Source organism: Metasolibacillus sp. FSL K6-0083, from assembly GCF_038630865.1.
GTDB classification, from domain to species: domain Bacteria; phylum Bacillota; class Bacilli; order Bacillales_A; family Planococcaceae; genus Metasolibacillus; species Metasolibacillus fluoroglycofenilyticus.
This window is the reverse complement of record NZ_CP152046.1, coordinates 1,672,472-1,730,142: the sequence shown is the minus strand read 5'-3', so window position 1 is coordinate 1,730,142 and position 57,671 is coordinate 1,672,472. Positions and strand designations below refer to the sequence as shown.

60 protein-coding genes and 1 other annotated feature (2 of these 61 running past the window's edge) are annotated in these 57,671 nt (G+C 38.0%); of the genes, 47 read left to right on the top strand and 13 right to left on the bottom strand.

The window, feature by feature from the left end:
* Positions 1-823: the 5' portion of a tryptophan--tRNA ligase gene (trpS, locus tag MHB51_RS08240; RefSeq protein ID WP_342559362.1), read on the bottom strand. Its footprint begins 167 nt before the window's first position; the window shows 823 of its 990 coding nt (coding positions 1-823); it begins with the start codon at positions 821-823; the stop codon falls past the left edge of the window.
* Positions 824-882: 59 nt separating this feature from the next.
* Positions 883-1,201, bottom strand: a binding site (T-box leader).
* 551 nt (positions 1,202-1,752) lie between these two features.
* On the opposite strand from trpS, the gene spxA reads away from it, so the two are divergent.
* From spxA to MHB51_RS08215, 5 genes are all read left to right on the top strand, one after another.
* Positions 1,753-2,151, top strand: a complete 399-nt coding sequence (spxA, locus tag MHB51_RS08235; RefSeq protein WP_066166148.1) for a transcriptional regulator SpxA — start codon at positions 1,753-1,755, stop codon at positions 2,149-2,151.
* Between the two features lie 568 nt (positions 2,152-2,719).
* Entirely contained in the window at positions 2,720-3,370 is a 651-nt protein-coding gene (mecA, locus tag MHB51_RS08230; RefSeq protein ID WP_066166151.1) for an adaptor protein MecA, read from the top strand.
* Positions 3,371-3,548: 178 nt separating this feature from the next.
* On the top strand, positions 3,549-4,682 hold the full coding sequence (locus MHB51_RS08225) for a competence protein CoiA family protein (RefSeq protein ID WP_342559361.1): 1,134 nt from the start codon (positions 3,549-3,551) through the stop codon (positions 4,680-4,682).
* 46 nt (positions 4,683-4,728) lie between these two features.
* Positions 4,729-6,537 (top strand): oligoendopeptidase F, encoded by a 1,809-nt coding sequence (gene pepF / locus MHB51_RS08220; protein ID WP_066166157.1) that lies wholly within the window; start codon positions 4,729-4,731, stop codon positions 6,535-6,537.
* A gap of 1,331 nt (positions 6,538-7,868) precedes the next feature.
* Positions 7,869-8,699: an EcsC family protein gene (locus tag MHB51_RS08215; RefSeq protein WP_107942158.1), complete on the top strand. Its 831-nt coding sequence runs from the start codon at positions 7,869-7,871 to the stop codon at positions 8,697-8,699.
* A 60-nt stretch (positions 8,700-8,759) separates the two neighbouring features.
* Here MHB51_RS08215 and MHB51_RS08210 read toward each other — a convergent pair whose 3' ends face one another.
* The 4 genes from MHB51_RS08210 to MHB51_RS08195 form a co-directional block, all read right to left on the bottom strand.
* Positions 8,760-9,566, bottom strand: coding sequence for a DsbA family protein (locus tag MHB51_RS08210; protein WP_066166162.1), 807 nt, complete (start codon positions 9,564-9,566; stop codon positions 8,760-8,762).
* On the bottom strand, positions 9,563-9,961 hold the full coding sequence (locus MHB51_RS08205) for a globin (protein ID WP_066166165.1): 399 nt from the start codon (positions 9,959-9,961) through the stop codon (positions 9,563-9,565). Before MHB51_RS08205 ends, MHB51_RS08210 begins: the two co-directional genes overlap by 4 nt.
* 477 nt (positions 9,962-10,438) lie before the next feature.
* The gene (locus MHB51_RS08200; protein ID WP_342559360.1) at positions 10,439-11,137 is read right to left on the bottom strand and encodes a lytic transglycosylase domain-containing protein; all 699 of its coding nucleotides are present in this window, start codon (positions 11,135-11,137) and stop codon (positions 10,439-10,441) included.
* A 64-nt stretch (positions 11,138-11,201) separates the two neighbouring features.
* Positions 11,202-11,789: a CYTH domain-containing protein gene (locus MHB51_RS08195; protein ID WP_342559359.1), complete on the bottom strand. Its 588-nt coding sequence runs from the start codon at positions 11,787-11,789 to the stop codon at positions 11,202-11,204.
* Between the two features lie 397 nt (positions 11,790-12,186).
* On the opposite strand from MHB51_RS08195, the gene MHB51_RS08190 reads away from it, so the two are divergent.
* The 7 genes from MHB51_RS08190 (at position 12,187) to MHB51_RS08160 (ending at position 17,912) form a co-directional block, all read left to right on the top strand.
* The gene (locus MHB51_RS08190) at positions 12,187-12,570 is read left to right on the top strand and encodes a hypothetical protein (RefSeq protein WP_066166237.1); all 384 of its coding nucleotides are present in this window, start codon (positions 12,187-12,189) and stop codon (positions 12,568-12,570) included.
* Between the two features lie 356 nt (positions 12,571-12,926).
* On the top strand, positions 12,927-13,070 hold the full coding sequence (locus MHB51_RS08185) for a hypothetical protein (protein WP_342559358.1): 144 nt from the start codon (positions 12,927-12,929) through the stop codon (positions 13,068-13,070).
* A 228-nt stretch (positions 13,071-13,298) separates the two neighbouring features.
* Positions 13,299-13,973: a GTP pyrophosphokinase family protein gene (locus tag MHB51_RS08180; RefSeq protein ID WP_066166172.1), complete on the top strand. Its 675-nt coding sequence runs from the start codon at positions 13,299-13,301 to the stop codon at positions 13,971-13,973.
* The gene (locus tag MHB51_RS08175) at positions 13,970-14,767 is read left to right on the top strand and encodes an NAD kinase (protein WP_066166175.1); all 798 of its coding nucleotides are present in this window, start codon (positions 13,970-13,972) and stop codon (positions 14,765-14,767) included. The genes MHB51_RS08180 and MHB51_RS08175 overlap by 4 nt, the downstream gene beginning before the upstream one ends.
* Before the next feature lie 11 nt (positions 14,768-14,778).
* Positions 14,779-15,690 (top strand): RluA family pseudouridine synthase, encoded by a 912-nt coding sequence (locus MHB51_RS08170; protein WP_342559357.1) that lies wholly within the window; start codon positions 14,779-14,781, stop codon positions 15,688-15,690.
* A 461-nt stretch (positions 15,691-16,151) separates the two neighbouring features.
* Positions 16,152-17,528 (top strand): magnesium transporter, encoded by a 1,377-nt coding sequence (gene mgtE, locus MHB51_RS08165; protein WP_066166181.1) that lies wholly within the window; start codon positions 16,152-16,154, stop codon positions 17,526-17,528.
* A 48-nt stretch (positions 17,529-17,576) separates the two neighbouring features.
* Positions 17,577-17,912, top strand: coding sequence for a 4-diphosphocytidyl-2C-methyl-D-erythritol kinase (locus MHB51_RS08160; protein WP_153061587.1), 336 nt, complete (start codon positions 17,577-17,579; stop codon positions 17,910-17,912).
* 88 nt (positions 17,913-18,000) lie between these two features.
* Here MHB51_RS08160 and MHB51_RS08155 read toward each other — a convergent pair whose 3' ends face one another.
* On the bottom strand, positions 18,001-18,501 hold the full coding sequence (locus tag MHB51_RS08155; RefSeq protein ID WP_066166187.1) for a CotY/CotZ family spore coat protein: 501 nt from the start codon (positions 18,499-18,501) through the stop codon (positions 18,001-18,003).
* A gap of 357 nt (positions 18,502-18,858) precedes the next feature.
* Here MHB51_RS08155 and MHB51_RS08150 point away from each other — a divergent pair, with 357 nt between their 5' ends.
* The 6 genes from MHB51_RS08150 (at position 18,859) to MHB51_RS08125 (ending at position 21,537) form a co-directional block, all read left to right on the top strand.
* Complete coding sequence (locus MHB51_RS08150; RefSeq protein ID WP_107942160.1) at positions 18,859-19,257, top strand: YhcN/YlaJ family sporulation lipoprotein; 399 nt, start codon at positions 18,859-18,861, stop codon at positions 19,255-19,257.
* On the top strand, positions 19,257-19,712 hold the full coding sequence (spoVAC, locus tag MHB51_RS08145; RefSeq protein WP_066166193.1) for a stage V sporulation protein AC: 456 nt from the start codon (positions 19,257-19,259) through the stop codon (positions 19,710-19,712). Before MHB51_RS08150 ends, spoVAC begins: the two co-directional genes overlap by 1 nt.
* Complete coding sequence (locus MHB51_RS08140; RefSeq protein WP_342559356.1) at positions 19,706-20,701, top strand: stage V sporulation protein AD; 996 nt, start codon at positions 19,706-19,708, stop codon at positions 20,699-20,701. Before spoVAC ends, MHB51_RS08140 begins: the two co-directional genes overlap by 7 nt.
* A gap of 9 nt (positions 20,702-20,710) precedes the next feature.
* A complete protein-coding gene (gene spoVAE, locus MHB51_RS08135) occupies positions 20,711-21,073 on the top strand; it encodes a stage V sporulation protein AE (RefSeq protein WP_066166199.1) in 363 nt (120 codons plus the stop codon).
* Between the two features lie 65 nt (positions 21,074-21,138).
* Positions 21,139-21,276, top strand: coding sequence for a YjcZ family sporulation protein (locus MHB51_RS08130; protein WP_066166202.1), 138 nt, complete (start codon positions 21,139-21,141; stop codon positions 21,274-21,276).
* Positions 21,277-21,288: 12 nt separating this feature from the next.
* Positions 21,289-21,537 carry a stage VI sporulation protein F gene (locus tag MHB51_RS08125; protein WP_066166205.1) on the top strand — a complete coding sequence of 83 codons (249 nt, stop codon included), beginning with the start codon at positions 21,289-21,291 and terminating at the stop codon, positions 21,535-21,537.
* A gap of 145 nt (positions 21,538-21,682) precedes the next feature.
* Here MHB51_RS08125 and MHB51_RS08120 read toward each other — a convergent pair whose 3' ends face one another.
* The 4 genes from MHB51_RS08120 to MHB51_RS08105 form a co-directional block, all read right to left on the bottom strand.
* On the bottom strand, positions 21,683-22,897 hold the full coding sequence (locus MHB51_RS08120; RefSeq protein WP_342559355.1) for an ISL3 family transposase: 1,215 nt from the start codon (positions 22,895-22,897) through the stop codon (positions 21,683-21,685).
* Positions 22,898-23,076: 179 nt separating this feature from the next.
* Positions 23,077-23,505 (bottom strand): GNAT family N-acetyltransferase, encoded by a 429-nt coding sequence (locus MHB51_RS08115; RefSeq protein ID WP_066166208.1) that lies wholly within the window; start codon positions 23,503-23,505, stop codon positions 23,077-23,079.
* A gap of 4 nt (positions 23,506-23,509) precedes the next feature.
* A complete protein-coding gene (locus tag MHB51_RS08110) occupies positions 23,510-24,022 on the bottom strand; it encodes a 2'-5' RNA ligase family protein (protein WP_066166211.1) in 513 nt (170 codons plus the stop codon).
* An 86-nt stretch (positions 24,023-24,108) separates the two neighbouring features.
* Entirely contained in the window at positions 24,109-24,828 is a 720-nt protein-coding gene (locus MHB51_RS08105) for an esterase family protein (protein WP_082799012.1), read from the bottom strand.
* A 104-nt stretch (positions 24,829-24,932) separates the two neighbouring features.
* Between MHB51_RS08105 and MHB51_RS08100 the strand changes: the two genes are divergently transcribed.
* From MHB51_RS08100 to MHB51_RS08060, 9 genes are all read left to right on the top strand, one after another.
* Positions 24,933-25,514, top strand: coding sequence for a phosphatidylglycerophosphatase A (locus tag MHB51_RS08100; protein ID WP_066166086.1), 582 nt, complete (start codon positions 24,933-24,935; stop codon positions 25,512-25,514).
* Between the two features lie 181 nt (positions 25,515-25,695).
* Positions 25,696-26,346, top strand: coding sequence for a thermonuclease family protein (locus tag MHB51_RS08095; protein ID WP_066166083.1), 651 nt, complete (start codon positions 25,696-25,698; stop codon positions 26,344-26,346).
* Positions 26,347-26,525: 179 nt separating this feature from the next.
* Positions 26,526-27,182, top strand: coding sequence for a heme uptake protein IsdC (isdC, locus tag MHB51_RS08090; RefSeq protein WP_342559354.1), 657 nt, complete (start codon positions 26,526-26,528; stop codon positions 27,180-27,182).
* Between the two features lie 16 nt (positions 27,183-27,198).
* On the top strand, positions 27,199-28,953 hold the full coding sequence (locus tag MHB51_RS08085) for an NEAT domain-containing protein (RefSeq protein ID WP_342559353.1): 1,755 nt from the start codon (positions 27,199-27,201) through the stop codon (positions 28,951-28,953).
* Between the two features lie 128 nt (positions 28,954-29,081).
* On the top strand, positions 29,082-29,978 hold the full coding sequence (gene isdE / locus MHB51_RS08080; RefSeq protein ID WP_342559352.1) for a heme ABC transporter substrate-binding protein IsdE: 897 nt from the start codon (positions 29,082-29,084) through the stop codon (positions 29,976-29,978).
* Positions 29,979-29,990: 12 nt separating this feature from the next.
* Complete coding sequence (locus MHB51_RS08075; protein WP_066166077.1) at positions 29,991-30,956, top strand: iron ABC transporter permease; 966 nt, start codon at positions 29,991-29,993, stop codon at positions 30,954-30,956.
* 4 nt (positions 30,957-30,960) lie between these two features.
* Positions 30,961-31,731: an ABC transporter ATP-binding protein gene (locus MHB51_RS08070; protein WP_066166074.1), complete on the top strand. Its 771-nt coding sequence runs from the start codon at positions 30,961-30,963 to the stop codon at positions 31,729-31,731.
* 12 nt (positions 31,732-31,743) lie between these two features.
* Complete coding sequence (gene srtB / locus MHB51_RS08065) at positions 31,744-32,481, top strand: class B sortase (protein WP_107942167.1); 738 nt, start codon at positions 31,744-31,746, stop codon at positions 32,479-32,481.
* A 221-nt stretch (positions 32,482-32,702) separates the two neighbouring features.
* Positions 32,703-33,227, top strand: coding sequence for a YceI family protein (locus tag MHB51_RS08060; RefSeq protein WP_066166068.1), 525 nt, complete (start codon positions 32,703-32,705; stop codon positions 33,225-33,227).
* Between the two features lie 129 nt (positions 33,228-33,356).
* Here MHB51_RS08060 and MHB51_RS08055 read toward each other — a convergent pair whose 3' ends face one another.
* Positions 33,357-33,845, bottom strand: a complete 489-nt coding sequence (locus MHB51_RS08055; RefSeq protein ID WP_342559351.1) for a hypothetical protein — start codon at positions 33,843-33,845, stop codon at positions 33,357-33,359.
* Positions 33,846-34,129: 284 nt separating this feature from the next.
* Positions 34,130-34,279 carry a hypothetical protein gene (locus MHB51_RS08050; protein ID WP_195891646.1) on the bottom strand — a complete coding sequence of 50 codons (150 nt, stop codon included), beginning with the start codon at positions 34,277-34,279 and terminating at the stop codon, positions 34,130-34,132.
* A gap of 192 nt (positions 34,280-34,471) precedes the next feature.
* On the opposite strand from MHB51_RS08050, the gene MHB51_RS08045 reads away from it, so the two are divergent.
* The gene (locus MHB51_RS08045) at positions 34,472-35,860 is read left to right on the top strand and encodes an aldehyde dehydrogenase (RefSeq protein WP_342559350.1); all 1,389 of its coding nucleotides are present in this window, start codon (positions 34,472-34,474) and stop codon (positions 35,858-35,860) included.
* A gap of 573 nt (positions 35,861-36,433) precedes the next feature.
* Here the strand turns inward: MHB51_RS08045 and MHB51_RS08040 are convergent.
* Positions 36,434-37,897 carry a PAS domain S-box protein gene (locus tag MHB51_RS08040; protein ID WP_342559349.1) on the bottom strand — a complete coding sequence of 488 codons (1,464 nt, stop codon included), beginning with the start codon at positions 37,895-37,897 and terminating at the stop codon, positions 36,434-36,436.
* 295 nt (positions 37,898-38,192) lie between these two features.
* Between MHB51_RS08040 and MHB51_RS08035 the strand changes: the two genes are divergently transcribed.
* From MHB51_RS08035 to MHB51_RS07945, 19 genes are all read left to right on the top strand, one after another.
* Positions 38,193-39,254: a M42 family metallopeptidase gene (locus MHB51_RS08035; protein ID WP_107942172.1), complete on the top strand. Its 1,062-nt coding sequence runs from the start codon at positions 38,193-38,195 to the stop codon at positions 39,252-39,254.
* Between the two features lie 3 nt (positions 39,255-39,257).
* Positions 39,258-40,727, top strand: a complete 1,470-nt coding sequence (locus MHB51_RS08030) for a UDP-N-acetylmuramoyl-L-alanyl-D-glutamate--2,6-diaminopimelate ligase (RefSeq protein WP_066166047.1) — start codon at positions 39,258-39,260, stop codon at positions 40,725-40,727.
* Between the two features lie 322 nt (positions 40,728-41,049).
* Entirely contained in the window at positions 41,050-41,631 is a 582-nt protein-coding gene (locus MHB51_RS08025) for a VanZ family protein (RefSeq protein WP_066166044.1), read from the top strand.
* A 478-nt stretch (positions 41,632-42,109) separates the two neighbouring features.
* Positions 42,110-43,681, top strand: a complete 1,572-nt coding sequence (locus MHB51_RS08020; protein ID WP_066166041.1) for a peptide chain release factor 3 — start codon at positions 42,110-42,112, stop codon at positions 43,679-43,681.
* Positions 43,682-43,989: 308 nt separating this feature from the next.
* Positions 43,990-44,988 (top strand): LacI family DNA-binding transcriptional regulator, encoded by a 999-nt coding sequence (locus MHB51_RS08015; protein WP_107942174.1) that lies wholly within the window; start codon positions 43,990-43,992, stop codon positions 44,986-44,988.
* A gap of 2 nt (positions 44,989-44,990) precedes the next feature.
* The gene (gene purB, locus MHB51_RS08010) at positions 44,991-46,337 is read left to right on the top strand and encodes an adenylosuccinate lyase (RefSeq protein ID WP_066166035.1); all 1,347 of its coding nucleotides are present in this window, start codon (positions 44,991-44,993) and stop codon (positions 46,335-46,337) included.
* Between the two features lies 1 nt (position 46,338).
* On the top strand, positions 46,339-46,527 hold the full coding sequence (locus MHB51_RS08005; RefSeq protein ID WP_342559348.1) for a tautomerase family protein: 189 nt from the start codon (positions 46,339-46,341) through the stop codon (positions 46,525-46,527).
* 16 nt (positions 46,528-46,543) lie between these two features.
* The gene (locus MHB51_RS08000) at positions 46,544-47,536 is read left to right on the top strand and encodes a thiamine pyrophosphate-dependent dehydrogenase E1 component subunit alpha (protein ID WP_342559347.1); all 993 of its coding nucleotides are present in this window, start codon (positions 46,544-46,546) and stop codon (positions 47,534-47,536) included.
* Positions 47,526-48,530, top strand: coding sequence for an alpha-ketoacid dehydrogenase subunit beta (locus tag MHB51_RS07995; RefSeq protein WP_342559346.1), 1,005 nt, complete (start codon positions 47,526-47,528; stop codon positions 48,528-48,530). Before MHB51_RS08000 ends, MHB51_RS07995 begins: the two co-directional genes overlap by 11 nt.
* The gene (locus MHB51_RS07990) at positions 48,527-48,985 is read left to right on the top strand and encodes a VOC family protein (protein ID WP_066166027.1); all 459 of its coding nucleotides are present in this window, start codon (positions 48,527-48,529) and stop codon (positions 48,983-48,985) included. Before MHB51_RS07995 ends, MHB51_RS07990 begins: the two co-directional genes overlap by 4 nt.
* A gap of 11 nt (positions 48,986-48,996) precedes the next feature.
* Positions 48,997-50,385 carry a dihydrolipoyl dehydrogenase gene (gene lpdA / locus MHB51_RS07985; protein ID WP_342559345.1) on the top strand — a complete coding sequence of 463 codons (1,389 nt, stop codon included), beginning with the start codon at positions 48,997-48,999 and terminating at the stop codon, positions 50,383-50,385.
* Positions 50,386-50,401: 16 nt separating this feature from the next.
* Entirely contained in the window at positions 50,402-51,613 is a 1,212-nt protein-coding gene (locus MHB51_RS07980; protein WP_107942179.1) for a dihydrolipoamide acetyltransferase family protein, read from the top strand.
* A gap of 13 nt (positions 51,614-51,626) precedes the next feature.
* Positions 51,627-52,406: an SDR family NAD(P)-dependent oxidoreductase gene (locus MHB51_RS07975; RefSeq protein WP_066169471.1), complete on the top strand. Its 780-nt coding sequence runs from the start codon at positions 51,627-51,629 to the stop codon at positions 52,404-52,406.
* Positions 52,407-52,419: 13 nt separating this feature from the next.
* On the top strand, positions 52,420-53,262 hold the full coding sequence (locus MHB51_RS07970; RefSeq protein WP_342559344.1) for an amidohydrolase family protein: 843 nt from the start codon (positions 52,420-52,422) through the stop codon (positions 53,260-53,262).
* The gene (locus MHB51_RS07965; RefSeq protein WP_342559343.1) at positions 53,259-53,582 is read left to right on the top strand and encodes an L-rhamnose mutarotase; all 324 of its coding nucleotides are present in this window, start codon (positions 53,259-53,261) and stop codon (positions 53,580-53,582) included. Before MHB51_RS07970 ends, MHB51_RS07965 begins: the two co-directional genes overlap by 4 nt.
* 13 nt (positions 53,583-53,595) lie before the next feature.
* The gene (locus MHB51_RS07960) at positions 53,596-54,672 is read left to right on the top strand and encodes a Gfo/Idh/MocA family oxidoreductase (protein WP_342559342.1); all 1,077 of its coding nucleotides are present in this window, start codon (positions 53,596-53,598) and stop codon (positions 54,670-54,672) included.
* A 14-nt stretch (positions 54,673-54,686) separates the two neighbouring features.
* Positions 54,687-55,682, top strand: a complete 996-nt coding sequence (locus tag MHB51_RS07955) for a substrate-binding domain-containing protein (RefSeq protein WP_342559341.1) — start codon at positions 54,687-54,689, stop codon at positions 55,680-55,682.
* A gap of 16 nt (positions 55,683-55,698) precedes the next feature.
* Positions 55,699-57,225, top strand: coding sequence for a sugar ABC transporter ATP-binding protein (locus MHB51_RS07950; protein ID WP_342559340.1), 1,527 nt, complete (start codon positions 55,699-55,701; stop codon positions 57,223-57,225).
* Positions 57,198-57,671 carry the beginning of an ABC transporter permease gene (locus MHB51_RS07945; protein ID WP_342472963.1) on the top strand. 537 nt of this gene lie beyond the right edge of the window, so the window shows 474 of its 1,011 coding nt (coding positions 1-474); its start codon is at positions 57,198-57,200; its stop codon lies beyond the right edge, outside the window. The genes MHB51_RS07950 and MHB51_RS07945 overlap by 28 nt, the downstream gene beginning before the upstream one ends.

Below are 57,671 nucleotides of genomic sequence, written 5' to 3'. Positions count from 1 at the left end.
CAACAGCTACACCTGCTTTAAAATCACCGTAGCCTTTGCTTTCATATTTTTTCTCTAGATCAGCAATTGAAATGCCAGATAAAGCAGATTCAATTGTTAGTAAATTGGACACACCTGGTTTATTTTCGACATCGAATTTCACAATACCATCAGAGTCTGTTACGGCGGATTTGATTTTCTTTTCAATTTCCTTTGGCGTATCCAACACGCGAATTGTCGCTTTCGTATTCGGGTCGGACTTGCTCATTTTTTTCGTTGGCTCCTGCAACGATTTAATGCGCGCGCCTTCTTTCGGCAATTGAATATCAGGAATCGTTAAAATCTCGTTGTAACGCTTATTAAAGCGTTCTGCTAAGTCACGTGTTAATTCGATATGCTGCTTTTGGTCTTCACCAACCGGCACAATATTTGTATTATAAAGCAAAATATCTGCTGCCATTAATGGCGGATACGTTAATAATGCAGCAGATACTGACTCTTTTCCACTCGATTTATCTTTGAATTGTGTCATGCGCTCTAGCTCCCCGATAGATGCCACACATTGAAGCATCCATGCTGCCTGTGCATGTGCAGGAACTTCAGATTGAATAAATAAAATGGATTTTTCTGGGTCGATACCAACAGCAATATACATCGCTGCAAGACTTCGAATACTTTTGCGTAGCTCTAATCGCTCCTGCGGCACTGTAATGGCATGCTGGTCAACGATGCAGTAAATTGCCTGGCCTTGGTTTTGTAAAGCAGGGAATTGTCTAATTGCCCCGATATAATTACCAAGCGTAATAGTACCTGTAGGCTGAACACCTGAAAAAATTGTTGTCATTAAAATTCCTCCTAATTATTAAATAAATACAAAAAACATCATGCATCCCTATTAAAAATAGTAGGGACGAATGATGTTCGGAATCCGCGGTACCACCCAGCTTGCCCAAAAATCTGAGCCACTTAACCTTCGTAACGTGAAGTATGCCGAGCTTTACTACTATGCCTCTAAATTTTTTCATGCTTGCTTGAAAAAATTATGGGGCTATCTCTACATTCAGCTACAAGTGAGTCATTGTCAGAAATGGCTGAACGATAAATTATTGTTCATAAAGCTAACTCAGAAGCCCATTCCGTTTGTATGATGGTCTGTTTGCACCAACCACAGACTCTCTAAACATCAAAGCTCAAACGTACTCTTCTTCTTCATTGTTTTTAGTTGTATCTATTATGACTGAAATTATAGTATAGATGTATAAAAAAATGCAATACCTTTGTATAAAGTAAATTTAAAAAGGTTAATCTTATTGTAATGCAAGGGAACTTTTTGAAGAATGGGGCGGTCTGAAAAGAAAAGGGTTTTTGGGGCAATGGAAGTATAACCTTTGTCTATTCTTTTACATTTGAAAGAAAATGCTAAAACCTTTTTAATGAAACGTCTAAAAACAGTGCCATAGCTCATCATTAGGGCACCCGCAAGTGAAATTTTTCTCGATTATTTATAACTAATTGAGAAAAAACAGTCAAACGCATGTTTTGTTGTAACACAGCTTGGGTATAAACATACTGTTATAAATAATCATTCATACACTAGTCATAGTTGTTATTAGTTAAATCCTATTATTTTTTAAAATAGAAGGGTTTTTTATTGACATCCTATATTCAAAGTAAGTCAAATAGTGTATAATAACCGTAGCACTTAAATTAAATTAATTCTAAATTAAGAATTCAATAATATAGTTGATTCCAAAATGAAAGGATGTGTTACAAATGAGAGTTACTTTGTTTACATCGCCAAGCTGTACATCTTGCCGTAAAGCAAAGGCTTGGCTTGAAGAACATGATATCCCTTATACAGAGCGTAATATTTTTTCCGAGCCTTTAACGATTAGTGAAATTAAAGAAATTTTACGCATGACGGAAGATGGAACAGATGAGATTATTTCAACTCGCTCGAAGATTTTCCAAAAGTTAAATGTAGATGTAGAAAATTTACCGTTACAAAGATTGTACGAGCTTATTCAAGAATATCCGGGGCTACTACGTCGTCCAATTATTTTAGATGAGAAGCGTTTACAGGTCGGTTATAATGAAGATGAGATTCGACGTTTTTTACCACGTGGTGTTCGTGCATTCCAATTGCAAGAAGCACAAAGAATGGTCGATTAATGATGGGACTGTAGAGGCAGGAGTTTTCTGTTGAATCAAGATAAAGTGAAACTTCAATCGGTGGGGGTTTTCCTCATCCCCCATTGATTGTTAGTTGAACCAATCGGGCTTTTACGGGCAGTAGAACTCCCACTTATCCTTAAGCCGACTTTCACTTAAGTCTTGAAGTGGGTGTTCTACTGCCTGTTAATGCGGGATAAAAGGTTTTAGCTGTCTGGAAAGTATTATCTTTCTAGGCAGCATCTTTTTTGTTTCACAATTTACTTGGACTTGCCTTGCTATTGAGAAAATAGTACAATGTAATCTCAATATTCTAATAATTTCAGGGCTAATTTTCAGTAATTTTAACGTTTTTGGTGTTTTTCCTTTTCATTTTTTACGGGAACATCATACAATAGAGTTATAGAAAAGTATTGGCCTTTCTATAAGTGAATTATGTCTTTTGTAATTCCTATAAAAAATCTGTGCAATGCTCCACTGTTAAGAGCATGTATGAAAAAGCTTCAAAAGTTGAATGATAATTTTACATGTTCGTTTAGCAAATGACTGTGAAGGGAGTTGAGGTCGAATGGACATCGAACGCATCAATGACAATACATTAAAGCTGTTCATTACGTATAGAGATATTGAGGATCGTGGTTATAGCAGAGAAGAGATTTGGTATAATCGTTCCAAAGGTGAAGAGCTATTTTGGGATGTCATGGCTGAAGTCAATACAGACGATTATTTTGATTTAGAAGGACCGATTTGGATTCATGTTAACGCATCAGAGCAGGGGCTTGAAGTAATTGTTACACGTGCGAACATGAGCAATGATGGGGAGAGCTTAACAAATGGCTTTGATGAAAATCAAGATATCGCAGCACAGTTACGCGAAATGGAAGAAACACTTTTAGAAACGATGGAAAGTGAAGACAATGAAGAAGGCACAAGCATTTTAAATGCTCGCTATAAATTTAAAGATATTGATGAATTAATCCCTGTTGCCAAGCGCCTAATCACATATGGAACGGCATCATCACTATATAAATTGGACAATGAATACTATTTATCGGTCGATTTTTCGGAGATGGCAGATGCTTATGAGCGTCGAAATGCAATCGCTATTTTAAAGGAGCATCTACAGCCAACGAAATTAACAATTCACCGCATTGAAGAATATGGTCAACCAATTATGCCAGAGGATTGTTTCGAAACAGTTATTCAATATTTCGCATAAGAATGGGCGTCCGAAAAGCGTGCTAAAGCACTTCTTTTCGGACGTTTTGTTTATGTTTTATTAAAATATTCACCGTTTAACTTCTTTCAGCAAATTATTTAATCTTTGACTTCCTTAATGGAATATTTGAAAAATCAAATATTTATTTTATAATGGAAGGTGGAAAGGAGGAGAGATTTTGTTAGTTGCTCACAACGAACAAGGAGAGCTAATAGTTATTACAGAAGATATATGTTTAAAGCAATTACAGTATTTGCGCCAAACTACCACATTTTATTGTCCACAATGCAAACAGCCTTTACAGTTGAAAATTGGACGAGTTAAAATTCCACATTTTGCCCACAAACGTTTAAATGATTGTGATGCTTCATTTTCAGAGGGAGAATCCCCCATACATTTATTAGGAAAGCAGCAACTATTTTCTTTTTTCCAGAAACGAGTAGAGCATATAGCGCTTGAAAGCTATTTATCCCCATTACAGCAAAGACCTGATTTATTTCTTATACAACAAAACAGACAATATGCGATTGAATTTCAATGTAGTGTTATTCCATCAGAACAAATCGATGAGCGAACAGCTGGTTATGAAAGGTATGGAATAATTCCACTTTGGATTACAAAAACTCCGAATAAACTTCCCACATTTGGCATAAGAAAAATAATATTAAGTCAATTTTATCAACAATTTTTTAAGCGTTATAAAGGACAGCTTTATTTACTCACATATGATGCTGTGCACAGCCGCTTTGTCTATTTTAGCAATTTACAATATATACAAGGACGTACATGGCTTGCGCATATACAACCTTTACCGTTAGACAAGCAGCACTTTCCTTTTTTTGTCCCTAATTTATTAACAAAGCAACAGATGCGAGAAATGTTAAATTTATATGAGCAGCATAAAATTAATTTTTTTCGAACGAAGGTCTTCTTTAACCGCAGAGGTTTAAAGGATTTATTTTTACGAGGACTTTATGAGCAACGCCTGCACTTTGAGCAGCTACCAAATTATATTGGCATACCAATAAAAGGGGATGAGGCAATCTCTTTATTTAGTGTTGAATGGCAAAGTCATTTATTTTTCTTTTTGCATATTTATAAATTACAGCTTGCGCAACTAAATGAACAAAAAATATATGCTTTTTTAAGATGGGCAAGATTGCCGCAATCTGTGAAGGCATTTTTAGTAGTTGAGCAGTATGTTACTTTTTTGCGTTCAATTGGTGTTGAATCGCTTGCTGATAAAGTGGAAGATACGACGTTATTTCAGCATTTATTCAGCGAATTAATTGCATTTTCTGAAAAGAATTGAGAAAATAAAAGGGTATTTCGTAATATAATTTTTGGAGGCATTTATAATGGCAAAACAAGTGTTAACACGTGAAGAAGTTCCTGTAGAATTAACTTGGGATTTGACATCTATTTTCCCAACAGATGAAGCATGGGAGCAAGAGTTTGCAGAAATTCAAGGTTTATTAGAGCAAGCTGAAGATTATAAAGGGAAAGTAGCGACAGGAGCACAGGGGTTATTCGATACGCTGCAATTTAGCGATTTAGTTAGCCAACGCTTCAGCAAGCTATACGTATACAGTCATTTAAAACACGACCAAGATACAGCAAATGGCACATATCAAGCGATGGATAGCCGCGTAAAATCACTTGGTGCAAAATTAAGTGCAGCATTATCATTTATCACGCCAGAAATTTTAGCTTTAGATGAAGCGACAATTGCAGCGTATGTTGCACAGTACGATGAGTTAAAATTATATGAGCAAAGCTTAAAAGAATTGAATTTAGGTCGTCCCCATATTTTATCTGCTGAAAAGGAAGAGCTACTTGCACAATTGTCTGAAGTTTCAAACGCGTCAGGTGAGACGTTCGGTGCATTAAACAATGCAGATATCGAGTTCCCGAAAGTGAAAAATGATGATGGTGAAGAAGTGCCATTAACACATGGCTCTTATATTTCATTTTTAGAGAGCGATAAACGTGAAGTGCGTGAAGGTGCATTTAAGGCAATGTACAGCACATACGGTAAATTCCGCAACACATTTGCGTCGACATTAGCAGGGAATGTAAAAGCGCAAAATGCCAATGCAAAAGTGCGTAATTATCAATCAGCTCGCCATGCAGCAATGAGCAATAATTTTATTCCAGAGAAAGTATACGACCAACTTATTTCAACAATCCATGACCATTTACCGTTGCTTCATCGCTATGTAGCTTTACGTAAAAAGGTGCTTGGTCTAGAAGAGCTGCATATGTATGATTTATTCACACCGCTTGTGAAGGAAGCGAAAATGGATATGCCATACGATAAAGCGAAGGAGCTCATGGTGAAAAGCTTTGCACCACTTGGCGAAGAATATCAGGAAATTGTACAAAAAGGTTTAGATAGCCGTTGGGTAGATGTTCTTGAAAATAAAGGAAAGCGCAGTGGTGCTTATTCATCAGGCACATTCGGCACGAATCCTTATGTTTTAATGAACTGGCAAAATAATATGGATAATTTATTTACATTAGCACATGAATTTGGCCATAGCTTACATAGCTATTATTCACGTGCTAACCAACCTTACCCATACGCGAGCTACTCTATTTTCGTAGCGGAGGTTGCTTCAACATGTAATGAAGAATTATTATTTGATTACTTATTAAATACGCTAGAGGACCCACAGCAAAAGATTTATTTATTAAATCACTGGTTAGATGGGTTCCGCGGCACTGTTTTCCGTCAAACAATGTTTGCGGAGTTTGAGCATATTATTCATGAAATGGATCAAAATGGTGAAGCGTTAACAGCAGAGAAGCTAACAGAAATTTACTATAACTTAAACAAGCAATATTTTGGTGATGCGATGGTAGTGGATGAGGAAATCGGTTTAGAGTGGGCGCGTATCCCACACTTCTACTACAACTATTATGTGTATCAATATGCGACAGGTCAAAGTGCTGCAACAGCATTAAGCAAGCAAATTTTAGAGGAAGGTCAACCGGCGGTAGAGCGTTATATTAATAACTTCTTAAAAGCAGGTTGCTCAAACTTCCCAATCGAAGTATTAAAGGCAGCAGGTGTGGATATGGAATCACCAGCTCCAATTGCAGAAGCTTGTAAAGTGTTTGAAGAAAAATTAAACGAGCTTGAAAAATTGCTTTTAGCAAACTAATTTGAAAAGGGATGTTGGGGAAGTGAAAAGCTACCCAACATCCTTTTTTTATTTTTGAATCGAGAGAAGTGAAGTAGTTCATGAGCAAAATCGATAAATCATTATTTAGGTCTGTATTATACATAAAATTTCAGAGGTAGTCCCAAGGAAAAATCTGAAAGGTGCATAATTTAATTTAAGAGGTGAACTTTTAGAATAAAAAGTAGTGATTTGTGCTCCTGCGGTGGCTGCGCCATCCTCGTTGCAAGGAAATATCTGAAAGGTGCATAATTTAAGAGGTGAACTTTTAGAGTAAAAAGTAGTGATTTGTGCTCCTGCGGTGGCTAAGCCATCCTCGTCGCAAGGAAATATCTGAAAGGTGCATAGTTTTAATTTAAGAGAGAGGTTTTTAGGTTGAAAAGTAGTGATTTGTGCTTCTGCGGTGGCTGCGCCATCCTCGTCGCAAGGAAATATCTGAAAGGTGCATAGTTTTAATTTAAGAGAGAGGTTTTTAGGTTGAAAAGTAGTAATTTGTGCTCCTGCGGTGGCTTTGCCATCCTCGTCGCAAGGAAATATCTGAAAGGTGCATAGTTTTAATTTAAGAGAGAGATTTTTAGGTTGAAAAGTAGTGATTTGTGCTTCTGCGGTGGCTGCGCCATCCTCGTCGCAAGGAAAAATCTGAAAGGTGCATAATTTAATTTAAGAGGTGAACTTTTAGAATAAAAAGTAGTGATTTGTGCTCCTGCGGTGGCTGCGCCATCCTTGTCGCAAGGAAAAATCTGAAAGGTGCATAATTTAATTTAAGAGGTGAACTTTTAGAGTAAAAAGTAGTGATTTGTGCTCCTGCGGTGGCTAAGCCATCCTCGTCGCAAGGAAAAATCTGAAAGGTGCATAGTTTTAATTTAAGAGAGAGGTTTTTAGGTTGAAAAGTAGTAATTTGTGCTCCTGTGGTGGCTGTGCCATCCTCGTCGCAAGGAAAAATCTGAAAGTCCCTTTCAGATTTTTCCTTGCAACCGCTTACTATATGACGAATTTGTGAAACAAGTTGTAAAGCGTTGCAACGGCTGTTGTTCCGTGATAAAGTAATACATGTGAAATACATCACATAACAAACATACACCCCTTTGTTTGAACGTGAACATTTCTCCCATCCCCTTTTGTGTAAGAGGCGTCCTATTGTCGAGAGTAGGGCGCCTCTTTTGTTTTTGATACCACCACTCTATATTTAGCTCCCATCTGATTAAATTATTTTGAATATACGCAATCCTCTAGCTGAATGAAACTTTCCTTTGATTTTTACGTATATGAATCTAAGACTTGTTAATGATTTGAAATCGGAGGAGTGGGAAGAGATGGAGGATCGAGCGCAATTACAACAATATTTACAGGATATAGAGAGATGGGAGAGAGAGCAACAAGGGCTTTGGTTTTGGGAGAAGTTAGGGAGACTCCCATTTGTATTACTTGATAAATTAACACCTTCATTTATACAAAAAAAGATTGCTTTATTAATGGATGAGCTGGCGAGTTATATTCAGTCTGGTGGTAAATATTTAATTAATGAAGAGGCAATGGTTGCGAAGATTAGACATTATTCATCGCATTGGACTATTCAGGATGTTCGGGATATTGGGCAAATTCCGTTGCAAGATATGATTGCATTGAGTGAGCAGTTGCAAAAAGAGCGCGTGAAATTAGCTACTTTGCAAGGGGCTTCTACAGGTATTGGCGGCATTTTTACGTTAGCCATTGATATTCCGTTTATTTTAGGTGTTGCGCTGAAAACATTGCAGGAAATCGCTATTATTCATGGTTATCATCCACATGATAAAATGGAGCGGATATTTATAATAAAATGCTTGCAGTTTGCTAGTGCTGATATTGTTGGTAAAGAGGCAATTTTAAAGGATATTTCCTCCATGCATAATATGCAGCATGTGTCTGAAGATATGATAGCTCAATTGCAAGGGTGGCAAGAGGTTTTCCATACTTATCGTGACCATTTTGGGTGGAAAAAGCTATTTCAGATGATTCCGATTGTCGGGATTATTTTTGGTGCATATGCTAATAAAGGGATGATGCAGGATATTGCAGAAGTAGGAAATATGCTGTATAGAAAACGTAGAATTTATGAAAAGCTAAAGGAAGTAACAAATAAGGCTGACGGGGAAGGGGCTGTCTGAGAAAAGGTTATTCCTATCTCATCAGCGTCATTTCCTGTCAGCCAATATGGGTTAGATATTTCATTTTTGACGCCATAATGCAATGTCGTCTTTCATTAATCGTTCGATTTTTTGTTGTAGCATACGTTTCTTTAATTCTCGTTCTGCAACCGATTCTGCAATTTGATAAATTGCAGCAACTTCGGCTGTTGTAAGAGTTTGAAAACGAATGAATAATTCATCTAATGAAGGAAGGGGCTGACGTACAAGCTGTTCTTGAATCATTTCCTGTAAAATATGCTCGTATACCTCGTAGTTATATAAACCACTTACCTTTAATCCCTCATCCTCAACATTTTCATTGAAAAAGACGATACTTGGAACTTCATCAACTTCCATTTCACGCGTAATGTATAAATCACATTGGAATGCGTGAGCTGCTTCCTTTGAGCCAAAATCAACAGTAAATTCATTCATATCTAATTGCACTTCAAATGCAATTTCTGTAAGTGCTGCATGTGACAAAACATTTTTTGATTGTAATGCAGCGTGCTCCTGTAATTTTGACAAATAGCGCGAGCCAGCTCGCTTGCCTTGCAACTCAGCTGCTTTAATTGCAATTGAAGGTAATGCAGGGTGCGTAATATCTAGTTCATCGCCTGATAAACAACCTTTAATGCGATTGCTTAAGCAGTTCAATGACGTTAATTCAGTGCTTAATACATAACGCCAAGAAAAATAATGCTCGTACTCTAATTGAAGCTTACGCAGCATTGATTGCATAGCGAAGGAGTTTGAACACAGCGGGTCGATGAAAATATACAGTTCTACTGGTTTATTCGTCGGTAAGGAGGCAGTAGGCTGTGATATCATCTGAATATTATTCACTCCATTTCCTCCTCTTCGTTTGGTGAATTGACCATATGATGAGCAGTCAGCACAAGACGTTGATAATAAGTGTCACGGAATTTTCCGTCCAAGCCTACTTCATCCATTGCCTCTGCCATGCATTCAAGCCAAGCTTGTGCTCTATCTGGCGTAATTTTAAAAGGGATATGTCTAGCTCGCATCATTGGATGACCATGTTCTTCGGTGTATAGGCTAGGTCCACCTAAGTACTGTGTTTGAAATTGAATTTGCTTACGAATTGTGTCCGTTAAATCTTCAGGAAAAATAGGGATAAGCTTAGGATGTTTTGCTACGCGAGCATAAAAAGCATGAATTAGTTCAGCCAGTTTTTCAGCACCAAGTTCCTCGTAAGGAATCGTATACTTTCGATTCATAGGTGATACTCCTTTATACTTGCAATTACATTTTCTATAATCAATTACACCTTGGCATAATTGCGCCAAGATTTTTTCGAGCTGTTTCGAGCTGTTTGATGGAAGTGAACCTGAAAACGTCACGTCCTGTGACAATGGTTAACTGACCTGTATCACGCAGGCCTCTCTTCAAATTCCGTGACATCCGTCGTAGCTTAGGCCAACACGATGTTGGTCACTCAGTCGTTGCCGCAGGATGCGGTGTTCTTAGACTGAGTTCCCATTCATCAGCGGGTGTTTGAGCCTCCGCCGAAATGAGTCTAATGCTTGCATTCATCTAGTCACAGTAAACACGTGCTCCTGCGGTTACTCGTCGCAAAAAAATTGTTGAAAGAAGTTAAAGTATTTTTTTATTATTACATTATACTCATAATAACAACGTCTATCTGTTTTCTCAAACAAAGCGCTCTTTAACAATTTTAGGGAAAAGAAAAAGCGTTACGTATTATAATAATTTAAAACCTTTTGAACATAGTTTTGTGTTTCTTTAAATGGCGGAATGCCATTATATTTTTTCACACTGCCAGGTCCCGCATTGTAGGCGGCTAACGCTGTTTCAAGGTTTTGTCCGAATTGATTGAGCATTTGACGTAAATATTTTGCACCACCCATTATATTTTGCTCGTTGTCAGTAGGGTTTTGTACACCTAAATATTTTGCTGTACTTGGCATTAATTGCATTAAGCCGACAGCCCCTGCTGTACTAATTACCTCAGGGTTAAAATTGGATTCTTGCTTCATCACTGCGGCAATTAGTTTTTCAGGTAAGTCATATGTTGCTGCAGCTTTGGCAATGCTATCTCTGTAATGGTTTGCCCCTGCTAACACATTGTTGAAAGCCTCTTGTCCCGTGTAATCTTTAATGTATTGCTCAATTGGCGAGCTAGTCATAGCACCTTCGTATAAAAAGGCATCTAAATATTTTGTTTGAGATACTGACCCATTACTTGTTTGCATTAGTGTATGCTCAGTTCCTAAAATTTCTGTCAATCCAGTAATAGAATTTGTTTGCTGTGATTGTAAAATATCACCTAGCAATTCATTAAATAAGGTATTGTTGGAATCACTTAGTGTAGTGTTACCAACCGATTGCATTGCTTGTATTTCCATTAATGTTTTCATTGCTCGAATATCCATCGTTATGCTCCTTCTTTCCTTATTCGCATTTACGCCCTCTGTCGGTCTACTTAAATTTCGTAATCTAGTTGTTTTTATCCGCCAATGCCGCTGCGAAACGGGCAATTTTTTTATCTGCATGTGCAATTGGAATATTATAGTTTGTTAAAAATTGTTGGAAAACAGTACGTCCAACGGTTTCATCTTGTGCTTCATATTCTACCTCATAATCCTCGCGCTGCAAATAAAAAGAATGATCTAGTACGAGCAATCCTCCTTTGTAGGGAATTTCTACACGCTCTGTTGCGAGTGTGCCGAACAATATAAGCTGTTCAAAGGCAATACCGCGTTCCTGTAATCTCGCAATAACAGTAGGCGCTGTGAATGTGCTGCCCTGTAAAATTCGGCTCGCTTCTTCCTCTGTTAAAATATCTGTTGTTTCGATATATGTATGCTCAGTAGCTTTTTCTTTTAATGTACATTCAATTTTATTCGGTAATACGCGAATTCGCAATCCGCTGTCAATCGCCTTTAATTGAAAATCCGCTGTGTCGAAATAATGATTTTCCTGGCGCACAGCTTCTCCCTCTTGAATGTCGAATATCGTCAGTAGTTCGTCGTATTTTGTTTTCGACAGCATATTTTTAAATTCGATTTCAATTTCATGATTCATTATAATTCTCCTTTTTTCGTCATTTTTTAGGAAGATTAAGAAGTAATTATTTGCAAATTTAATATAAGTATAAAGTTAATCATATCTGCAAATTATGGAAGTATTGAGTGTTTTTTAATCTCTACTAACGGGTAATTTACTAGCCGATTGGAATGGAAAAAGCGCTCCTTCAAAGAGAAAAGTGTGGGGGCAAACGTAGTAACACGAAAGAAATTAATTGTAACCCACACCCGGCGCATAGCGCTAACTATAATGGAAATCGTCGATTTAATAAATAATAATTGGTTCATTACAGCACTTAAAAGTTCATCATATTGTTTAATAAAAACCACACTGCATCCCCCTTCATCGTATGGTAAAATAGGGAGAGAATGAATGGAAGGGAAGTACGAAAAAAGTGCGTAAAGTATATACAATTCAAAAATTCGAACAAATACATAATGATTTTTATTTTAGTTTACACGATAGTGAGCAGGACATTCAAATTCAACCGACAGGGCAAGTGATTGTCGATTCAGATAATATGGCATTTATTTATATTGTAGAGGATGAGGGGACGTATAGTTATTTAAGCTTCCCTCAAACGACGTGGCCAGCGTTAGTGCAAATTGTCGAAAAGAAGCGTGATCCATTTTTAACGCCTGACTTAGCACTCTCTAACTTTGCAGAGGAGCTTGAGTATTTATTATGGAATATTCAAGATAATGAAAATTACGGTAAGGCATTTGTTGAGGCTGTGGAGGCACAATTTACAAGTATTTATTTAGAATCAACAGATTAATTTTGTGATTAGTTTCTTTTAGCAACAGGTGTGTTGATTATGTAAATAATGTATATTAATTAGCGTATTTTATAGGGGAAATGCTTTTTTCATAGGCATACGCTCGTTGATTGGAGTGGAGGGGGCGACTCCATCGGGACAAAAGTGTAGGGAGGCTAAGGTCGCCGCGTCCTGTGGCAACGCCTCCATGACCAACACCCGAGTTGGCCCCGAGCTGAAAATCCATTTATTTCGGCGAATGCCGAAATAAATTAGTTGAAGCCGCACCCCGAGGAAAGCGTCCCCCGCAACGGAAATCAACGAATTTTTAGGTTTTCTTTGTAAAATAAAGGATAATCAACACGCCTGTTTTAGCAATGTTTTCTGAGATAAGAAATCGCAGAAGTACATTATTTTGTATCGAAAGTAAGGTGACAGATACAGAAATGGTTTATGGTGGGACGCATGCTGAATCATTAGGAACTCAGTTTAAAAACATCGCCTTCTGCGATAACGACTAAGTGACCAACATTAAGTTGACCTAAAGTCTCCGACGAATATCGGGGGTTCAGTGAAGGGTTCTTAAAAGGAAGTCAGCCGAAACCAGATTAAAGTTAGCCAAGGCGTAATGAATTAATTACTCATAATCAATAAATTCGATTGCATATATTACGATTTGTGTGGTAAATGAAAAACACGTAATGTATGGCTGAAATAGGCATGCTATTTCATGTGAGGAGGTTGTTGTGATGGGCCAATGGGATGTTTTTTTAAGCCCTTATAAGCAAGCGGTAGAGGAGCTAAAAATAAAATTTAAAGGTATGCGCTCGCAGTTCAATATTATCGGCGCAAACTCGCCAATTGAATTTGTCACAGGGCGCGTAAAGCCTTTAGCAAGTATTTACGATAAATCATTAGAAAAAGGAATTGCATTTGAACCTTCTCAGCAATTAGCAACAGAGTTACAAGATATTGCAGGGCTAAGAATTATGTGCCAATTTGTCGATGATATTGCGACAGTAACTGAGCTGATTCGGCAACGAGTCGATTTGAATGTAGTGGAGGAAAAGGATTATATTACACATAGTAAACCGAGTGGCTACCGCTCACATCATATGATTGTCGAATATCCTGTTGAAACGATACATGGCAAAAAGGTTGTTTTAGCTGAAATTCAAATTCGAACATTGGCAATGAATTTTTGGGCTTCCATCGAGCACTCATTAAACTATAAATATAAGGGGGCTTTTCCAGAAGAAATTCAAAATCGCTTGCAAAGTGCTGCAGAAGCAGCATTTCGTCTCGATGAGGAAATGTCACAAATTCGCAATGAAATACAGGAGGCACAGGTATACTTCAGTGAAGTAAAGGAAGCGCCGAGTGTTAAGCTGCATGCTGAAAAAGATAAGGGGGTAAGTTCATGACATCATTTGCAATTCAATCACGTCGCGATGCACAGTCTAATGAGTTAATGGAGCTGGCGACATCGTATTTGCAAGATTTTGGGCTGGAGCTCAATGAAGAGGAGCCTGATATTGTTCTTTCTATTGGAGGAGACGGGACACTTTTACATGCTTTTCATCGCTATAAACATCGCTTAGACAAGGTTGCATTTGTCGGGATTCATACAGGGCATTTAGGCTTTTATGCAGACTGGAAGCCATCTGAATTGGAGAAGCTTGTATTGTCGATGGCGAAAAAGGATTTTAATGTTGTTGAATACCCATTGTTGAAAGTACATGTTCACCGTCATCAGTCAGAAACAAGCCATTATTTAGCTTTGAATGAGGCGACAATAAAATCACCTGATGTGACGCTTGTAATGGATGTTGAGTTAAATGGTACTCAGTTTGAGCGCTTCCGTGGAGATGGTCTATGTGTTTCGACACCATCTGGCAGTACGGCTTACAATAAGGCGTTAGGTGGGGCCATTATTCATCCGACATTACCAGCTTTTCAGCTAACAGAAATGGCATCAATTAATAATCGGGTGTTTCGTACGGTCGGCTCATCACTTGTGTTCCCGGCACATCATACATGCGTATTAAAGCCAGTCAATAATCAACGCTTTAATATTACGGTTGATCATATTCAATTGTCAGAAGAGGATGTTAAATCAATTGCCTTTAATGTTGCTGAGGAGCGCGTGCGTTTTGCAAGATTCCGTCCTTTCCCATTTTGGGAACGCGTGCATGATTCCTTCATTTCAAATGAGTAGCTGAGGATTATATGGAAAATAGATTTGTATTACAGTTTGAAGCCCAAGAGGAGATGCTATTGCGTGAAGCGATTGCTTTATGGGGAATTTCGAAACGAGCATTAACGGCGATTAAGTTTGATGGCGGTGATATTCTTGTTAATGGCGTTCGGCGCAATGTACGTCATGTAGTGGTGGTAGGAGATATTATTACGATTGTGTTCCCATTAGAAGAAGCGAGTGAGGGACTTGTGCCACAGCACGGCAAATTAAACATTGTTTATGAGGACGAGGCAGTGCTTGTTATTGATAAACCAGCCTATATGAGTACAATTCCCTCAAGGGAGCATCCAGAAAGTAGTGTAGCGAATTTTGTTCTCGGTTATTTACAGGAGCAAGGTCTTGCTTCAACTGTACATATCGTAACACGGCTTGATCGAGATACGTCGGGCTTGTTATGTATTGCAAAGCATCGACATATCCATCATTTAATGAGCGCATCACAGCAACAAGGGGATGTGATACGGCACTATGAGGCGATTGTTTACGGGCAAATGAAAAGCCAATCCATTATTGCACCAATCGGACGTAAAGAGACGAGCATTATTGAACGAGAAGTGCGTAAGGATGGACAGTTTGCACATACAGATGTTGAAGTGTTAGAATACGGTAGACTAAACGATTGCATCATATCACATGTTCGTTTAACATTGCACACAGGGCGTACACACCAAATACGTGTGCATATGGCTCATATAGGTCATCCGCTTGTTGGTGATGAGCTGTACGGTGGCGATAAGCGAGTATTAGATCGCCAAGCATTGCACTGTGTATCATTGACATTTTTGCATCCGTTAACGAAGAAACTGTTATCTTTTAGCAGTGAGTTACCTGAGGAATTGCGGAATTTATCTAGATTCAGTAAAAAACTCCCACCTTTATAGCAGTGAGACAATATTTTAATTCAGTGGATGTACAAACTACTTGCTAACAAAGAGGAACTTAGTCAAAGGATATCGCCAACTGCGAGATGCAGAATAGTTAATCTTTGGTACGTGTCGTGACGGTTTTAGGTTGACTTCCATGAGTTTGCTCAAAAAAGTCTGGACTAGAGTTAATCGAGGTGTAATTGATTAAAGAAAAACTAGCGTCTATCGGCTATTAAGGCAAGGATTTACTATGATACTAATTGTGAAAAATCCACGTAGATTCCAACGGTCTAACCGTATATCGAGGTGGATTTTTATCGTTTTATTTAGACTGGATGCAGTTGCTGTAGTAACTACCTAGAGTAGTTGTAAAAAGACCCTACTATAATTGTAAAATTTCTATGTTATTTTTGAAATATTGATTTACGAACTTGTTATATTGCTTGTATGATGAACTTTGAGAGGAGGGGACAAGGATGGTAGAACAAAAACGCGAAAATAACGAAGTGCGCTATAATGAAGAATTTTTACAAATGCTTTTAATTGAACAAGAAATTGATGCTTTTCGTGAGCATTTTTTAGCACTTCACCCGTATGATCAAGCCCAATTTTATAAAAAGGTGGGACCAGACATACGTCAAACTATCTATTTATACTTGTCTCCCGAAGAAATGGCATTGATTTTTGAAGTAATCGAGCTAGAAGATGACGAGTACGAGCGATTTTTAGGTGAGATGGACCCTGCATATGGTGCATCGATGCTATCGCATATGTACACCGATGATGCGGTAGACGTATTAAATGAGCTGGACAATGAGCAGCGTGAGAGCTTTTTAGAAATGATGGATAGCGAAACAGCTGAAGAAATTAATGAACTATTAAGCTATGCTGAATATACTGCCGGGGCGATTATGACGACCGAGTATGTAACGATTCTAGAAAATTCAACTGTCCGTTCAGCAATGGCAGTGTTGCGCAATGAAGCGCCAAACGCAGAAACGATTTACTATATTTTCGTAGTGAATGACCAGCATCAATTGGCTGGTGTCATGTCGTTACGTGATTTGATTATCGCGGATGAGGATACGCTTATTCATAATATTATGAGCGAGCGCGTCGTGTCGGTAAAAGTAGGCGATGACCAAGAGGACGTTGCGCAAATTATGCGTGACTATAATTTCTTAGCAATTCCTGTTATAGATGATAATAATGAATTACAAGGAATTATTACAGTCGATGATATTATCGATGTTATTGATGAAGAGGCTTCTGATGACTACTCTAAGCTAGCCGGTATTTCAGATGCGGACGATATTGATGCAGGTCCATTTAAAGCGGCGGTGACACGTTTACCATGGTTAATCGTGTTATTATTTTTAGGAATGTTTACAGCGAATTTAATGGGGCAGTTTGAGGCGACATTAGAGAAGGTAGCATTACTCGCTGTCTTTATTCCGCTGATTTCAGGGACGTCTGGTAATAGTGGCACGCAGGCATTAGCAGTTGCGGTACGTGGTATTGCGACAGGCGAGGTGAATGAGCAAAGTAAGTTAAAGCTGCTCATGAAGGAGTGCTTAACAGGTCTATTAACAGGCTTAGTTTGCGGTCTAACTGTTGTGGCGATTATTTTCTTTTGGAAGCATCAAATTATGATTGGCTTATTAGTTGGCGCAGCTATTTGCTGTTCCATTTTAGTAGCCACAGTAGCGGGATCATTTATCCCCTTACTAATGCATAAGTTAGGCATTGACCCAGCTGTTGCCTCAGGGCCATTCATTACAACATTGAATGATGTAACGAGTATTTTAATTTATTTAGGCTTAGCGACGACGTTTATTAATCAAATTTTGTAACAAAAAATATTTACTATGCATATCGTATGAAAAAAAGGTGGGCGATTGTTGATGAAATATCAACCACTGCTTTTCATCAAAACACCGTCTTATGCGGTTGAACTAACAGCGGCTAAACAGCAAGAACCAGAGCTAGAGGAGAGCACCTCAATTTATGAAAAGCCACTGCCAAATAATATTGTTAATTCACTGATTGCACATCAACTGCGCTTTTTCGCACGACCAGTTGCAAAAAATCGCATGTTGCTTGTCGTGCTTAAAAATGGCGAGCGTCTTATCGGTACGATAGAGCATTTGAATGGGATAGATGTTGTTATGAAAGTATTTGAGCAAAAAATTATTGTCAATGCGAATGATATTGCGACAATTCACGCAACGAGATAGAAAAAGGCATGAAATCAAATTTGGTTTCATGCCTTTTTTTGTAAGTAAATTGTTTGGGTGCCAGGCACGCAAACAATTTACACACAATTTAGTTACAAATTCCTAGGTTTACATCGGCAACACATTGTACAGCACAGAAGCAGTTTAAGTCGACTGTAATACAGCTATCTGTCACTGCGTAGTTTGTTACATCACAAATAGCGCGCAATGACACGGCAGTGCCGTCGCTATTTAATAAATCAACTGTATCTCCACCACGATCTAAAGGCATTAATACTCGTAATGTCGCACAGCAATCATCGAATACATCTTCTACACGGAAGAAGACAGATGCGCAATCCATGCAGTCTTCAGCACTAAATGTTGCAACAAATGGCGTTCCGAATTTTGTTAAAAGCATAAATACCCTTGTATCCACTGAAGATCTACCAGGGCTAACGATGCCGCCTAAAGGCTCTAAAAAGCAATTTGTTGTACAACGAGAGCATTCTTCACGAACTGATTGATTTTGAATATCTAAAATCGCACGAACTACTTCACAAACGCAACCATTACTCGAGCTTGGGCCAATATTTTTACCACAACCCATACTCTTTCACCTCCTAATTTAAGTTCTCTCTACAATATGAGTAATTTGCCAAGGGAACAGGGCGTTCGCATAGAAATGATTGCCTAGATTTTGAATAAAGCAAAAAAAATATGCCCATACTAGATAAAGTGAAACCACAATTCTTGGGAGAAGCACTACTTCCTAAGAATTGTTCGCTTTCCCAATCGGGATTTTACGGGCAGATAATTACTTAGCTAGCTATCTCGTTAATAAAAGTCTACAGGCGGGAGTTTTGTACCTGTCACTTCACTTTTGGAACAAAATAAGATTACTGCCTGTTAATGCGGGACAAATGAATTCATAAGTCTATCTACAATTTGAAAAGGGAGGCATGTAATGGTAAGGCGATTTTTAAGCGTTGGAATATGTGTGTTCTTACTATCTGCCTGTGGCGCAAAGGAACAGATTGTCGCATATGATGAGCAGGACGAAAAAACAATAGAGATTAAGCAAGAAATTGAGAAAATGAATAATATCCACAAAGCGAAAATCGTTGTTGCTGGTCAGGATATCCTTGTGGCAATTGAAGTAAAACCATGGCAATCATTTAAAGAGCAAAAAATCGCACGCGAATTGCAAAAAAAATTAGAAGAAAAATGGTCACACTATGATGTACTTGTTTCTTCAGATTTTAAGTTGCTATGGGAAACAGATAAATTGATGTCAGAGGAAGACGAACAAAAGGTCAATGAAAAAATAGAGCATTTAAAAAAATTAGCGAAGGAGGAGACGTGATGAAAGAATCTCAATATGAAACGATTGAACAGCAGATGACACCGACCCCACCATATGCAATGAATATATTAAAGGCATTTTTCGTCGGTGGTATTATTTGTGTGATTGGACAAGCTATTTCCTTCTTTTATATGATTTTTTTTGATTTTACCGAAAAAACGGTAGGCAATCCAACTGTTGCGACAATGATATTACTAGCGATGATTTTTACAGGCTTAGGACTGTACACAAGACTAGGGCAGTTTGCAGGTGCAGGTAGTGCTGTTCCCGTTACAGGCTTTGGCAATGCCGTTGTATCTGCAGCGATTGAGCATCGAACAGAGGGTTATGTGCTAGGTGTAGGGAGCAATATGTTCAAGCTAGCTGGCTCTGTTATCGTTTTCGGAACGGTGTCTGCCTTCGCTGTAGCTTTAGTGAAAACGGTACTGGTTATGCTGGGGGTTGTCTCATGGTAATTTTGTTTCAGACGAAGCCAGCATTATTAGCGGGCGCTGCGGCAGTTGGCCCGTTAGAGGGAAAAAGCGTCTTTCGCTCTTATTTTGATATGATAGCCGATGATGAACGCTTTCAAGAAAAAACGAATGAACAAGGACAGAAGCGCCTAATTATGAACACCTGTCAGCTTGTTATGGACAAGGCAAAGATAAAAAATTTAGATGTCGATTATTTTTTAAGTGGTGATTTAGTCAATCAAATGACACCAACTAACTTTGCAGCGCGAGAATTAGCAGTATCTTTTATCGGGATGTTTTCAGCTTGTTCAACATCCGTTTCGTCCATTATTATTGCTGGTTTATTAACGGAATTAGGGGCGTCGAAGCTTGCAATTGCTGGTGCTTCTAGCCAACATAATGCAACCGAGCGTCAATTTCGTTACCCAGTTAATTACGGTGCGCAGAAGCCTGCAACTGCACAGTGGACAGTAACCGCAGCAGGCTATGCGTTGGTCGGTCCGCATCAACCAGACTACCCCTATATGGTAGCAGCAACAGTAGGAAAAGTGATTGATTATCACGAAACAGATCCATTTCATATGGGGGGAGCAATGGCTCCTGCCGCTTACGACACAATTAAAAGACATTTACAGCATAGAAAACAGAAAATAAGCGATTATGATATGGTGATGACAGGGGATTTAGGGAAAATTGGGCTAAAGCTAGTAAAAGCGATGTTAGCTGAGGATGGTATTAAAAATGACGAGCTACAGCTAATTCGTGATGCTGGCGCAGAGTTTTATGGAGACGACCAGGCATTTCAAGCTGGAGCAAGTGGGGCAGGGTGTTCAGCCGCTGTTTATTATAGCTATGTATTAAGTCAATTTATGACAGGACGCTTTAAACGAGTCTTACTTGTAGCAACAGGTGCTCTACTATCTCCGCTGTCCTATCAGCAAGGAGAAACGATTCCATGTACAGCACATGCGATTGAAATTGCGATGAACTGAGGGAGAGCAATGTATACTTTTATATTTGCATTTTTAGTTGGTGGCGCTATTTGTGTGATTGGTCAGCTATTAATGGATGTGGCCAAGCTAACGCCGGCGCATACATTATCCATATTAGTTGTAGCGGGCGCCATTCTAGATGGATTTGGTTTATATGAGCCACTTATTGATTTTGCTGGTGCTGGTGCAACGATTCCAATTACTTCATTTGGCAATTCGTTAACACATGGTGCGCTTGCAGAGGCCGAGAAGCACGGCTTAGTTGGAGTCGTGACAGGGATGTTTGAAGTGACGAGCTCAGGTATTAGCGCAGCGATTATTTTCGGGTTTATCGCGGCACTTATTTTTCATTCAAAAGGAAAAGTGAATTAGGGCATTTACCCCTCCTATGACAGTTGGCTTAGCATAAACTACACTGTAGAAAGGAGGGGTTATTCATGTCTGGATACGGATGGAATCAATGTGGCAATGTACAGCCAGGCTATTGTGGAGGCGGCAGCGGCTATGGTTCAACATTTGTGTTAATCGTTGTATTATTTATTCTACTAATTATTGTTGGTACTGCATTTTATTAAGGAGGGCGAGTAATGGACAAAAGTTTTTTTAAACAGTTCGAGCGTAAAACAGGTGTTGAAATGGATGAAGTGTTCGCATTAGCTCGCGCCATACAATATGCAGACTTTACAAGTGAAAAACAAGTAAGGAAAATTGTACAAAAAGTAAGCAAAGTAGCAAAGCGGAAAGTATCACCACAGCTAGAAGAGCAAATTGTGCAGTCCATTATAAAGGATGGCAAATCACTAGATTTGAGTAAAATCGAGCGAATGATGCGTTAGACTGCTATCTAAAAAAGAAGGCGTCCAAAAACCGTGCAGTTGCCGGTATTTTGGACGCTTTAATTGGTGTTTAGATAAATGTTTGCTTATTGCTCCTAAGCAAAAACGGTTCAACGTCAAATGTTGGGGTGAGGTAAAATTCACGTCACCCCAAATGAACCCCGATATTTTTATACCGAATGTTTAATAAGATTTTTGCTTTGAAGTGATCGAAACGCCGAAAGCCATATGCGTTGCGTTTCATCACTTTTGTTCTGTTGTTAATGCCTTCTAAAAATCCATTGGAATAAGGGAAGTTAAAACTGTTCAAAATCTCTACCTGCCAGTTTCTAAAAGTTTTAATGGCCTTTAAAAACGCATGAATCTGCTTCGTTTCCACTTCCTGATAAAATACTTCTAACCGCCTTTTTACTTCTACTACATTTTCTGCTGTTTTAGCCCAGTCAAACCATTCGCAATAAGCTTCTTTCAGTTCGTATGCCTGCCGTAATTCTTCAGACATCCCCAAATAACGGTCCACATACCAGCGTTCTTTTCGGGTCAGTTTAGATGCCCGTTTATAGAGCACATGACGCATCCGCTTACACTTCTTCCGGTCATATGCGTGCCATTCCTTCTGCACTTTTCGCCGTACCTCATCCAACGCCCAGTAGATGTACCGGCAATAGTGGAACCGGTCTGCAATGATGACGGGCCGACTCAATGCTTTTTTGACTGCTGCTTTGAAGCTTGGATTCATGTCCATCACCACCAGCTCCACGTCCTGACCATATTGGCGCAGATAGTCCTGAATCGTTTCTTTCCGCCGGTTGGGTAGGATATCAAGCGGCTCCCGGGTTTTTGCATCCGCAATGATCAGTTGGAATTTTCCTTCGTCTGTATCCCCTTTATATTCATCAATCGCAATGGCTTTCGGCAGGCGCACGCCTTCTGCCATCTGCGTTTTTGCGGCTGACTGAAAGCGGCGGATGATGGTGGAACTAGAGGCACCGAGAACCTCACCGGCTTCTTTAAACGTCTTGGCTTTCACGGAGCGCACCTGTGCCACCTGATTCCATTCCTTTGTGAAGCGCTGATACCTTTCCACAAATGGAGCGTGTTCAGAGAACCTTTTTCCGCAAGAACACGCATAACGGCGCCGTCTGTAAAACAGGCAAGTCAACCGTTCAAACCACTTCAAATGCTTGACTTTCTGCATGCGGTAATCATGGATTTTCTGTGTAGTTTCCCCGCAGTTCGGGCAGCAATGAGGTTTTTTAGGAAGAGACACATAAAGGCAAGTCCGCTCTCCAAGCTCCTCCACCTTCTCGATAATAACTCCTTTTAATCCAGGGATATTCATGATAAAATTCATATACACGTCTCACCTTTCTCTTACTTGTTTCTCAACAATTCAAGTATAAAAGAAATCGGTGAGTACGTGTCTTTTTTTATCCAAATTGTGTGTACACCCCAACAAATATTATAGAACCGCAAAAACATCATAAAAAAGCGTCAGAACAGCCGGCAACTGCACGGCTGTTCTGACGCCCCCCTTTGTTAAATCGATTTCTCCATCGCGCGATGCGGAATACCTGCATCTAAAAACTCAGGAGAGGTTACTGTGTACTGTAATTTCTCATAAAACGGAATTGCATAGCTTTGTGCATTCAGTTTCAACTTTTTCCAATTTTTCTCTTTAGCTACTTGCTCGATATGTTCCATTAATAAAGCGCCTAGTCGTTTTCCGCGATATTCGTTTAATACGCAAACACGCTCCACTTTCCCCACTAATGGCTCGTATTCTCTTAGACGAGCCGCAGCGATTGTTCGTTCGCCCTCCGTCACGATAAAATGATAGGATGTTTTATCATATTCATCTAATTCAAGGTGGATAGGTACCCCTTGTTCTTCAACGAACACTTTTTTGCGGATATCAAACGCACGCTGTAATTGTTCTTCAGATATTGCAGAATGTACTTCAAACATTCGGTTACTCAGCTCCATTTAAACTAAATGATTCGACGATTTCCCATTTACCGTCCTGTTCTTTTAGTAGATGAATTTGCTGAATTTCTTCTTGTACATCAACACCAGACATGCGCAATTGACCTAAAATATCATCGTGTTCAGATGCTGTTAGTTTTTGTGCAATAGTAATATGTGGCACAAAAACATGCTTTTGCTCACCGAAAGCAATTTTCTCCTGAATTGCATTTTGAATATTTGTTAATTGCTCTGTAGGTTCGATGCGGAAATAAATCGCATTCGTAGTAGGGAAAAACGAGCTAATGCGTGATGCGTGAATTTTTAATGGGGCAAAATTTGACGCAATTTCCGTTAATTTTGCAACGATGTCTTGTACTGCACTCTCATCAGCCTCAAATGCATCCTTTAATGTCATATGCGGAGCGATTTGTGCATAATGTGGGTCATAACGTTTACGATAATTATTCGCTAAATCTTGTAAGTTTTTAGAAGGAAAAGCAACAATACCATATTTCAAATTCATAACCTCCTGAAATAATTCGATTTTTTTCTCTTAATAAGTATAACAGAAATTGTTTCTTTACTACATTTATTACGCCGTTTTTATCCGAAATTTTCTATAAGTGCTCGTCTTAAGTCTGGTTTCCAATATTTCCATGTATGATCACCGTCAAATTCTTCATAAAATGTATTGAAGTTTTTTTCAAGGAATAATTGATGAAGCGCCCTATTCGGTGTTAGAAAATCCTTTATTTCTTTGCTTGTCGTAACGACTTTGTCTTCACCTTTACCGATAATATGATAAATTGATATTGCGCTATAGTTTGTAGCGTTTGCTACTGCTTCTAGTACAAGCTCATCAACATATGGCGATTGCAAAATAGCCTTACAAAAAACGTTTGGATATTTTAATGTAGCCATTAGCGCGGCTGTTGCAGCCATTGAGTCACCAATCATGCCACGCGTTTGCCCAAGCTGAAAAGTCGCGTAATTTTCATCTAAATAAGGTACAAGCTCATGTGCTAAAAAGCGTAAAAATGCCCCATGTTGTTCACCAGAGGGGATATATTTTTTTTGGCGATCCGCGACATTTTTATATGGAACGCCTACAATAATTGTATTTTCCATCTCATAATTATCGATTAGTTCATCGGCGAGACGGGGAATGCTACCTAATTGGAAATAGTCTTTGCCATCTGCTGCGATGAGTAGATTATACTTATATAATGGTGAATAATTTGCTGGAATATAAATAAGTAATTGCAGCTCTTCCTGAAGTGCCTCACTATAAAAATTGATATCTTTTACTGTTCCCTTATCCAAAATACTCATTCCTTCTCTAGTAAGATGTAACGAAATTGTATCATAATCACTACGAAAGGTGTAATATGGTGTAGGAAGAAAAAACATAAATAGAGGTGTAAATTATGCATAATCGAGCAGTTCGTGTTCATTCTGATAAAGTAACAGAAGCCACTTATTCTGCGTTAGAGCGCAGAGGAGTAAAGGTGGAGGATATTGCTGAAATCGTTTATGAAATGCAAAGTCTTTACAATGAAGGGCTATTAATGGAGCATTGCATTAGCTCTGTTGAGCGTGTATTGCATAAGCGTGAAGTACAGCATGCGGTATTAGTAGGCGTTGAGCTAGACGAGTTGGCCGAAAAGAAAATGCTATCAGAGCCCCTACAATCAATTGTAGAGTCAGATGAAGGGTTGTTTGGTGTCGATGAAACAATTGCCCTTGGCTCTGTCTTTACGTACGGCAGTATTGCAGTGACGACTTTTGGTCATTTAGATAAGAAGAAAATAGGTATCATTGATAAATTGGATACAAAAGCCGGGAAATGTGTAAATACATTTTTAGATGATTTGGTTGCGAGCATTGCAGCGAGTGCAGCATCCCGTATTGCCCATCGAATGCGCGATTTAGAAGAGGAAGGCGAAACATTTGCAGCCATTCCACCGCAGAAGCTAGGTCCACAGCCGAAGACAAATACAGATATTTAACGAAAAACATTTAATATTAAACGACGCTATCTTCAATATAGGGAAGGTAGCGTTTTTCGTTGGAAAAGTGTTTATGTTTAAAGTGTAATTTTGAAAAAGCCTTTTTTCAGACATTTTTAACACCTAAAAAGTTTGGTAAAATAAAAGATATGCTAATTGAAGAAAGGGAATAATATAACTTATGAAACCAACAGATATTAAAACGCTTATTACGAGCGGAACTATTATTATTGCGGTCGCACTTTATTTAATATTTAGTCCAGACCCGCAGGACAAGACTACAAATGAAGTTAAGACGCCGCCACATAGTCAACAAGAAACAAATGAAACTGCAACAAATCATATTTCAGCACAATATGCCCAGCAAGTGACAGGAAATCAGCTACAGGAGATTAACTATTTATCAATTAATGATGGCGATACATTTAGCATAGAAATGAATGGTGAAAAGCATAAAGTTCGTTTATTAATGGTGGATACGCCTGAAATGAACTATGACAAAGGAAAACCGATGCCTTATGCAGAAGATGCTAAAGTGTTTACAGAAAATTTACTGAAAAATGCCTCGAAAATTGAGCTTCTATTCGATGTTGGACCAGAAACAGATAAATATGACCGTTTGCTCGCGTATATTTTTGTCGATAATGTATTATTACAGGAATCTTTATTGAAAAATGGCTTTGCAGTTATGCGCTATATTAACAAACCGAATAATACGCTTGAAGCAGAATTAAATGAAATTCAAGTAAAGGCACAGGATGCAAAGCTCAATATTTGGGCACATGAAGGCTATTTTGATGGCAAGCAATTTGATGAGGATGCTGTTCGCTAAATAAGTATGAGAGATGGCGATTATTTTTGACACAAAAGAAAATGCTAGTCAATCTATTTCGCCTTGGCGTAATTGATAATTTGACAATTCGATGAAAATAAAAAATCTAATTGAGAATTATCCTCATTTGTGTCATAATTGTAAAGGTACTAATTATTAGTAAAGGGAGGAATAGAGCTGTGAAAAAGCTTTTTCTAACTCTTTTTGTGCTTATGCTAGGGGTATTTATACTTGCGCCTAATTATTCTCATGCACAATTAGCTGATGGAACATACGATATTCAATATCAAGTCAATAAGCCAAGTAGTATTTCCGCTTCTATGGCCAATGATTATTTTTTAAAGCCTGCAAAGGTAATTATGAAAAATGGCAAAGCAACTGTGCAATTGACGATTAAAAATAGTGCATGGGTAACGGAGTTTAACCCGCCGGGTGGTGCGACAGTAATTAGCCAAAATGCCGCTGCTGATACGCGTGTTGTGCAATTTGCTGTAGCTAATTTGGGGAATCCTGTAACAGTGGCAATGAAAATCGATATTGATGATATTAATTATCATCACGGTTATAGCGTTGATTTTGTATTTGACGCAGCGGGTATTCCACAAGCAACGGAGCAAAATACGCAAACAAATAAAGAATCTTCAAAGGCTGTTAACAATGTGAGTAAGACGCCAAGCTCTTCAAATGTTGAAGATAATGGAAATAAAGCTGACGGAACAGTAAGTGCTAGTGAAAAAGTAGAAAATCCACAAACAAGTGATTCTTTACCATATCTTTTCATCTTTATGCTTATTGCTTCGGTGCTTGTATTTTATAAAACAAAAAAAATGAATTAATTGGGGGAAATGTCAAATGTCAAAATTCCAATCTCGTTCTACAAAAATCGCGCTAGCTTCAGTGTTAGCAACATCTGCTATCGTGCCAGCAGTAGCGGCATCTGCTGAAACACCATCACGCTCTATGCCAGATGGTCAGTATACTATTGATTTCACAATTACAGATACGACACAGCAATTAGCGAAATACATTCAAGGACCAGCTACACTTATTATTGAAGATGGCAAGTATTTCATTCAGCTATCAGCGGATGCTACTGTGATGAACATGCTGACAAAAGTAGAAGTAGATGGCGTTAGCGTAATTAAAGAAGTAAATGGACAAAAAGTTATTTATATTCCTGTAGAGCGTCCAGGCGGTACAGTGAAGGGTGAGGGCGCTGTCGCAGTTGGTGGCAAAGAAATTCCAACAGCATTTGAATTAACATTAGACCCAACAACAATTAAAGCGCCTGAAGCAGCAGAAGAAGAAAAAGTAGAGTTTGTACCAGGTAAAACATTTAAGCAAGTAAAAGACGGTGAATATGCAATTACTTTTGATGCCTATGATCCAAAAACAAATAAAGGTGATTATGCGGCGATTACAAACCATCTTGAAAAAGATGCAAAATTAATCGTGAAAGATGGTAAGTACTCAGTAGAATTAACAGTTACGGAAAAAAGTAGCCCGATGATTGCTGGCTTAAAAGTAGCTGGTGCAGATGCAACATTAGTATCAGAGGAAGGAAAAAAGGTTTATAGCTTTGCACTGAAATCAATTAGCGATTTAGTAGAAGCGGGAATTCATGTTGTTGTTCCTGCTGCAAATATGGACAAATGGTATGAGTTCGGCTTTGCTATCAATACAGCGAACCTTGATTTACCTGAAGTAACAGAGGAGCAGCCTGTAGAAGTAGGAGAAGAGCTTCCATTATACATTTATAAAGATAAAACAAACGAAATTTCTGTTATGTCGACGTATGTAAAGCCGACTGTTACAGTAACAGAAACAGCAAACGAATTTCTTGTAGACTTAACATTCGTACAAGGACAATACTTAAATAAATTTAACATTGAAGGCGCAACAATTGCAGATGAAAAAACTACGGGAGTGGATGGCAACACAGTGAAAATCTACACAATTGCTACAACAAACTTAGATGCTGTTTATACAGCAACAGTTGATGTATCAGTAGATGCTGGTCCTGTAAAATACGATTCAGTATACCCTGTACAATTGCAATTTGGTGGCAAGATAAATCCATTTACAGATATTACGAAATTAGGTGACTATGGTAATATCGTAACATTATATTCTATAGATCTTTTCAAAGAAGCGGATAAATTCAATCCAAACGGAAAAGTGAAGCGTTCACAATTTGCATTAATGTTAAATCGTTACTTAAACTTAGATACAACTGCGAAAAATCCATTTAAAGATGTATCGAGCTTTGATGCAGAAACACAAAAGGCGGTAACAGCATTAAGCGATTACGGCATCATGAACGGCACATCTGCTACTGCATTTGAGCCAACAAAAGAAATTACACGTCAACAAGCGGCAGTTATTATTTACCGCGTTTTAGAGGGCGCAGGCTATAAAGCAACAGGGGCAAGCGTACCATTTAAAGATGTGACAACTTCAAATAAAGAAGCGTTGACTGCAATTGCTGAATTAAATGCATTAGGTATTATGACTGGGAATGAAGGCAAATTCAATCCAACGAATACTTTAACACGCAGCCAAATGGCAAAGGTGATTTTAAACACTCTTTATGTAGTAGAAAACTAAGAGCATAATGGGAAAGCAGGCTTCCTCTCGGATATATGAGGGGGAGCCCGCTGTTGTTATCTTGACTTGTGCGGGTGTCTAGCTACACCCGCACAAGTCAAGATAAAGCGGAAGAAAGGACACTAAAAATGAAAAAATATATGCAATTTTTACTGCTTGTAGCAATACTGCTGCTTGCTGCTTGCGGTGGCAAAACGGCGGCTCCGGAGCAGCCACAAGAAAATAATAAAGAGAAGCAGCAACAGGAAGATACACAGCGTATTGTAGCAGGGACAGTTGTTGTAGCAGATATTATGGACCGTTTAGAACTGGATGCTATTGCAATTCCAGATACTGTTAAACAATTGCCTGCTCGCTTTGATGGTTTACCCTCTATTGGGAATGCGATGCAGCCTGATATGGAAGTGGTTAAATCTTTAAATCCAACAGAAGTATTATCCGTCTCTACATTAGAATATGATTTAGCACCAATATTTGAGCAATTGCAAGTCCCTGTCGACTTTGTTGATTTAACGAGCATTGATACGATGCTCGCAGAAATTGAAGAGCTAGGCAAGCGCTATAAGCGCGTGAAACAGGCGGATGCGCTTGTTGACAAGCTGAAAAATGAAATTGCACAAGTGGAAAATGTGGCGAGTATGCATGAGCAGCCAAGCGTTCTTATTTTATTAGGTGTGCCTGGTAGCTATTTAGTAGCGACAGAGCATTCATATGTGGGGGATTTAGCACGTAGAGCTGGCGCTGTCAATGTGATGGCTGGTCAGGAAGCTGAATATTTAGCCTCAAATACAGAGCATTTATATAATAGTAACCCAGATATTATTTTACGTATGGCACATGGGATGCCAGACGAAGTAATTAAAATGTTTGACGAGGAATTTAAAACAAACGATGTTTGGAAGCATTTTAATGCAGTGAAAAACAATCGCGTTTATGATTTAGAAGAAGAACTGTTCGGGACAACGGCTGCGTTAAATGTACCGGAGGCATTACAGCAGTTAATTGAAATTTTTTATGAGCAGTAGAGGTGTTGTCAGGTGATGAAAAAAATAATAAGCACTGTTATTGTTGCTGCATTGCTAGTAATAACAGCTATTTTTGCTGCTACAACAGGCAGTATAAAAATGGGGTTTTGGGAATTTGTAGGGGCATTATTTGATACAAATAATGATACGATGGCAGCGATTCGTGATTTGCGCTTTCCACGTATTATTGTGGCAATTTTTGCAGGTGCAGCCCTATCAGTAGCAGGCGCACTATTGCAGGCAATTATGCGCAACCCACTTGCTGATGCAGGGGTCATCGGTATTTCATCAGGTGCGGCTTTTACAAAGCTATTTATTGTATCAATTGTTCCAACTTTATTTTTCATGACGCCGATTTTTGCTTTTATTGGCGGCGCCCTTGCTTGTTTTTTAGTGTTTGCGTTGGCATGGAAGTCAGGCTTAAATCCGTTGCGCTTAATTTTAGTAGGGATTGCCATCAACGCTATGTTTACAGGACTTACAGAGGCATTTATTAGCTTTGGCGGCTCTTTAAATGCATCGGCTAGCAGTGTGCTTGGCTCAAGCCTAGCATTTAAAACATGGGATGATGTGACGCTCATCGCTATTTACGGCTCGATTGGCTTAATTTTTGCGTTCGTCATGTATTCATGGTGTAATGTCCTAGCATTATCTGATAAAACGGCACAAAGTATTGGCTTTAATGTGACATTGGCACGTTTAGCAATTGCGGCAACTGCCGTATTATTATCAGCCATTTCAGTTGTTGTCGCAGGTGTTATTGCCTTTGTTGGCCTGCTAGTCCCACACATTGCCCGCCGCATTGTTGGACATGACCATAAAGTGCTATTGCCTTTTACAGCCTTGCTTGGAGCATTTATTATTTTATTAGCGGATACAATTGGGCGTACAGTCATTGCACCATTAGAAATCCCTGCATCAACCATTATGGCCATTATTGGTGGTCCGTTTTTAATATTTTTACTGAGAAAAGGGTGACACTGTGGAATTACAAAAAATTGTTGTATCACATGACGGTAAGAAGCAGCATTTACAAAATGTATCAACGTCCATTCAGCGCGGCAAAATTACAACGATTATTGGTCCAAATGGCTGCGGCAAGTCGACATTATTAAACGTCATGGCACGCAACCATTCTCCCCTACAAGGCACGGCACTATTAGATAATAAAGACTTAGTCAATTATAAGCCAAAGGAGTTTGCTCAAAAGTTTGCCATTGTTTATCAGCAAAACGATATTCCGCAAGATTTAACCGTTGAAAAGCTTGTTAGTTACGGGCGTATGCCCTATCATTCTTTATTAAAAAAGAATGATGTCGAGGATAATAAAGCAGTTGATTGGGCATTAGCCTGTACGAGTCTAGGCGAAAAACGTCATCATGATTTATCCGCGTTATCTGGTGGAGAAAGACAGCGTGTATGGATTGCCATGGCATTGGCACAGCAGAGCGAGCTCCTATGCTTAGATGAGCCGACGACGTATTTAGATATTTATTATCAGCTAGAGCTTTTAGAGCTAGTAAAAGAACTAAATGAAAAGCATGGTTTAACGATTGTGATGGTGTTACATGATATTAACCAAGCGATTCGCTACAGCGACCATATTATTTTAATGAGTGCAGGGCAGATTGTCGCAGAAGGAACGCCACGCGATGTCATTACCCAGCAAACGGTGAAACAAGTTTACGGTGTGGAGGCAATATTTCAAGAAGATGCTGCGCTTGGACTATATATGGTGCCAATCGGGATTTGAGGAGACAATCATATGAAGGTGAAAATAATAAGAGTCATTTGTATTATCGTCTTTATTATTTCCAGCGTAGGACTTATTCGTTTTTTTTCTAGCTATAAACAGGTGGAACAGGAGCTGCAGCAAATACAGGAAGTGTATGAGCAAGCGCAACAGGCGATGCCGATAGAGGAGGCTGCCATCAGCGCGAAATTTATCGAGCTACAAAAAATAAATACGGATATTGTCGGCTGGCTTCAGTTAAACGATTCGCAGTTGAACAATCCTGTCGTTCAAAACGATAATAATGAATTTTATTTGCAGCATAATTATGTAGGGGAAAAGAGTCGTGCAGGCAGTATTTTCATGGATTATCGCAATGATACAAATGCTAGGCATACGATTTTGTATGGTCATGTTATGCGAAACGGTACGATGTTTGGTGAATTAGCGAAATTTGCTAAGCAACATTATGCCGAGGAGCACCCCTACTTTGTGTATGAAACACCTAGTGCAACATATCACCTCGAAGTATTTGCAGCCTATGAAACGACAACGGATTTTTATTATATCGAAACGGAGTTTACAGAGCAGTCGTATGCCGCATTTCTCCAGACAATTCAACAAAAATCAGCTATTCATATGCCAGTTGATGTGACAACGAACGACAGAATTTTTACGCTTTCTACATGTACGACATCTCCAAATGATAATGAGCGCTTCGTCGTACATACGAAAATCGTAGCACAAAATAAGCATGAGAAAGAATCTTGAATTCGAAAGATTTTTCTTGACGTAGATGAAAGTGTGAATTATACTAAGTTACAAATAGTAAGTAATAAAGCTCAGCCATTTTACATATATAACTTATGTTGATTCAAAAAATTTGAATCAATGTTTAACATTTAAACAAATAGGATATATGTATGGATGTAGGCTGCTTTATTTTCATAACATATCTCGAAATCGAGATAAAAAACAGGAGGGTTTTTTCTATGGCAAACTGGACAGTAGACCAATCACACTCAAGTATCGGATTTAGTGTAAAACACATGATGGTATCAAAGGTAAAAGGCGCTTTTGATTCTTACTCAGCGCAAATCGAGGCTGCAGATTTAGCGGATTTATCAACAGCAAATATTTCGTTTGCTATTGATGCTGCAAGTATTAATACACGTAGCGAAGACCGTGACAATCATTTAAAATCAGCAGATTTCTTTGATGCAGAACAATTCCCGAAAATTACATTCCAATCAACTTCAATTGAAAAATCAGGCGATGATTACAAAGTAACAGGCGATTTAACAATTAAGGATGTAACAAAACCTGTAACATTCGATGTGGAATTCAACGGTAAAGGCACAAACCCTTGGGGTCAAGCAGTATACGGCTTTGAAGCAGAAACATCAATCAATCGTGAAGAATTTGGCTTAACATGGAACGCAGCACTTGAAACAGGTGGCGTACTAGTAGGAAAAGACATTAAGATTTCAGTAGAACTAGAAGTAAACCCAGCGTAATTAATGATTTTTTTCATAATAAAAGCTGTTCAGAAAGTAATACATTTTCTGGACAGCTTTGTTTTTAATTGATGCTAACTATTAATAAAAAATTATTTATTGCTAAGATTAGCCCTTTCAAAAAGAATTTTACTGTTTAAAATCTTTTGCAATTGATGCTAAATCGCTATATGCAACAGTTGGAATTTTATCCAGGCCAGCGCGATCGAATGTCATTGATAACGCGACATGATTTTTATTATTGACAGGCTGCTGCCAAATAAATGTGAATTCTGTGATTTGTGGGACATCACTTATTTTAATTAGCATGTTGTAGCTATCCTTTAACAATGTATCAAGTGACATAAACTCTGAGCTTTGCATTTCGACAATGACAATTTCTTCATTTGGTTTTGGGATTACTTGTATATCTAAAATCGCATTTTCTAGTTGTTGTTCCTTTGTCATAGCTTCAATTGCACGCATTGTGGCATAACCCGGCGTGTTTTCTAAAGCAATTTCTTCAACTGCCTGCTCAGGGTTTTCCTTTTTAGAGGAAGAAAAGCCGGAAAGACCGACAATAATAAATAGCACGACTATTAATAAATAAAAGTTAACGAATTTTTTCATGATACTCATCCCTTATATTTGAAAAAATAGTAAAAAAGACCCCCGGCAATCCGTGCCGTCAATGGGGTCTTTTATGTGTATTAGTTGTTCCGACTAATACATTAGGTTTGGCACCTAGTGACACATTATAAGGGATTTTGTAGAAAAAATCAATTATGATAGGGAGGAGCTGAGGATAGCGACAATTCATTGTTACTATCGCAGCAGTACATACTTTCATATAGACACGAGGGCTGTCCAAAAAAGGTATATCTTTTTCCAACAGCCCCTTAATATGTTGAGGGGGGATTTTTTTATGATGTTTGAAGTTCCTCTTGCTGTAAAGGCGGCATAGTGAAATATAAAAAAGATTCATCTTCAAGTTCTAGTAGCTTTTGTTCATTAATACCGATTGATAAAGGTCCCGAAAAAATTGCTTCCCACCATGTTTCAGTAATAATCATTGAAATTGCCTCCTTGTCGATGTAAAAATAAATAATAGAATGCTTATCCTAAATTATTGTTCACTGTTTAAATTTCCCGAACAAGCCAATATAAAGTTATAATGAAGGAAAGTAAGCATTCGTTATAGTAGTTAATATGTGTGGCAATGATGAAATTATGCATAAAAATTAAAAATGGAAAGGAAGTTTTTTATGAATTTTACTGCTCAAGATGTAGAAAATATGATAACAGCACAGCGTAGCTACTATTTTTCACGCGCTACAAAAAATATAGAATTTCGCAAGCAACAATTAATAAATTTAAAAGAGACGATTAAAAAGTATGAAAAAGAAATTTTAGATGCACTAAAATTAGATTTAAACAAAAGTGAGTTTGAAGCATATGCGACAGAAATCGGAATTGTTTTAGATAGCATTTCACATATGGTGAAAAATATTGATGAGTGGACGAAGCCAGTTGCTGTTAAAACACCTGTTCATTTTCAGCCGGGAAAAAGCTATATTGTGCGTGAGCCGTATGGGGTTGTTTTAATTATTGGTCCATTCAATTACCCATTCCAGCTCGTAATGGAGCCATTGCTCGGGGCAATTATTGGTGGTAATACGGCAATCGTTAAGCCATCTGAAGCAACTGTTCATACAACTAAAATTATAAAGAAAATAATTGCAGAAACATTTGAAGAACATTACGTGCGTTTAGTAGAAGGTGAGAAAAAGGAGGTGGAGGCGCTCATCCATGCCTCTTTTGACTTTATTTTCTTTACAGGTAGTGTGGCAACTGGAAAAGTAATTATGCGTGCTGCTGCCGAAAGGTTGACACCAATCGTACTTGAACTTGGTGGCAAGAGTCCTGCTATTATTGACCAAACAGCGAATTTGCAAGTAGCAGCAAAGCGCATCGTCTGGGGGAAATTTACGAATAATGGGCAAACATGTGTCGCTCCAGATTATGTGCTTGTGCACAGCTCTATTTATAAAAAATTTATTAAGATTTTAAAGCAAACGATTACTTCCTTTTATGGGGAAAATCCTCAGCAAAGCGATGATTATGGTCGCATTATCCACCTTGGTCATTTTGACAAGCTAAAGGCGATATTAGATGCTGATGCAGCACATATTACATTTGGTGGAACTGTAGACCGTGATGACTTATATATTGCACCAACAATTATTGAGGGTGCAGACTGGGATAGTAAAGTAATGGAGGATGAAATATTCGGGCCGATTTTACCGATTATGGCATACAATGATTTAGCAAATGCGATTCAGGCAATTCGTCGCCTGCCGAAGCCTTTAGCTGCCTATTTATTTACAGAAAACGACAATGCGCGTGAATATTTCTTAGAGGAGCTACCATTTGGAGGAGGCTGTATTAATGACATTGTGTCACATGTAGGTAACACACATTTACCATTTGGTGGCGTTGGACCATCAGGGATGGGCGCTTATCATGGGCACGCAAGCTTTGAATGCTTCACACATCAAAAATCAATTTTACAGCGCTCAACAAAGCTAGCTACAAACATATTATTTCCACCGTATAAACAAAAGGTAAAGCTGATACGCAAAGTGATGAAATAATATAATACATGTTGTAAAGAAATCGGGGCAAGTCGCAAATATATTTGAAAAGTCGCAAATAAACTGGGGCAAGTCGCAAATATATTTGAAAAGTCGCAAATAAACTGGAGCAAGTCGCAAATATATTTAAAAAGTCGCAAATAAACCGGGAAAAGTCGCAAATAAAACGAGGCAAACTCCAAATATATGTGAAATACAAGAGTTTCACTTTAATAAGAGGCGTCTATTTGAAAAATAATAAACTAAGACTTGTTTGGATTAACCCAAATGTATTTTGCTACTGCATGTTTATAGGGCTTTCTGCCATTAATATGCAACAATCAGAGAAGATGAATGCATCAGCAATATGGATTCTGCTGTTATTATTGCTTTTACTCGTTTCACTGTTTGGGAGTCATCAATTACGCCTCGGCGTAATTGCGGCCAGATTTTTTTCGAGCTTGCTCGAAAAAAATCTGTGACACCCGCTGAATCAAAAGCAAGATAAGCATTCATCTCGCTATTAAAGATAATATCCTTTTTATGAAAAACGCCGGAAAAGCTGTACTTTAGCAAGCTTTTCTGGCGCCTTCTTTAATTCTGTAATGGAATTTTAATAGTGATGGTTGTGCCGATATGTTCTTCGCTTTCAATAAGAATCACGCCACCATGCTCTCGAATAATTTTATTGGAAATCATCATACCTAAGCCTGTACCAGTAGCCTTTGTTGTATAAAACGGCTCGAATACATAATCGATTAAATGCTGTGGAATGCCCTCGCCCGTATCGGAAATTTTTATGTATGCAAAGCGTTCATCATTTTGACAAATAAGTGTAATAGTACCGTCCTTCTCAATTGCTTCGATAGCATTTTTGACAATATTAATAAACACTTGTTTAATTTGATTATTGTTGGCGTAAATAAATAGGGAATTCCTGTTAAAGTGCTGTATCAATTGAATTTGACGCTGTTCTAGCTGTAATTCGAAAAACGTGGCGATGTCCTGCAAAATTTCTGATAAATCAAGTGTACTTTTTTGTTCAGCAAGTGGCTTGGATAGCACTAAAAACTCAGAAATAATTAAATCAATGCGTTCGATTTCAGATTGAATAATGCCTGTATATGCTTGGTACGGGGATTGTTGGTCCTCGTTCATCATTTGAATAAATCCTGATACAACCGTCATTGGATTACGAATTTCATGTGCGACACCTGCTGCAATTTCCCCTGCCAATTTTAATTTCTCTGATTGTAAAGCGAGTTTTTCATTTTCCTTTAAGTAGGAAATGTCTCGTGCAATAACTGAGACGGCTAACATATCTCCGTAAGAATTATAAATTGGTGCAAGCGATATTTGTGCATCGAATATGGAGCCATCCTTGCGCATATCCTTCGTTTCAAGCAGACGGAAACGCTCGCCCTGCAAAAGCTTTAAAAACCGATTATGTGCCGCTTCCACGTTTTCAGGTGCTACGAGCTGAATGGACTGACCGATACATTCCTCTTTTGTCCAGCCATACATTTTTTCAAACGCTGCATTCACTTCAATGATTTTATTGTTTAAATCGAACACTGCCATCGCATCTTCGGCATGGTCGAAAAACAGTTTTAAATAGGCTTCTGTTGAAGAAAGTTCTAGCTGCTTCTCCATGTTTCTCTTTTCCTCATGAGACCAAAGTTTCTTGACGTATACAGTTTGTAATAAGCCAATGATACATAAAAATGATGTAAGAAAAATAAAGCTTTCAACAGGATAGGTAATGTTAATATTTGACTGCATATAGATGACAAGAAAGGCGATTTCTACTGCTGTAATGATTGCTAATAGCGTATTTATCACATGCGATTGATAAACATTGACGATAAGTAGTAAATATAAAAAGCCAAATACAAACAATAATTGACCGCTTCCAATTGTTAAAGCGATAAGTAATATATTCCATGCTAAAATTAAAAAAATTTGAACGATGCGCGCATGTACTTTTTTATAAAGTAAAAAGCCAATCAATAGGACATTCACAATAATATACAGTGTATAATTATGTGTAAGGTGCACAATATCAAATAAATGGAGCGCAATAAAAAAAATCGCAAAAATAAAGAGCGAGTAATATATAAATAAATTACGCTTATGTATGATGGTGAGTGGTTGCATAATATTCTCCTAATCATGTGCAAGTGTTGATAAAAATCGGGCTACATCTGTCTGTCGATATGCGCTAAAGTTTGATATGATAAAATAAAATATTGATTAGTTGGGGCTTTCTAAACCTCACTAATTACTAGTTTCGCTTATCCTTGCATTTACAGGCTACTAAGTAATGCAGGATAAAAAGCATTAGGAGGATTTTATGACAAATTTATTCAATCAACAGCAGACATTATCATTATTAGAGAAATTAGTAAATATTGCAAGTCCCTCTGGTTATACAACGAATATTATGAAATTTATGGGACAGTTTTTAAAAGAACATGACATTGCTTATAAAAAAACGAATAAAGGCGCAATTATCGTTACTTTCCAGGGGGAAAATGATGAGCAGCATCGCTTATTGACAGCTCATACGGATACGCTTGGCGCAATGGTGAAGGAAGTGAAGCCAAGCGGTCGCTTGAAGCTAGCGATGATTGGTGGCTTTAATTGGAATGCTGTAGAGGGTGAATATTGCACAATTCATACAGCGGGCGGTAAAACTGTGCGCGGAACGATTTTAATGCATGAAACGACGGTACATGTGTATCGTGGTGCAGATAGTTTAAAGCGTGATGAAAATCATATCGAAGTGCGCATCGATGAAAAGGTACAGAGCGCAGAAGATACACGTGCATTAGGCATTGAGGTAGGGGACTTTGTATCATTTGATGTGCGCTATGAGGAAACGACATCAGGCTTCGTTAAATCGCGTCATTTGGATGATAAAGCGAGCACGACATTGCTTTTACAACTAATGAAATATATAAAAGAGCATGGTGTAAAGCTGCCATATACAACGCATTTTTATATTTCTAACAACGAGGAAATTGGCTATGGTGGTAACTCGAATGTTCCAAATGAAGTGGTGGAGTATATCGCAGTGGATATGGGGGCGATTGGGGACGGTCAAACTTCCGACGAGTATACAGTTTCGATTTGTGCAAAGGATGCGACAGGTCCGTATCATTATGAGCTAACACAGCATTTAGTGCAGCTAGCGAAGGCTGGGGACATTCCTTATAAGCTAGACATTTACCCATATTATGGCTCTGATGCTTCGGCGGCAATCCGCGCAGGCTATGATATTCGCCATGCCTTATTTGGTCCGGGTATCGAGTCTTCACATGCTTATGAGCGCACACATATTGATTCATTACAGGCAACGGCCGCATTATTATATGCATATGTGACATCGCCAATGGTTGAAATGGGGGAATAGTGAATGCGCGTAGAGGAATTGATAAGTGCTATTCCACAAAAGAAAATATTGGGTGTATTACCTAGCTATATTGAGGATTTAGCGGTTGATTCGCGCAGCGTGCAGCCGCAAAGCTTGTTTGTTTGTATAAAAGGCTATACAGTCGATGGTCATGATTATGCACAAAAGGCTGTCGATGCAGGTGCAACAATGATTGTAGCGGAGCGAGAGTTACAGCTTACAGGCAATGTAGCACAGGTAATCGTTCCGAGCACAGAACGCGCACTTGGCTTGTTAGCAGCTAGATTTTTTGGCTACCCATCTGAAGAAATGTTAATGATAGGGGTAACAGGAACAAATGGTAAGACGAGCGTTACAGGCATCATTCATAATATATTGATGGGCTTAGGCAAAAAATCAGCATTGGCAGGGACGATTGGCTTTAATCTAAATGGTACGCTTTACGAATCTGCCAATACGACGAGTGACGCGCTAAGCACACAGCAAATGATTTATCGTGCAAAGAAAGAAGATTGTGCTGCAATGGTGATGGAAGTGTCCTCACATGGTCTTGCATTAGGTCGATTGGCAGGCGTCGATTATGATGTAGCGATTTTTACGAATTTAACACATGACCATTTAGATTTTCATGGTACGATGGAGGCTTACGGTCATACAAAAGGGTTATTGTTTTCACAGTTAGGCCAAGATTTACGCAAGGATAAACATATTGTATTAAATGCTGATGATGAATGGTCAGCACATTATCAAACACTAACACCATATCCTATTTGGACCTATGGTTTACAAAATAACGCTGATTTCCGTGCCTTGAATTGCCGCTATGAAGATGGCATGACATATTTCACAATGCAGACACCTGAAGGTAGCTATGATGTTTCGATGCATTTGCTTGGAGAATTCAATATTTACAATGTATTAGCTGCAACAGCATGCTTATATGCTCGTCAGTTTTCATTATTTGATATTATTGAGCAAATTGAGCAGCTCCCACCAGTAAAAGGGCGTATGGAAAAAGTACAAACCGACTTACCAATTTCAATCTTTATCGATTATGCGCATACACCAGATGCAATCGAAAAGGCAATTCATGCGGCAATGCCTTATAAAGGGGAAAATAACAAATTAATTTTTTTAATCGGTACGGGGGGCAATCGTGATAAATCCAAGCGTCCAACAATGGCCGCAAAAGCGTCCGTTGCAGACTATGTCATTTTAACGACAGATGACCCTCGCTACGAAGAGTACGCCAGCATTACGGGCGATTTAGCGAAGGGCATGCTACATGACCAATATGCATGTATAGGTGACCGTGCGGAAGCCGTGCGCCATGCTATCCGTATTGCGGAAGCAGGCGATATTATTATTTTCGCTGGCAAAGGGCATGAGGATTACCAAATTATTGAAAATACAAAATACCCTCATAGCGATGCTGAAATTGCAATTGCTGAAGGAAAAGTGAAATTTGTTTAGGCGCATCCAAAATGCCATGTAGTTGCCAGTATTTGGCGGAGAGGGTGTTTCTTCAAAGGGTTCACTTGGGGAAAATGCCTAATCTAGTGGATTTTCCGCCAAGTGAAAGTGAATAAGTTTCATTGGGGACTGTCTTTTAGGACAGTCTCTCTTACTTATGAGAAACACCGCCAAACTTTATGTTACTTTCATTTTCAAAGTAATTCGTCATTCTTTCAATAAGCTAACTTTTTACTAAAACATCACCGAAAGCGTCTGACAAGTAGGCAACTGCATTGCTTGTCGGACGTCATCTCATAGAGCAAATAAAGGAGCAACGTATATGATTCAGTCTTTTATAGAAAGCATGCTGTTTTACTGCATGATAACGTTACCGATTTATGTGCTGTTACGTTTTCTTTGGATGCGGAAACGTCCTACACATAAATGGCGTGAAATCATGATGCTATTATTTTTTTGTTTCTCCATTAGTATTTTTTCACAAACGATTTTACCAGCTTATTGGATTGAAAATGGCCGCATTGTTTTTCAAATAGAGCAATCGCTATTTTTAAGGCATAATTTTACCCCGTTTCGAACAATTTCCTTGTACATAGCCCAATTAAATGGACCACTAGCGGAAATTGCCTTTTATAATTTGGCAGGCAATATTGTTTTATTTATTCCATTTGGCTTTTTTATCCCTTTATTGTGGCATAAAATGCGCAGTATGTGGAAAATGCTATTTATGGCATTAGCAATTCCTTTGTTTATTGAGAGCTGTCAGCTTTTTATCGGACGTAGTACGGATATTGATGATGTGCTATTAAATACTATTGCCATCATTATTGGCTATATTTTGTATGATATTGCACAAATTCTAAGAAAAAAGGTTGTAACAATAGGGGAAAGTCTTTTAAAATAAAAAGGATGGAGTTCAGAAGAAAGCAATCTGCATTTTGATAGCAAAATAGCCATTTAACTTATTTTAATGGGTGTCCGAACACTCAATGAATCATAGGAACTCAGCCAAAAACAAGTGCATATTAAGATAACGACTGAATGACCAACATCGTGTTGGCCTAAGCCTTCGGCGAATGTCTCGGATTTTGAAAGAAGGCTTGCTTGATGCAGGTCAGTTAACTATTGGGGCGTGTCGTGACGGTTGGAGGTTAACTATTACTAGGTTGCCTGAAAAAATTGGACTAGAGTTAGCTTAGGCGTAATTCATAAAAGAAGAGGCTTGAAAATATTAAAAGTGAAAGCTTTTTTATCATCAAAAAGAATGGGTGGATAAATCAGCACTCGGTAGTTTTATAAAGCAGCGCTAAGGGGGGCCTGAAATGACTTTTCGGGCGCCCCCTACTGCCTGTTAATGTGGATAAAAAGGAGAAGGAAAAGTTATGGCTTTAGAGCAAGATATATCGGCACGTCGCACATTTGCGATTATTAGTCACCCAGATGCTGGGAAAACGACGATTACTGAAAAGCTGCTATTATTCGGTGGAGCAATTCGAGATGCAGGTACAGTAAAAGGAAAGAAAACAGGGAAATTTGCTACTTCTGACTGGATGGAAATTGAGAAGCAACGTGGTATTTCTGTAACATCGTCAGTAATGCAGTTTGATTATAATGGGCATCGCGTTAATATTTTAGATACACCAGGGCACCAAGATTTCTCTGAGGATACGTATCGTACATTGATGGCGGTTGATAGTGCGGTCATGGTAGTGGATGCAGCAAAAGGGATTGAGGCGCAAACATTAAAGCTCTTTAAAGTGTGTAAAATGCGTGGGATTCCTATTTTTACATTTATTAACAAACTGGATCGTCAAGGGAAAGAGCCTTTAGAATTAATCGAGGAGCTAGAGGAAGTGCTAGGTATTAGCGCTTATCCAATGAACTGGCCAATCGGTATGGGGAAAGAGTTTCTAGGTATTTATGACCGCTATAATAAGCGTGTGGAGCAATTCCGTACAGAGGAAGCAGAGCGTTTTTTACCACTGGATGAAAATGGTGAGCTAGCAATCGACCATCCAATGAAGGTAACGTCGTACTATTCACAGGCGATGGATGATATTTTATTATTAAACGAGGCAGGGAATGAATATTCGGAGGAGAAAATTCGCCGTGGCGAGTTGACACCTGTCTTTTTTGGCTCGGCATTAACGAATTTTGGTGTGCAAACGTTTTTAGAAACATATTTGCAATTTGCACCAGCGCCACAGCCTCGTATAACAGAGGATGAGCAATTTATTGACCCAGTGGAGTATGGGGAGTTTTCAGGTTTTATTTTCAAAATCCAAGCGAATATGAACCCAGCACACCGTGATCGTATTGCTTTCGTACGTATCGTATCTGGTAAGTTTGAGCGCGGCATGAACATGACATTAGCACGCACAGGTAAATCTTTCAAAGTAACACAATCGACGCAATTTTTAGCGGATGACCGTGAAACGGTTGATGAGGCAGTTGCAGGCGATATTATTGGTTTATACGACACAGGCACATATCAAATCGGTGACACAGTTGTCGGTGGGAAGAAAGCATTCCAATTTGAAAAATTACCGCAATTTACACCGGAACTATTCGTTCGTGTATCGGCTAAAAACGTTATGAAATCGAAGCAATTCCATAAAGGGATTTTACAGCTTGTGCAGGAAGGGGCAATCCAATACTATAAAACATTGCATACGGAAGAAGTATTGTTAGGTGCTGTAGGACAACTGCAATTTGAAGTGTTCGAGCATCGCATGAAGAATGAATACAATGTGGAAGTAAAAATGGAGCCTGTCGGTAGCAAAATTGCACGCTGGATTGAGAATGAGGATGAGGTGAAGGAATCCATGTCATCTTCGCGCTCAATGCTGGTGAAGGACCGCTACGATAACTTAGTATTTTTATTCGAAAACGAATTCGCTATGCGTTGGTTCTCTGAGAAAAACGAAAATATTAAATTGTATAGCTTATTATAAAAAGAGGAGTCGCCTGAAAAGTCATTTTGAGACGATTCCTTTGCAACGAGGATAGTGACAATTTATTGTGACTACCGCAGGAGCAAGTATTAGGGGCTGTCCGAAAAGTGTACATCTTTTCGGACAGCCCATTTTGTATTTCTGTGAAATATTTATTCCTAGATAAAGATAAAGAGAATAAAAATTTAGAAAAATCTAAAATTTATATTGATTTTTTTAAATGCAATATGCTATTGTTTAAAAAACAAGTAAAACGTTTCACTAAAACGATACACTGAAACGTTTTATCTGAGAGGCGGTCATTATTCATGGTTACACTTAAAGATGTTGCTAAAGAGGCGGGCGTTGGTATTACTACTGTTTCTCGATTTTTAAATAAAGATACAACTTTAAATATACCTAGTGCGACACAGGAAAGAATTGTGAAGGCGGTAGAAAAATTAAATTATAAGCCCAATGCTGTTGCTAGAAGTTTAAAATTGGGGCGTTCTAAAACCATAGCGCTTATCATTCCGGATTTTACAAACTTTGTATACAGTGAAATTATTTCAGGGGTAGAAGAAACAGTGCAGAAATATGGCTACCATTTAATTGTTTTGAGTGATACAAATCAAACGAGTAAAGCTTATATTGACTTAGTTACTGAAGGTAGAGCGGATGGCCTATTAATTGCATCCAATATTTTAACTGACCAAGATATTGTTAATTTTAATCAATCGAATATACCGTACGTATTAATTAACAGAATGAATCAGCATGCTAAAGGATTTGTCGCTGCAGATGATGAAAATGCAGCAAAGGAAGCTGTTGAAATGTTAATTAAAGGTGGGCATAAGAAAATTGCATTCATTACAGCGAACCAAGAGATGGATACAAGCAACCGCCGTTATATCGGATATGAAAAAGCATTGCTTCAAAATAATTTAACAGTCAATAAGGAAATAATTGAGCAGGCGATGTTTACAGAAGAAAGCGGTTATAAGGCGATGGAGCGATTACTCAGTAAAAACAGCACTGTTACAGCCGTATTTGCATCTAATGTCCGTGTTGCATTTGGAGCAATAGCTGCTATTAAAAAGAATGGGAAGCGAATTCCTGAAGATATCGCGGTAATGGGCTTCCATCATACGCCAATGTGTGAGGTTTTTGACCCAACATTATCAACGGTAAAAGTAGACTTAAAGGAAATGGGTGTCAAATCAACAGAGCTACTAATGAACATGATGAAAAATAAAGATGCTAGCAATCAGCATATTATTTTGGAAAGCTTCGAGTTATTAAAGCGAAAAAGTACGGGAGGTAGATAAGTTTGAAATCTCATATGATAGATTCTGAGGTGTATAAAGATTTATATGGTACGGAAGAAATGCGTGCAATCTTTTCTGATACTGCAATGATAGAAAAATGGATTTTATTTGAGTCTGCATTGGCGAAAGTCGAAGGAAAACTTGGGATTATTCCGAAAGAGGCGGCTGAAGAAATTCAACAGCAAGGGAAACTTGAAAGTTTTGATTTAGGAGAGATTTGTAGAGGGATTGTATTTACAAGTCATCCGCTTGTCCCATTTATTCGTCAATATGAGGAACTGTGTTCAAAAGATTATGGAGAATACATTCATTTCGGTGCTACAACACAGGATGTAATTGATACCGCATTTATTTTACAGTTAAAAGATGCATATGAAATTATTCGCAAACAAACAAGTGACATAATCGAGGTGTTGTCGGTCGCTACGAAAAAATATGAAAATACGATAATGGCAGGACGAACACATGGGCAACATGCATTACCAATAACATTTGGCTATAAACTAGCTTGCTGGTTAGCAGAAATGAAACGCAATTATAAGCGCCTTTGTGAAATCGAGGAACGAGTATTTATTGGGCAATTTTCAGGAGCATCTGGCACATTAGCATCACTTGGTCATATGGCAATGAAGGTGCGACAAGAGGTTATTGAAGAGCTTGGATTGCATGTGCCGGTAATTACGTGGCATACAAGCAGAGATAATATTGCAGAGTTAGCAAATGTTTATGCATTAATTGCAGGGACAGTTGGAAAAATTGCTAATGAAATTATCAACTTACAACGAACTGAAATTGCTGAGGTAGAAGAGGGCTTCGAAGAAGGGAAAATAGGTAGCAGTACAATGCCGCATAAGCGTAATCCAATGGTTTGTGAATATACAGTGGGGCTATCTCGATTAATTCGTATGCAAATTCCTTTATTATACGATTCATTAGTACAAGAGCATGAGCGCGATATGGGTTTATGGCTTGTCGAATTAGAGGTAATGCCAGAAATTAGCATTTACTTAAATAAAATGCTTTCTGATATGACAGGTGTCTTACAAAATATGCGTGTATACGAAAATCGCATGCGAGAAAATATCGATATTACACAAGGATTAATTTTAAGTGAGAAAGTAATGTTCGAGCTATCAAGTGCGATAGGAAAACAAACTGCACATGAAGTAGTGTATGCAGCTTCTATGCGTTCCTATGAAAGGGGAACAAGCTTGCGTAATGAAATAGCAGCAGATGAAAATGTAAACAAATTTATTTCAGAAGAGATTCTTGATGAAATATTAGACCCAGGTCGATATTTAGGTCTTTGCAAAGAATTTATTAATAATGTTTTAGAGATGGAGGGTTAAGATGCCATACATAACAATTAAGTTGATGGAAGGGCGCTCTATTGAAAAAAAGCAGCAAATGGTAAAAGAAGTGACAGATGCTTTAGTGAATTCTTTAGATATTACAGCAGATGATGTGAGGATTGAATTAGAGGAATTACAATATGGCATGTTTGCAAGAGCTGGGCGATTAATTATTGAAAAAAAATAGGGGGTTGGCAATATCCATGGAAATCAATTTTATTCAAACAAATGATTCAGACTATGAAGTAACAAAGGATGAAGCGAAGGCATTATGGCGAAAGCTTATTGAAATTAGAAGCTTTGAGGAGAAAAGCATTGAGGCATATAAAGAGGGCTTGCTTGGCGGTTCGCTACATCCATATATCGGTCAAGAAGCAGTAGCGACAGGGATGAGTGCCTTTTTAAATGAATCTGACTATATGACGACTACTTATCGTGGACGCGGACATGCGCTTGCTAAAAAGGCAGACCCGTTTAAGTTATTTGCAGAAATGTTTGGTCGAATTGATGGCTACTGTAAAGGAAAAGGTGGTCCAATGCATATCGCCAACAGCAAGCTAGGAATGCTTGGTGCGAATGGAATTGTTGCAGGGGGTATTCCTATTGCAGTGGGGGCAGCATTAACTGCAAAAACATTAAAAAATAATCATGTAGCCATTACTTATTTTGGCGATGGGTCTACAAACCAAGGAGTTTTCCATGAGGCACTAAATTTAGCAGCGGTATTAAAGCTACCAATGATTTTTGTTTGTGAGAATAACTTATATTCAGAAATGACACCTATTAGTGATTCGGTATTGAATGAGCATTTAGCAGAAAGAGGATTAGCGTATAGAATTCCGTCCTATGTTGTGGATGGTAATGATGTATTTGCTGTCAGAAAACTAGCTAAAGAAGTAACAGCATTTGTTAGAGAGGGAAATGGGCCTGTATTTATTGAAGCGAAAACATACCGATTACTAGGACATATGTTTGGTGATACAGAAATTTATCGTACAAAAGAGGAAGTAGCAAGCTGGAAGGAAAAAGAGCCGCTTATTCAATTTAAGCAAGCAGTCGAGAAATATAATCTACTTACAGAGGACGAAATGCTAGCAATTGAAAATGAAGTAAAGGCTAGTATTGATAATGCATTTGAGCGTGCAAAGCTATCAGAGCAACCAAGTCTTGAGGAGGTATTTACAGATGTTTACTAATGGAAGACAAATAACTTATGCAGAAGCATTAAATGAAGCACTTCATGAGGAAATGGCTGCGAATGAAAATATCATTATTTTAGGTGAAGACATTGGTCAGTATGGGGGTGTTTTTAATGTAACAAAGGATTTAATTAATAAGTTCGGTAAAGAACGCATTATTGATACACCTATTTCAGAGGCGGGATTCACAGGAGCGGGTATTGGTGCAGCGATGACAGGTTTAAAGCCCATTGTAGAGTTTATGTGGATTGATTTCACTTTTGTAGCATTAGATCAAATATTGAATCAAGCAGCTAAAATGACTTATATGTCGGGGGGACAGACGAAAGTACCGATTGTATTCCGTACACAAGGCGGAGGAGGGCGAGGTAATGGAGCACAGCATTCACAAAGTTTAGAAACAATTTTTGCTCATGTGCCAGGCTTGAAAGTTGTTGTACCTTCCAACCCATATGATGCTAAAGGTTTATTGAAAACGGCAATCCGTGATAATTGTCCAATAATGTTTATTGAAAATAAATTACTTTATAACATGAAAGGTGAAGTTCCAGAGGAGGAATACACAATCCCATTTGGTCAAGCCAATATTGTAATCGAAGGTAGTGATGTAACGGTTGTAAGTCTATCTCGAACAGTTCATGAATGTAAAAAGGTTGTAGATTCACTAAAGGAAAGGGGCATTTCAGCGGAGTTAATTGATTTGCGAACATTAGTACCAATGGATTCACAAACAGTAATCGATTCAGTGAAAAAAACAAATCGTTTAGTAATTGTTCATGAAGCGGTTGAAAGTTTTGGATGGGGTGCAGAGCTTAGCTCTATTGTTCAAGAACAAGCATTTGATTATTTAGATGCTCCAGTAAAGAGAGTTGGTTCACTGTCTGTTCCAATTCCGTACAATATGGCACTAGAAAAGGAAGTATTACCAACAGAGGCTAGAATTGTCGAAGCGATTGAAGAGGTGCTTTATACAAAGGTAGGTACACAATGATTAAAGATATTTGGCATACAAGTTTCACTGTTGAAAATATAGAAAGGTCGATTGAGTTTTATCGAGATATATTAAACTTAGAGCTTGTTCATGAGCAAGTACAGCACAATGAATATACAGCAAAGCTAGTTAATTATCCTAACGCACATTTAAAAGTAGCGATGTTTGCAATTAAGGGTGGACATGAAAGGGCTTCAGGTCATGTAGTTGAACTTGTAGAGTATGTCTATCCAAAGGGAGAATATGTGCCTACAGGAACAGCGCATACGCGAAGTGCCCACCTTGCATTTGAAGTAGAAGATATTTTTGTCATGGTAGAAAAATTAAAAAATGCTGGCGTTCGATTCAAATCTGATGTCGTGAGTATTGAGGCTGGGAGAAATAAGGGTGGTTATACAGTTTATTTCTTTGACCCAGATGACATTACACTCGAACTTGTACAGCCACCGAAATAAGGGGTGACTAAATGTTTGATATAGCGATTATAGGCGGAGGGATAGGAGGCTATACTGCCGCAATAAAGGCTGCGAAAGAAGGCTTGAAAGTAGCGTTATTTGAAAAAGATAAATTAGGTGGAACATGTTTACATGAAGGCTGTATACCAACCAAAACATTTTTGCAGCTATCTAATAAATATCAGGATGTTTACAAATTACAAAAAATGGGCTTTAGCCAATTGCAAATTCCTGAAATTGCAACGCTTGATTGGAGCCAATTTCTTCAGTATAAAAATCAAGTAGTAAATCAATTATTTCAAGGTGTACAGTATTTAATTCAAAAAAATAAAATTCAGCTATTCCCTAAAAAAGTAACTGCCATTTCAAAGGCAGGGCCATTTTCCATTTCCACGGCAGACAGAGTTGTGCAGGCAAAGCATGTAATTTTAGCAACAGGAAGTAAGCCAATTGTTCCTTTAAATGTACATAAAAAGTACAGTAACGTATTATCTAGTGACCAATTACTTAGCTTACATGAATTACCGAAATCAATCGTTATTGTAGGGTCGGGTGTTATAGGAATCGAATTTGCAACTTTCTTTAGTCAATTAAATATTCCTGTGACAATTGTAGAAAAGGAAGAAACTATTTTAGGTGCAGTTGATAGTGAAATTGCGCAGCACTTGAAGCAGTCATTGACGAGGAAAGGTGTGCAATTTAAAACCGGCTGTGAGGTTTTATTCAATCAAATTGAAGAGTCCGAAAATGAGGTCACTTTGAAGCTAAGGCAAGGTGCGGAAATTCTAGAGGAAAAGGCACAATATGTGCTCGTCGCAATTGGTCGAAAAGGGCATTATGGAGACATAGATTTTTCAAGTTTAAAGAAAGAGAATGAGCAATTTCCTGTAGATAAATATTTAAAGACAAAAGTATCAAACCTCTACATTATCGGTGATGCTTCTGGCAACGTCCAATTAGCACATGCCGCAGCATATCAAGCGGAGATAGTCATTCAGAGGATATTAGGACACGAGGTAAATTCATATGATGAGCTTCTAGTACCTAAATGTATTTATAGTGTCCCAGAAGTATCTTCGATTGGATTTACAGAACGAGAGGCAAAGGAAAGCTACGAGGTAAAGGTAGGTAAATTCCAGTTAAATGCCAATGGTAAGTCGTTAATTACTGGTGAAACAGAAGGATTTATTAAAGTAATTGCTGATAAGACGACAGACCGTATTTTGGGAGTGCATATTATAGGCGATAAAGCAACAGAGCTTATTAGTGAGGGCAGCTTAGCCATGTTATTTGAAGCAACAGCCTCAGAAATTGGAATGACTGTTCATCCACATCCAACCGTAAGTGAAATATTTAATGAGGCAGCTTTAGCTGTTGATGGAAAAGAGATTCATAGTTAATAGGAGGGAATAAAGAATGACAATAACATCCATTAACTTGCCTAAAATGAGTTTGAATATGGAAGAAGGAACGATTGTTAGCTGGTTAGTAAAAGAAGGTCAGCAGGTGCAAAAAGGCGATGCTCTTTTTGAAGTTCAAACTGATAAAGCTATATCTGAAGTTGAGGCTAATAAGGACGGTTACTTAAGAGAAATTTTAGTGCAAGATGGAAAAACGGTAGCAGTTGGAACAGCGGTAGGGGTGCTAGTAGATGACCTTGCTGAACAGTCGGAGGAGCTAAAGCCTGTGCAAGAAGAGAAGGCGAAAGTAGCCCCTATAGAAGAAGTAGTACAAAAACAATTAATACAGATTAAAAAAAGTCCCAATGCTGCAAGGCTACGCATTTCACCAGTTTCAAGAAAGCTTATTGCACAACATGACTTAGACCCTACAAAAATTGACGCGACAGGACCTTTAGGAAGAATTGTTTTACGCGATGTCTACCGAGAAATTGACAAATTACAAAAGCTTGAGCAAGGGCTAGTAAATACGGAAGCAAGCTTGGAAAAGGTGACAGCTATTCGTAAAGCAATTGCTCAAAATTTAACGAAGAGTGTTCAAGAAATTCCGCAATTTACAATTACAAAGGAAGTAGCTGTTGAAAAATTAGAACATTCAAGAATTGAGATGAATACATTCAGTAGTGGTGAATCGCGATTGTCGATGAATGACTTTTTAATTAAAGCAATTGCCGATACAATTGCTGTTCATCCAAAATTTAATAACTATTATATCGTAAAAAATAACGAGCATTATATTCAGAATAATAAGTCAATTCATATCGGGTTGGCGGTTGCAACAGAGAAGGGGCTATTTGTTCCAGTTATTCGAAATGTAGAGGCAAAATCTTTAGTAGAAATTATGCAGGAAAGAAAGCGTCTAATTGAAAAAACGAAGCAAGGAAAGCTATCACCAGAAGAAATGTCGGGTGCAACATTTACAATTTCATCTCTAGGCTCATTTAATATTAAGCAATTTACCGCAATCATTAACCCTCCCGAAAGTGGCATTTTAGCTGTAGGCAAAGTGGAAGATTATCTTTACTTGGAGCAGGGAGAAGTAAAATCACAAAAACGTCTGAACTTAACAGCTAGCTTTGATCACCGTTTAGTGGATGGGGCAGATGGTGCTCAATTTATGAATACGCTTGAGGAAGTGCTGATTAAAGATAGCTGGTATTTATTTTAATAGGGGGATGGCTATGTACACCATTGACTTACAACAAAAGGTTGCAATAGTAACGGGGGCACATCAAGGAATTGGCTTACAAATTGCTATTGCTTTACTCGATGCAGGTTGCAAATGTGTTCTTGTAGATTTAAACGAAGAAATTCAAACAACAGCTAACCGTTTAGCGGAGCAATTTCCAAACCAAGTTTATGCTGTGCAAGGGGATATTCGCACGAAAAAATCATGTGAAGAGATATTCGTAAAAACGATGGATAAATTCGCTCGAGTAGATATTTTAGTAAACAACGCAGGCATTATGCGAACGACCCCATTCCTTGAGGTATCTGAGGAAGAGTGGGATTTAGTAATGACCATTAACTTAAAGGGCATGTTCTTTTTAACACAGATTGTAGCAACATACATGAAGGATAATCAAATCGAGGGGTCCATCATTAATATGTCTTCTATTGCTGGAAGGAGTGGGCGACCTTTAGCACCACATTATGCAGCAAGTAAAGCGGCGGTAATTAGCTTAACAAAGTCAAGTGCTGAGGCATTCGGGAAATTTAACATTCGTACAAATGCATTATGTCCAGGCGTAATTTCTACACCAATGATGGATGAAATATTTGAAAAAAGAAAGATTATCGAAAAACAAGACCCGCGTGATACATTTTTACAACGCATTAAGCTAGACAGATTAGGAACACCAGAAGATATTGCAAAAGCAGCATTATTCCTAAGCTCAGACTTAAGTAGCTATATAAATGGACAAGCGATAAATGTTTGTGGTGGGTATGAGATGAATTAGATGAGGTGATGATATGAAAATTGATACACACCAGCACTTTTGGAACTTTCAAAGGGTGCCATATAAATGGCCGACCTCTGCTGAAAAGGAAATATATCGTAATATTGAACCTGATGAATTAGCGCAAATCCTACCAACTGTGAACGTTAATAAAACAATAATTGTTCAAGCTTTTGATAGCTTCGAGGATACTGACTATATGCTTGAAATTGCGAAGCAGTATGATTGGGTTGCAGGTGTGGTTGGGTGGTTACCTTTGAGAGATGAAACAGCTCTGAGGGAAGCAATTAAAAAATATAAAGCAAATTCTTATTTTAAAGGAATGCGGCATTTAATTCATAATGAGAGGGATTCAACATGGTTAACTCACCCTGCAACAATGAATGGACTTCAAATTTTAGCGAACGAAAACATACCTTTTGATGTTGTTGCAGTAGAACCAATTCATTTAGAGCAAGCATTAATCGTAAGTGAGAGAATCCCGAATTTAAAAATGGTAATAAATCACTTAGCAAAGCCGAAAATTGCAGAGAAGGTATTCGAACCTTGGGAATCTCAAATGAAGGAACTTGCAAAAAATTCGAATATATATGCGAAAATTTCAGGTTTAAATACGGCTGCTTCTTACGATTGGAAAGCTGATGATTTTCAGCCATATATTGATCGAGTAATAAACATGTTTGGCTCGAATAGGCTAATGTTCGGAAGTGACTGGCCGGTATTAAACCTTGCTGGAACATATAAACAAGTAGTGGATGCAACTGAGCGATGTTTAAATCACTATACAAAAGAACAACAAGAAGATATTTGGTATAAATCAGCAATTGAATTTTATCGACTGGAGGGAGTCTATTGAAAAGAGTAGCTAGTACAATTCAATTATCTAAAGAAAATTATGAAGAGTATAAAAAATTACACAGTGAAGTTTGGCCTGAAGTACTTCAAATGATAAAAGAATGTAATATACAAAACTACTCTATTTATTATTCTAATGGACAGTTATTTAGTTATTTTGAATATACAGGAACCGATTATCAAAAGGATATGGAAAAGATGGCTCAAGATTCAGCAACTCAAAAATGGTGGGAGATTTGTAAGCCTTTACAAACACCTTATGAAACTAGAAAGTCAGAAGAATGGTGGATGGAAATGGAGGAGCTATTCTATTTAAAGTAAAGGAGATGCAGTAATGGAAGAATTAAATTATAAACCACCTATACCTAATAATAAAACTTTGAGAATAGGGATAGTTGGTGCAGGGGAAATTGTACGTGAGGCTCATTTACCTGCCTATGAGAAAGCGGGTTTCAAAGTAACCGCTATTTATAACCGAACTATTGAAAAAGCAGAACAATTGGCACAAAAGTATAATATACCATACGTTTTTGATTCAATTGATGAACTAATTAATCATCCAGAGGTTGATATTGTTGATATCGCTTTAACAGCGGAAATGCAACTAGCAATTGTTGAAAAAGCGGTAAAGGCTAAAAAGCATATTTTATGTCAAAAGCCATTAGCAGATACCTATACAAATGCCAAAGAAATTGTAGCGTTGGGAAAAGAACACGGTGTTAAAATTGCTGTAAATCAGCAAATGCGTTGGGCGCCATCAATTAGAGCAGCATCAAATATCATTAACAGAGGATGGATTGGGGATTTAGTTAATGCTTCTATTCAAGTAAACGTTCAAACTCAATTTGAAAACTGGCCATTTTTAAAAGAAATAGAGACTTTAGAAATAATGTACCACAGTATACACTACATGGATTCAATTCGATTCTTGTTTGGGACTCCGGAATATATTTACGCAGATGGAGCAAGATTCCCAGGACAAAAAGTTAAGGGAGAAACAAGAACAATGATTCATATGAAGTTTAAAGGTGAGATTCGAGCTCTAATTTATGACACACATAATAATCAATTTACACAAGACGACTGGTTTGCAGAATATCGCTTTGAAGGAACTGAAGGAGTAATTAAGGGAGAAAATGGGGCACTATATAACTACCCAATAGGGCGAGAGGATAGTTTAACATTTACTTCAAATATTCTTCAAAAAGGAACATGGATTACTCCACAGCTTGAAGGAAAATGGTTTCCAGATGCATTTATTGGAACAATGGGTGAATTAATGAATGCAATTATAAATAATACAGAGCCAGAGAACAGTGCAGAGGATAATTTACAAACATTGCAAATGGTTTATGCAGCCTATCAATCAATGAAGGAAAATCGACCAGTATATCTAGATGAAATCAAATAGCTAAAAAGGGGGAAATGTTTATGAAAAAGTTTAAAGCAGTATTTGGAAGTATGTTACTAGTAAGTGGATTAATGTTGGGAGCATGTAGTGATAAAGGTGGGAGTTCAGAAGGTAGTAACGAAGGCGACAAAGAATTTAAAATTGCCGGTGTACTAATGCAATCTGATGTTGAATGGTTTAAACAAATTCAGTATGGGATGGAACGGGCAGCCAAAGAATATAATGTTGATTTGAAAATCGGCAATTCTAACTTAGACTTAGCGACAGAATCTAGTTTATTTGACACATACACATCTCAAGGAATGGACGCAATCATTGTTTCAGCAATCGATTCCTCATCATCAGTGGAAGCAATTAAACGTGCACAAGAAAAAGATGTATTAGTAGTTAACTATAATACAAATGTTGATGAAGACGTAATGAAATATTATGTTGGAATTGATAACTTTGAATTAGGTGCACAAGCTGGCCGTAAAGTAGCTGAATATGTACAGAATGAATTAGGTGGCCAAGCCAAAATTGGCATGGTGACACTTTCGATGTTTGAAGTAGGAATTAAACGAGCAGAGGGTTTCTTATCAGAAATCACAAAGGTACCAGGCATTGAAATTGTTAGCCAGCAAGATGCCAATGGACCTGAGAATGGAATGTCTGTTGCAGAAACTATGATTCAAGCAAATCCAGATATCGATGTGATGTGGGCAGCAAATGGTGGGACAACACATGGGGTAGTTCAAGGGATTATTTCAAAAGGTCTTCAAGATAAAATTAAATTCTTTGGGACAGATATGGACTTGCAGTCAGCAAATGCTTTATTAGACCCGGCGAATCCATATCAGGCAGTTTCTACTCAAGACCCAGAAAAGATTGGCTATGAATCTGTGAAAGCCGCAGTACAAGCTTTAAAAGGTGAATCTGTTGATAGTAATATTGTTGTGGACTTAGATTTCTTTACGAAAGAGGATAAAGAGAAGTTAGAACAATATATCGAGAAGTATAAAAACTTGTAGAAGTTTGGTGATAATCATGAATGGTACATTACTAGAGATGAAAAAAATATGCAAAAGCTTTGGTACGGTAGATGTATTAAAAGAAATTGATTTTAAACTGAATGCTGGAGAAGTACATGCTATTCTAGGCTCAAATGGTGCGGGAAAGTCAACCCTTGTAAAAATGATTTCAGGAGCGTATCAAGCAGATTCAGGGGAGATTCTTCTAGAAGAATCTCCAATAAAATTTCAATCAACACAAAAAGCAAAGGAAATGGGTATTTCAATTGTTTATCAAGAATTTAGTTTATTTAATCATCTAAGTGTTGCTGAAAACATTTTTGCTGGCAGATATCCAGTAAAAAATGCAGGGATAAAAATAATTGATTATGACAAGCTTTATGCAGATTCGGATGAACTTTTAAAACGTGTTGGAGTCGATATTGATTCTAGGGAATTAGTTGAGAATTTACCTGTTGGAGAGCAACAAATAGTAGAGATATGCAAAGCTATTTCATTAGATGCAAAAATACTAATTTTAGATGAGCCAACATCTGCATTAAATGCAAAGGAAACAAAAAAGTTATTTGAGATTGTTGCACGTTTAAAAGAGAGTGGTGTAGGAATCATTTATATTACACACAGATTGAACGAACTATCAGAAATTTGCGATTGCATCAGTGTTTTTAGGGACGGAAAAAATATTGGGACATATAAAGTAAATGAGAAATCTATTAGTGAAATGGTAGATTTAATGCTAGGTGCAGTAAATAAGATTCATACTAAGGAAAAAATTGATAAAGTTAACCGAAAAAATGTTTTATCTATTCGTAACTTAACAACAAAAGACATAGAAAATATTTCTTTTAATTTAAAAGAAGGAGAAATATTAGGTGTTACAGGGCAAATGGGTTCTGGCAGAACAGAGTTGTTAAAAACTATTTTTGGGTATGACTATATTTTGCAAGGTGAAATAGAGTTAAACGGAAAAATATTTACGAATCCTAAGCAGCATATAATGATTCAAAATGGTATTGGCTTTGTAACCGAAGATAGAAAAAGTGAAGGTATTTTATTAGGACGAAGCGTCAGAGAAAACATTGTAGTTTCAATTATGAAGCAGATTACGAATAGATTTGTAATTAGCAACAGCAAGGAAGATAAATATTCAAAGCAAGCAATTAAACAAACAGGATTTTTCCCTAATTTACCAGATAAGGAAATAGAGTTTTTTAGCGGAGGAAATCAACAAAAAGCCATACTAGGAAGATGGCTTGTTATCGAAAATTTAAAAGTATTATTGTTAGATGAACCAACACGCGGAATTGATGTCGGTGCTAAGGGACAAATTTATAAATTATTAGAGGACATCTCCTCTAAAGGAATCTCATTAATTGTCGTGTCTTCAGATATTGAAGAGCTTATTCAAATTGCGGATCGGATTCTTATTATGGAAAAAGGGCGATTAGTAAATGAAATTTTGAATGAAGATTTAACAGTTAATGAGTTAACAACAGCAATAATGGAGGGAGCAGAATGGAAGGACAAGCAACTGTCGTCATAGAGCGAAAAGAGAGTAGATTGACAGATTTTTTAAAGAAAAATCGCAACATTTTAGGGTTAACAGGTGTATTAATTTTTTTAATTTTAATTTTTTCATTTATTGCTCCTAATTTCTTTACAACGTCAAATTTAATAGATGTGTTAAGACAGATGTCGATGATAGCAATTATTGCGATTGGAATGACAATGGTTATTATAACCGCTGAAATTGATCTTTCGGTTGGCTCATTGGTAGCTGCGAGTAGCGCGGTACTAGGTTACTTATCTATTACAATGAGTTTAAATATTTGGCTAGCGATTATTTTAACAATTATGCTAGGAGGAATAAGCGGTTGGACAATTGCGTTTTTACGTAATCGTTACGGTATTCCTACATTTATTACGAGTCTTGGCTGGTTATCAGTTTGGCGAGGTGTGGCGTATTTAATAACTGGTGGATTCCCAATT

Excerpts from the sequence above, each read along its gene's own strand:
- MHB51_RS07995 (WP_342559346.1), top strand. The coding sequence starts at position 47,526 with ATGTTTACTAATGGAAGACAAATAACTTATGCAGAAGCATTAAATGAA.
- MHB51_RS08140 (WP_342559356.1), top strand. The coding sequence starts at position 19,706 with ATGGTAATTTTGTTTCAGACGAAGCCAGCATTATTAGCGGGCGCTGCG.
- mgtE (WP_066166181.1), top strand. The coding sequence starts at position 16,152 with ATGGTAGAACAAAAACGCGAAAATAACGAAGTGCGCTATAATGAAGAA.
- MHB51_RS08125 (WP_066166205.1), top strand. The coding sequence starts at position 21,289 with ATGGACAAAAGTTTTTTTAAACAGTTCGAGCGTAAAACAGGTGTTGAA.
- srtB (WP_107942167.1), top strand. The coding sequence starts at position 31,744 with ATGAAGGTGAAAATAATAAGAGTCATTTGTATTATCGTCTTTATTATT.
- MHB51_RS08100 (WP_066166086.1), top strand. The coding sequence starts at position 24,933 with ATGCATAATCGAGCAGTTCGTGTTCATTCTGATAAAGTAACAGAAGCC.
- MHB51_RS08200 (WP_342559360.1), bottom strand. The coding sequence starts at position 11,137 with ATGGATATTCGAGCAATGAAAACATTAATGGAAATACAAGCAATGCAA.
- MHB51_RS08185 (WP_342559358.1), top strand. The coding sequence starts at position 12,927 with ATGTTTTCTGAGATAAGAAATCGCAGAAGTACATTATTTTGTATCGAA.
- MHB51_RS08170 (WP_342559357.1), top strand. The coding sequence starts at position 14,779 with ATGGAAAATAGATTTGTATTACAGTTTGAAGCCCAAGAGGAGATGCTA.
- MHB51_RS08180 (WP_066166172.1), top strand. The coding sequence starts at position 13,299 with ATGGGCCAATGGGATGTTTTTTTAAGCCCTTATAAGCAAGCGGTAGAG.
- isdE (WP_342559352.1), top strand. The coding sequence starts at position 29,082 with ATGAAAAAATATATGCAATTTTTACTGCTTGTAGCAATACTGCTGCTT.
- MHB51_RS08055 (WP_342559351.1), bottom strand. The coding sequence starts at position 33,845 with ATGAGTATCATGAAAAAATTCGTTAACTTTTATTTATTAATAGTCGTG.
- MHB51_RS08085 (WP_342559353.1), top strand. The coding sequence starts at position 27,199 with ATGTCAAAATTCCAATCTCGTTCTACAAAAATCGCGCTAGCTTCAGTG.
- pepF (WP_066166157.1), top strand. The coding sequence starts at position 4,729 with ATGGCAAAACAAGTGTTAACACGTGAAGAAGTTCCTGTAGAATTAACT.
- MHB51_RS08115 (WP_066166208.1), bottom strand. The coding sequence starts at position 23,505 with ATGTTTGAAGTACATTCTGCAATATCTGAAGAACAATTACAGCGTGCG.
- MHB51_RS08005 (WP_342559348.1), top strand. The coding sequence starts at position 46,339 with ATGCCATACATAACAATTAAGTTGATGGAAGGGCGCTCTATTGAAAAA.
- MHB51_RS08155 (WP_066166187.1), bottom strand. The coding sequence starts at position 18,501 with ATGGGTTGTGGTAAAAATATTGGCCCAAGCTCGAGTAATGGTTGCGTT.
- mecA (WP_066166151.1), top strand. The coding sequence starts at position 2,720 with ATGGACATCGAACGCATCAATGACAATACATTAAAGCTGTTCATTACG.
- MHB51_RS08060 (WP_066166068.1), top strand. The coding sequence starts at position 32,703 with ATGGCAAACTGGACAGTAGACCAATCACACTCAAGTATCGGATTTAGT.
- MHB51_RS08215 (WP_107942158.1), top strand. The coding sequence starts at position 7,869 with ATGGAGGATCGAGCGCAATTACAACAATATTTACAGGATATAGAGAGA.
- MHB51_RS07980 (WP_107942179.1), top strand. The coding sequence starts at position 50,402 with ATGACAATAACATCCATTAACTTGCCTAAAATGAGTTTGAATATGGAA.
- MHB51_RS08050 (WP_195891646.1), bottom strand. The coding sequence starts at position 34,279 with ATGATTATTACTGAAACATGGTGGGAAGCAATTTTTTCGGGACCTTTA.
- MHB51_RS08095 (WP_066166083.1), top strand. The coding sequence starts at position 25,696 with ATGAAACCAACAGATATTAAAACGCTTATTACGAGCGGAACTATTATT.
- MHB51_RS08045 (WP_342559350.1), top strand. The coding sequence starts at position 34,472 with ATGAATTTTACTGCTCAAGATGTAGAAAATATGATAACAGCACAGCGT.
- spoVAE (WP_066166199.1), top strand. The coding sequence starts at position 20,711 with ATGTATACTTTTATATTTGCATTTTTAGTTGGTGGCGCTATTTGTGTG.
- MHB51_RS07950 (WP_342559340.1), top strand. The coding sequence starts at position 55,699 with ATGAATGGTACATTACTAGAGATGAAAAAAATATGCAAAAGCTTTGGT.
- MHB51_RS08030 (WP_066166047.1), top strand. The coding sequence starts at position 39,258 with ATGCGCGTAGAGGAATTGATAAGTGCTATTCCACAAAAGAAAATATTG.
- MHB51_RS08020 (WP_066166041.1), top strand. The coding sequence starts at position 42,110 with ATGGCTTTAGAGCAAGATATATCGGCACGTCGCACATTTGCGATTATT.
- MHB51_RS08000 (WP_342559347.1), top strand. The coding sequence starts at position 46,544 with ATGGAAATCAATTTTATTCAAACAAATGATTCAGACTATGAAGTAACA.
- MHB51_RS07970 (WP_342559344.1), top strand. The coding sequence starts at position 52,420 with ATGAAAATTGATACACACCAGCACTTTTGGAACTTTCAAAGGGTGCCA.
- MHB51_RS08130 (WP_066166202.1), top strand. The coding sequence starts at position 21,139 with ATGTCTGGATACGGATGGAATCAATGTGGCAATGTACAGCCAGGCTAT.
- MHB51_RS08015 (WP_107942174.1), top strand. The coding sequence starts at position 43,990 with ATGGTTACACTTAAAGATGTTGCTAAAGAGGCGGGCGTTGGTATTACT.
- MHB51_RS07955 (WP_342559341.1), top strand. The coding sequence starts at position 54,687 with ATGTTTATGAAAAAGTTTAAAGCAGTATTTGGAAGTATGTTACTAGTA.
- MHB51_RS08150 (WP_107942160.1), top strand. The coding sequence starts at position 18,859 with ATGGTAAGGCGATTTTTAAGCGTTGGAATATGTGTGTTCTTACTATCT.
- MHB51_RS08205 (WP_066166165.1), bottom strand. The coding sequence starts at position 9,961 with ATGAATCGAAAGTATACGATTCCTTACGAGGAACTTGGTGCTGAAAAA.
- spoVAC (WP_066166193.1), top strand. The coding sequence starts at position 19,257 with ATGAAAGAATCTCAATATGAAACGATTGAACAGCAGATGACACCGACC.
- MHB51_RS07975 (WP_066169471.1), top strand. The coding sequence starts at position 51,627 with ATGTACACCATTGACTTACAACAAAAGGTTGCAATAGTAACGGGGGCA.
- lpdA (WP_342559345.1), top strand. The coding sequence starts at position 48,997 with ATGTTTGATATAGCGATTATAGGCGGAGGGATAGGAGGCTATACTGCC.
- MHB51_RS08025 (WP_066166044.1), top strand. The coding sequence starts at position 41,050 with ATGATTCAGTCTTTTATAGAAAGCATGCTGTTTTACTGCATGATAACG.
- MHB51_RS08195 (WP_342559359.1), bottom strand. The coding sequence starts at position 11,789 with ATGAATCATGAAATTGAAATCGAATTTAAAAATATGCTGTCGAAAACA.
- MHB51_RS08175 (WP_066166175.1), top strand. The coding sequence starts at position 13,970 with ATGACATCATTTGCAATTCAATCACGTCGCGATGCACAGTCTAATGAG.
- MHB51_RS08035 (WP_107942172.1), top strand. The coding sequence starts at position 38,193 with ATGACAAATTTATTCAATCAACAGCAGACATTATCATTATTAGAGAAA.
- spxA (WP_066166148.1), top strand. The coding sequence starts at position 1,753 with ATGAGAGTTACTTTGTTTACATCGCCAAGCTGTACATCTTGCCGTAAA.
- MHB51_RS07960 (WP_342559342.1), top strand. The coding sequence starts at position 53,596 with ATGGAAGAATTAAATTATAAACCACCTATACCTAATAATAAAACTTTG.
- MHB51_RS07990 (WP_066166027.1), top strand. The coding sequence starts at position 48,527 with ATGATTAAAGATATTTGGCATACAAGTTTCACTGTTGAAAATATAGAA.